The 54,225-nt window shown below is 69.7% G+C and carries 58 protein-coding genes (1 of these 58 only partly in view); 31 read left to right on the plus strand and 27 right to left on the minus strand.

Annotation, left to right across the window (positions count from 1 at the left end):
- From ACFOGJ_RS18835 to pehA, 5 genes are all read left to right on the plus strand, one after another.
- Window positions 1-1,011, plus strand: a 1,011-nt coding sequence (locus tag ACFOGJ_RS18835; protein ID WP_449288594.1) for an ABC transporter ATP-binding protein, incomplete at its 5' end; no start/stop codon positions are given.
- A complete protein-coding gene (locus ACFOGJ_RS18840; RefSeq protein ID WP_379903385.1) occupies window positions 1,008-2,051 on the plus strand; it encodes an ABC transporter ATP-binding protein in 1,044 nt (347 codons plus the stop codon). The genes ACFOGJ_RS18835 and ACFOGJ_RS18840, both read left to right, overlap by 4 nt.
- Before the next feature lie 207 nt (window positions 2,052-2,258).
- On the plus strand, window positions 2,259-3,212 hold the full coding sequence (locus ACFOGJ_RS18845) for an ABC transporter permease (protein WP_379903387.1): 954 nt from the start codon (window positions 2,259-2,261) through the stop codon (window positions 3,210-3,212).
- A 1-nt stretch (window position 3,213) separates the two neighbouring features.
- Complete coding sequence (locus ACFOGJ_RS18850) at window positions 3,214-4,125, plus strand: ABC transporter permease (protein ID WP_379903389.1); 912 nt, start codon at window positions 3,214-3,216, stop codon at window positions 4,123-4,125.
- A 28-nt stretch (window positions 4,126-4,153) separates the two neighbouring features.
- Window positions 4,154-5,695 carry a phosphoric/sulfuric ester hydrolase PehA gene (gene pehA / locus ACFOGJ_RS18855; protein ID WP_379903391.1) on the plus strand — a complete coding sequence of 514 codons (1,542 nt, stop codon included), beginning with the start codon at window positions 4,154-4,156 and terminating at the stop codon, window positions 5,693-5,695.
- Here pehA and ACFOGJ_RS18860 read toward each other — a convergent pair whose 3' ends face one another.
- The 5 genes from ACFOGJ_RS18860 to ACFOGJ_RS18880 all read right to left on the minus strand — a co-directional run bounded on the left by ACFOGJ_RS18860 (window position 5,696) and on the right by ACFOGJ_RS18880 (window position 8,386).
- Window positions 5,696-5,905: a Nif11-like leader peptide family RiPP precursor gene (locus ACFOGJ_RS18860; protein ID WP_379903393.1), complete on the minus strand. Its 210-nt coding sequence runs from the start codon at window positions 5,903-5,905 to the stop codon at window positions 5,696-5,698.
- 118 nt (window positions 5,906-6,023) lie between these two features.
- Complete coding sequence (locus tag ACFOGJ_RS18865) at window positions 6,024-6,620, minus strand: tetratricopeptide repeat protein (RefSeq protein WP_379903395.1); 597 nt, start codon at window positions 6,618-6,620, stop codon at window positions 6,024-6,026.
- Window positions 6,601-7,632 (minus strand): NADP-dependent oxidoreductase, encoded by a 1,032-nt coding sequence (locus ACFOGJ_RS18870; RefSeq protein ID WP_379903397.1) that lies wholly within the window; start codon window positions 7,630-7,632, stop codon window positions 6,601-6,603. The genes ACFOGJ_RS18865 and ACFOGJ_RS18870 overlap by 20 nt, the downstream gene beginning before the upstream one ends.
- 62 nt (window positions 7,633-7,694) lie before the next feature.
- Window positions 7,695-8,090, minus strand: a complete 396-nt coding sequence (locus ACFOGJ_RS18875) for a nuclear transport factor 2 family protein (RefSeq protein WP_379903399.1) — start codon at window positions 8,088-8,090, stop codon at window positions 7,695-7,697.
- On the minus strand, window positions 8,087-8,386 hold the full coding sequence (locus ACFOGJ_RS18880) for a hypothetical protein (protein WP_379903693.1): 300 nt from the start codon (window positions 8,384-8,386) through the stop codon (window positions 8,087-8,089). The genes ACFOGJ_RS18875 and ACFOGJ_RS18880 overlap by 4 nt, the downstream gene beginning before the upstream one ends.
- Between ACFOGJ_RS18880 and ACFOGJ_RS18885 the strand changes: the two genes are divergently transcribed.
- The 9 genes from ACFOGJ_RS18885 to ACFOGJ_RS18925 all read left to right on the plus strand — a co-directional run bounded on the left by ACFOGJ_RS18885 (window position 8,330) and on the right by ACFOGJ_RS18925 (window position 17,205).
- Window positions 8,330-9,544 (plus strand): hypothetical protein, encoded by a 1,215-nt coding sequence (locus ACFOGJ_RS18885; RefSeq protein ID WP_379903690.1) that lies wholly within the window; start codon window positions 8,330-8,332, stop codon window positions 9,542-9,544. The two genes, ACFOGJ_RS18880 and ACFOGJ_RS18885, sit on opposite strands and share 57 nt — an antisense overlap.
- A complete protein-coding gene (gene gltX / locus ACFOGJ_RS18890) occupies window positions 9,541-10,869 on the plus strand; it encodes a glutamate--tRNA ligase (RefSeq protein WP_379903401.1) in 1,329 nt (442 codons plus the stop codon). Before ACFOGJ_RS18885 ends, gltX begins: the two co-directional genes overlap by 4 nt.
- A 72-nt stretch (window positions 10,870-10,941) precedes the next feature.
- Entirely contained in the window at window positions 10,942-12,573 is a 1,632-nt protein-coding gene (gene cimA, locus ACFOGJ_RS18895) for a citramalate synthase (protein WP_379903403.1), read from the plus strand.
- Between the two features lie 29 nt (window positions 12,574-12,602).
- Entirely contained in the window at window positions 12,603-13,496 is an 894-nt protein-coding gene (locus tag ACFOGJ_RS18900; RefSeq protein ID WP_379903405.1) for an RNA methyltransferase, read from the plus strand.
- A 252-nt stretch (window positions 13,497-13,748) separates the two neighbouring features.
- Window positions 13,749-14,363 carry a 30S ribosomal protein S4 gene (gene rpsD, locus ACFOGJ_RS18905; RefSeq protein WP_379903407.1) on the plus strand — a complete coding sequence of 205 codons (615 nt, stop codon included), beginning with the start codon at window positions 13,749-13,751 and terminating at the stop codon, window positions 14,361-14,363.
- A gap of 105 nt (window positions 14,364-14,468) precedes the next feature.
- Window positions 14,469-15,110, plus strand: a complete 642-nt coding sequence (locus ACFOGJ_RS18910; protein ID WP_379903409.1) for an FMN-binding negative transcriptional regulator — start codon at window positions 14,469-14,471, stop codon at window positions 15,108-15,110.
- A 36-nt stretch (window positions 15,111-15,146) separates the two neighbouring features.
- Complete coding sequence (locus ACFOGJ_RS18915; RefSeq protein ID WP_379903411.1) at window positions 15,147-16,319, plus strand: MFS transporter; 1,173 nt, start codon at window positions 15,147-15,149, stop codon at window positions 16,317-16,319.
- 78 nt (window positions 16,320-16,397) lie between these two features.
- A complete protein-coding gene (locus tag ACFOGJ_RS18920; RefSeq protein WP_379903413.1) occupies window positions 16,398-16,691 on the plus strand; it encodes a DUF1330 domain-containing protein in 294 nt (97 codons plus the stop codon).
- Window positions 16,681-17,205 carry an L-2-amino-thiazoline-4-carboxylic acid hydrolase gene (locus ACFOGJ_RS18925; protein ID WP_379903415.1) on the plus strand — a complete coding sequence of 175 codons (525 nt, stop codon included), beginning with the start codon at window positions 16,681-16,683 and terminating at the stop codon, window positions 17,203-17,205. The genes ACFOGJ_RS18920 and ACFOGJ_RS18925 overlap by 11 nt, the downstream gene beginning before the upstream one ends.
- On the opposite strand, the gene ACFOGJ_RS18930 is transcribed toward ACFOGJ_RS18925, so the two are convergent.
- A complete protein-coding gene (locus tag ACFOGJ_RS18930; protein ID WP_379903417.1) occupies window positions 17,151-17,879 on the minus strand; it encodes a TetR/AcrR family transcriptional regulator in 729 nt (242 codons plus the stop codon). The genes ACFOGJ_RS18925 and ACFOGJ_RS18930 overlap by 55 nt on opposite strands.
- Window positions 17,876-18,715, minus strand: coding sequence for an SDR family NAD(P)-dependent oxidoreductase (locus ACFOGJ_RS18935; RefSeq protein ID WP_379903419.1), 840 nt, complete (start codon window positions 18,713-18,715; stop codon window positions 17,876-17,878). Before ACFOGJ_RS18935 ends, ACFOGJ_RS18930 begins: the two co-directional genes overlap by 4 nt.
- Before the next feature lie 124 nt (window positions 18,716-18,839).
- Between ACFOGJ_RS18935 and ACFOGJ_RS18940 the strand changes: the two genes are divergently transcribed.
- The 9 genes from ACFOGJ_RS18940 (at window position 18,840) to ACFOGJ_RS18980 (ending at window position 28,951) form a co-directional block, all read left to right on the plus strand.
- A complete protein-coding gene (locus ACFOGJ_RS18940; RefSeq protein WP_379903420.1) occupies window positions 18,840-20,576 on the plus strand; it encodes an AMP-binding protein in 1,737 nt (578 codons plus the stop codon).
- Window positions 20,569-21,072, plus strand: coding sequence for a TRAP transporter small permease subunit (locus ACFOGJ_RS18945; RefSeq protein WP_379903422.1), 504 nt, complete (start codon window positions 20,569-20,571; stop codon window positions 21,070-21,072). Before ACFOGJ_RS18940 ends, ACFOGJ_RS18945 begins: the two co-directional genes overlap by 8 nt.
- Before the next feature lie 2 nt (window positions 21,073-21,074).
- Entirely contained in the window at window positions 21,075-22,373 is a 1,299-nt protein-coding gene (locus ACFOGJ_RS18950) for a TRAP transporter large permease (RefSeq protein WP_379903424.1), read from the plus strand.
- Between the two features lie 44 nt (window positions 22,374-22,417).
- On the plus strand, window positions 22,418-23,482 hold the full coding sequence (gene dctP / locus ACFOGJ_RS18955; protein ID WP_379903426.1) for a TRAP transporter substrate-binding protein DctP: 1,065 nt from the start codon (window positions 22,418-22,420) through the stop codon (window positions 23,480-23,482).
- Between the two features lie 79 nt (window positions 23,483-23,561).
- A complete protein-coding gene (locus ACFOGJ_RS18960) occupies window positions 23,562-24,710 on the plus strand; it encodes a thiolase family protein (protein ID WP_379903428.1) in 1,149 nt (382 codons plus the stop codon).
- A gap of 5 nt (window positions 24,711-24,715) precedes the next feature.
- Window positions 24,716-25,111 (plus strand): Zn-ribbon domain-containing OB-fold protein, encoded by a 396-nt coding sequence (locus ACFOGJ_RS18965; RefSeq protein ID WP_379903430.1) that lies wholly within the window; start codon window positions 24,716-24,718, stop codon window positions 25,109-25,111.
- Window positions 25,112-25,113: 2 nt separating this feature from the next.
- Window positions 25,114-26,742: an AMP-binding protein gene (locus ACFOGJ_RS18970; RefSeq protein ID WP_379903432.1), complete on the plus strand. Its 1,629-nt coding sequence runs from the start codon at window positions 25,114-25,116 to the stop codon at window positions 26,740-26,742.
- Window positions 26,739-27,797 carry an NAD-dependent epimerase/dehydratase family protein gene (locus ACFOGJ_RS18975; protein WP_379903434.1) on the plus strand — a complete coding sequence of 353 codons (1,059 nt, stop codon included), beginning with the start codon at window positions 26,739-26,741 and terminating at the stop codon, window positions 27,795-27,797. The genes ACFOGJ_RS18970 and ACFOGJ_RS18975 overlap by 4 nt, the downstream gene beginning before the upstream one ends.
- Window positions 27,794-28,951 (plus strand): NADH:flavin oxidoreductase/NADH oxidase, encoded by a 1,158-nt coding sequence (locus tag ACFOGJ_RS18980; protein ID WP_379903436.1) that lies wholly within the window; start codon window positions 27,794-27,796, stop codon window positions 28,949-28,951. The genes ACFOGJ_RS18975 and ACFOGJ_RS18980 overlap by 4 nt, the downstream gene beginning before the upstream one ends.
- Before the next feature lie 13 nt (window positions 28,952-28,964).
- Here the strand turns inward: ACFOGJ_RS18980 and ACFOGJ_RS18985 are convergent, their stop codons facing one another.
- Entirely contained in the window at window positions 28,965-30,221 is a 1,257-nt protein-coding gene (locus tag ACFOGJ_RS18985; protein ID WP_379903438.1) for an alkaline phosphatase family protein, read from the minus strand.
- A gap of 193 nt (window positions 30,222-30,414) precedes the next feature.
- Between ACFOGJ_RS18985 and ACFOGJ_RS18990 the strand changes: the two genes are divergently transcribed.
- Window positions 30,415-31,212 carry an acetoacetate decarboxylase family protein gene (locus tag ACFOGJ_RS18990; protein WP_379903439.1) on the plus strand — a complete coding sequence of 266 codons (798 nt, stop codon included), beginning with the start codon at window positions 30,415-30,417 and terminating at the stop codon, window positions 31,210-31,212.
- Between the two features lie 12 nt (window positions 31,213-31,224).
- The gene (locus ACFOGJ_RS18995; RefSeq protein ID WP_379903441.1) at window positions 31,225-31,767 is read left to right on the plus strand and encodes a carboxymuconolactone decarboxylase family protein; all 543 of its coding nucleotides are present in this window, start codon (window positions 31,225-31,227) and stop codon (window positions 31,765-31,767) included.
- Window positions 31,768-31,792: 25 nt separating this feature from the next.
- On the opposite strand, the gene ACFOGJ_RS19000 is transcribed toward ACFOGJ_RS18995, so the two are convergent.
- The 3 genes from ACFOGJ_RS19000 to ACFOGJ_RS19010 form a co-directional block, all read right to left on the minus strand.
- Window positions 31,793-32,287: a flavin reductase family protein gene (locus ACFOGJ_RS19000; protein ID WP_379903443.1), complete on the minus strand. Its 495-nt coding sequence runs from the start codon at window positions 32,285-32,287 to the stop codon at window positions 31,793-31,795.
- Window positions 32,288-32,310: 23 nt separating this feature from the next.
- Window positions 32,311-33,543, minus strand: a complete 1,233-nt coding sequence (locus ACFOGJ_RS19005; RefSeq protein ID WP_379903445.1) for a styrene monooxygenase/indole monooxygenase family protein — start codon at window positions 33,541-33,543, stop codon at window positions 32,311-32,313.
- 180 nt (window positions 33,544-33,723) lie between these two features.
- Window positions 33,724-34,500, minus strand: a complete 777-nt coding sequence (locus ACFOGJ_RS19010) for an SDR family oxidoreductase (RefSeq protein WP_379903447.1) — start codon at window positions 34,498-34,500, stop codon at window positions 33,724-33,726.
- A gap of 165 nt (window positions 34,501-34,665) precedes the next feature.
- Here ACFOGJ_RS19010 and ACFOGJ_RS19015 point away from each other — a divergent pair, with 165 nt between their 5' ends.
- Complete coding sequence (locus tag ACFOGJ_RS19015) at window positions 34,666-35,667, plus strand: AraC family transcriptional regulator (RefSeq protein WP_379903449.1); 1,002 nt, start codon at window positions 34,666-34,668, stop codon at window positions 35,665-35,667.
- 155 nt (window positions 35,668-35,822) lie between these two features.
- On the opposite strand, the gene grxD is transcribed toward ACFOGJ_RS19015, so the two are convergent.
- From grxD to purC, 6 genes are all read right to left on the minus strand, one after another.
- Window positions 35,823-36,164 (minus strand): Grx4 family monothiol glutaredoxin, encoded by a 342-nt coding sequence (gene grxD / locus ACFOGJ_RS19020; protein ID WP_379903451.1) that lies wholly within the window; start codon window positions 36,162-36,164, stop codon window positions 35,823-35,825.
- 57 nt (window positions 36,165-36,221) lie between these two features.
- Window positions 36,222-36,455 (minus strand): BolA family protein, encoded by a 234-nt coding sequence (locus ACFOGJ_RS19025; protein ID WP_379903453.1) that lies wholly within the window; start codon window positions 36,453-36,455, stop codon window positions 36,222-36,224.
- A gap of 52 nt (window positions 36,456-36,507) precedes the next feature.
- Window positions 36,508-38,739 carry a phosphoribosylformylglycinamidine synthase subunit PurL gene (gene purL / locus ACFOGJ_RS19030; RefSeq protein ID WP_379903455.1) on the minus strand — a complete coding sequence of 744 codons (2,232 nt, stop codon included), beginning with the start codon at window positions 38,737-38,739 and terminating at the stop codon, window positions 36,508-36,510.
- On the minus strand, window positions 38,736-39,425 hold the full coding sequence (purQ, locus tag ACFOGJ_RS19035; protein ID WP_379903457.1) for a phosphoribosylformylglycinamidine synthase subunit PurQ: 690 nt from the start codon (window positions 39,423-39,425) through the stop codon (window positions 38,736-38,738). Before purQ ends, purL begins: the two co-directional genes overlap by 4 nt.
- 54 nt (window positions 39,426-39,479) lie before the next feature.
- Window positions 39,480-39,725, minus strand: coding sequence for a phosphoribosylformylglycinamidine synthase subunit PurS (purS, locus tag ACFOGJ_RS19040; RefSeq protein WP_379903459.1), 246 nt, complete (start codon window positions 39,723-39,725; stop codon window positions 39,480-39,482).
- 84 nt (window positions 39,726-39,809) lie between these two features.
- Complete coding sequence (gene purC, locus ACFOGJ_RS19045; protein WP_379903461.1) at window positions 39,810-40,574, minus strand: phosphoribosylaminoimidazolesuccinocarboxamide synthase; 765 nt, start codon at window positions 40,572-40,574, stop codon at window positions 39,810-39,812.
- A gap of 351 nt (window positions 40,575-40,925) precedes the next feature.
- On the opposite strand from purC, the gene ACFOGJ_RS19050 reads away from it, so the two are divergent.
- Complete coding sequence (locus tag ACFOGJ_RS19050) at window positions 40,926-41,249, plus strand: DUF1476 domain-containing protein (protein WP_379903463.1); 324 nt, start codon at window positions 40,926-40,928, stop codon at window positions 41,247-41,249.
- 96 nt (window positions 41,250-41,345) lie between these two features.
- Here ACFOGJ_RS19050 and ACFOGJ_RS19055 read toward each other — a convergent pair whose 3' ends face one another.
- Together ACFOGJ_RS19055 and purB are read right to left on the minus strand one after the other, a co-directional pair.
- The gene (locus tag ACFOGJ_RS19055) at window positions 41,346-41,786 is read right to left on the minus strand and encodes a hypothetical protein (protein ID WP_379903465.1); all 441 of its coding nucleotides are present in this window, start codon (window positions 41,784-41,786) and stop codon (window positions 41,346-41,348) included.
- A gap of 57 nt (window positions 41,787-41,843) precedes the next feature.
- Window positions 41,844-43,163, minus strand: a complete 1,320-nt coding sequence (gene purB / locus ACFOGJ_RS19060) for an adenylosuccinate lyase (protein ID WP_379903467.1) — start codon at window positions 43,161-43,163, stop codon at window positions 41,844-41,846.
- 110 nt (window positions 43,164-43,273) lie between these two features.
- Between purB and ACFOGJ_RS19065 the strand changes: the two genes are divergently transcribed.
- Complete coding sequence (locus ACFOGJ_RS19065) at window positions 43,274-43,816, plus strand: GNAT family N-acetyltransferase (RefSeq protein ID WP_379903469.1); 543 nt, start codon at window positions 43,274-43,276, stop codon at window positions 43,814-43,816.
- A 2-nt stretch (window positions 43,817-43,818) separates the two neighbouring features.
- Here the strand turns inward: ACFOGJ_RS19065 and ACFOGJ_RS19070 are convergent, their stop codons facing one another.
- The 7 genes from ACFOGJ_RS19070 to sfsA all read right to left on the minus strand — a co-directional run bounded on the left by ACFOGJ_RS19070 (window position 43,819) and on the right by sfsA (window position 49,709).
- The gene (locus ACFOGJ_RS19070; RefSeq protein WP_379903471.1) at window positions 43,819-44,160 is read right to left on the minus strand and encodes a winged helix-turn-helix domain-containing protein; all 342 of its coding nucleotides are present in this window, start codon (window positions 44,158-44,160) and stop codon (window positions 43,819-43,821) included.
- Between the two features lie 65 nt (window positions 44,161-44,225).
- Window positions 44,226-45,380, minus strand: a complete 1,155-nt coding sequence (modC, locus tag ACFOGJ_RS19075) for a molybdenum ABC transporter ATP-binding protein (RefSeq protein WP_379903473.1) — start codon at window positions 45,378-45,380, stop codon at window positions 44,226-44,228.
- On the minus strand, window positions 45,377-46,063 hold the full coding sequence (gene modB / locus ACFOGJ_RS19080; protein WP_379903475.1) for a molybdate ABC transporter permease subunit: 687 nt from the start codon (window positions 46,061-46,063) through the stop codon (window positions 45,377-45,379). The genes modC and modB overlap by 4 nt, the downstream gene beginning before the upstream one ends.
- A gap of 83 nt (window positions 46,064-46,146) precedes the next feature.
- Window positions 46,147-46,899 carry a molybdate ABC transporter substrate-binding protein gene (modA, locus tag ACFOGJ_RS19085; protein ID WP_379903477.1) on the minus strand — a complete coding sequence of 251 codons (753 nt, stop codon included), beginning with the start codon at window positions 46,897-46,899 and terminating at the stop codon, window positions 46,147-46,149.
- Window positions 46,900-47,172: 273 nt separating this feature from the next.
- Entirely contained in the window at window positions 47,173-47,988 is an 816-nt protein-coding gene (gene radC / locus ACFOGJ_RS19090; RefSeq protein WP_379903479.1) for a RadC family protein, read from the minus strand.
- A 31-nt stretch (window positions 47,989-48,019) separates the two neighbouring features.
- A complete protein-coding gene (gene map / locus ACFOGJ_RS19095; RefSeq protein WP_379903481.1) occupies window positions 48,020-48,847 on the minus strand; it encodes a type I methionyl aminopeptidase in 828 nt (275 codons plus the stop codon).
- A gap of 118 nt (window positions 48,848-48,965) precedes the next feature.
- A complete protein-coding gene (gene sfsA / locus ACFOGJ_RS19100; protein WP_379903692.1) occupies window positions 48,966-49,709 on the minus strand; it encodes a DNA/RNA nuclease SfsA in 744 nt (247 codons plus the stop codon).
- A 126-nt stretch (window positions 49,710-49,835) separates the two neighbouring features.
- Here sfsA and ACFOGJ_RS19105 point away from each other — a divergent pair, with 126 nt between their 5' ends.
- From ACFOGJ_RS19105 to ACFOGJ_RS19115, 3 genes are all read left to right on the plus strand, one after another.
- Window positions 49,836-50,600 carry a competence/damage-inducible protein A gene (locus ACFOGJ_RS19105; protein WP_379903483.1) on the plus strand — a complete coding sequence of 255 codons (765 nt, stop codon included), beginning with the start codon at window positions 49,836-49,838 and terminating at the stop codon, window positions 50,598-50,600.
- A 161-nt stretch (window positions 50,601-50,761) separates the two neighbouring features.
- Window positions 50,762-51,298, plus strand: coding sequence for a hypothetical protein (locus ACFOGJ_RS19110; RefSeq protein WP_379903485.1), 537 nt, complete (start codon window positions 50,762-50,764; stop codon window positions 51,296-51,298).
- 985 nt (window positions 51,299-52,283) lie between these two features.
- Window positions 52,284-53,591, plus strand: a complete 1,308-nt coding sequence (locus ACFOGJ_RS19115) for a hypothetical protein (RefSeq protein ID WP_379903487.1) — start codon at window positions 52,284-52,286, stop codon at window positions 53,589-53,591.
- A 332-nt stretch (window positions 53,592-53,923) separates the two neighbouring features.
- Here ACFOGJ_RS19115 and ACFOGJ_RS19120 read toward each other — a convergent pair whose 3' ends face one another.
- Window positions 53,924-54,225, minus strand: partial view of a hypothetical protein gene (locus tag ACFOGJ_RS19120; protein ID WP_379903489.1) — the 3' portion only. 13 nt of this gene lie beyond the right edge of the window; the window shows 302 of its 315 coding nt (coding positions 14-315); its start codon lies beyond the right edge, outside the window; its stop codon occupies window positions 53,924-53,926.

The following is a 54,225-nucleotide window of genomic DNA, read 5'->3' on the forward strand; positions in this document are numbered from 1 at the left end:
CCGGCGACCGAGCCGGCGGCAGCCCCGGAAGCGGCTGCGGCCCGGCCGCTGGTCAGCCTGTCCGGGCTGACCGTGGCCTTCGACAATGGCCGCCGCCATGTGCCTGTGCTGCATGGCGTCGACATGGATGTCCGCCCCGGCGAGGCGGTGGGCATCGTCGGCGAATCCGGCTGCGGCAAGAGCGTCACCTGGCTGGCGGTGCTGCGCCTGCTGGGCCGGCGCGCCTGGATCGGCGGCGAGGTGCTGCTTGACGGCAGGCCGATCCAGGACCTCAGCGACAAGGCGATCGCCCGCATCCGCGGCCGGCGCATCGCCATGATCTTCCAGGACCCGGCCTCCTCCCTGAACCCGGTGCAGCGCATCGGCCGCCAGCTGGCGGAGGCGATCCGCCTGCATCGCGGGCTGGAAGGGGCATCGGTCCAGGCGGAGGCGCGGCGGCTGCTGGACCGGGTGCATATCCCGGACCCGGCACAGCGCCTGAACGCCTATCCGCACGAACTGTCCGGCGGCATGAACCAGCGGGCGATGATCGCCATGGCGCTGGCCGGCGCCCCCGACCTGCTGGTCGCCGACGAGCCGACCACGGCGCTGGACGCCACCATCCAGGCGCAGATCCTGGACTTGCTGCAGGAGATCCGCCGCGACAGCGGCATGGCGCTGGTGCTGATTTCCCACGACCTGGGGGTGATCGCGGATCTCTGCGAGCGGGTGATGGTGATGTATGCCGGCCGGGTGGTGGAGGCGGCCCCTGTGCGGACCCTGTTCGACAGCCCGCGCCATCCCTATACCACCGGCCTGCTGGCCGCGCTGCCGGACCTGGAGGCGCCGCGGCGGCGGCTGGAGGCGATCCCCGGCACCGTGCCGGAGCCCGGTCACCTGCCGCGCGGCTGCAGCTTCGCGCCGCGCTGTTCGCTGGCGGACGAGGGCTGCGCCGTCCTGCATCCGGCCCTGGCGCCGGTGGCGCCGGCACACCGGGTCGCCTGCCTGGCCACCGCCGAGGGCGGCCGGTGAGCGCCACGACCGGCCCGCGGCCGGGCGGGCCCCTGCTGGAGGTGCGGGACCTGGCCTGCCATTTCCCGGTGCGCCTGCCGGGCCGGGCCGATGACGGCCTGGCCGTCCGGCTGCTGGGCCGACCGGGGGTCCTGCGCGCGGTCGACGGGGTCAGCTTCGCGCTGCCGGCCGGCCGCACCCTGGGTATCGTCGGCGAGTCCGGCTGCGGCAAGTCCACCACCGCCCGCACGGTGCTGGGCCTGCAGGCCGCCAGCGCGGGCGAGGTGCGGTTCGAGGGCCAGGCGGTGACCGCCCGGCGCAACGGCGCCTGGCGGGCGCTGCGGCAGCGCATGCAGATGGTCTACCAGGACCCGCTGGGGGCGCTGGACCGGCGCCTGCCGGCCCTGTCGCAGGTGGCGGAACCCCTGACCGTGTTCGGCATCGGCGCCAGCCGGGCGGAGCGCCGGGCGCGGGCGGCGGAGCTGCTGGAGGCGGTGGGGCTGAGCCCGCGGCTGCAGGGCCGCTATCCGCACGAACTGTCCGGCGGCCAGCGGCAGCGGGTGGTGCTGGCCCGTGCCCTGGTGCTGGAGCCCAGCCTGCTGGTCTGCGACGAGCCGACCTCGGCGCTGGACGTCTCGATCCAGGCGCAGGTGATCAACCTGCTGACCGACCTGCAGGCGCGCTTCGGTGTCGCCTTCCTGCTGATCAGCCACGACCTGAAGGTGGTGCGCCAGGTCTCCCACGAGGTGGCGGTGATGTATCTCGGCCGCATCGTGGAGCAGGGCGCGCCCGACGACCTGTTCCAGGCGCCGGCGCATCCCTACACGAAGGCCCTGGTCTCCGCGATCCCTTCGCCCTGGCGGAAGGAAGGCGCGCAGCGGATCGTGCTGGAAGGCGATCCGCCGAACCCGGCGAAAGTGCCGTCCGGCTGCGCCTTCCACCCGCGCTGCCCCTGGGCGAAGCCGGTCTGCAGGACCGAGGCGCCGGTGCTGACCGATGTCGGCGGCGGCCGCCGCGCCGCCTGCCACCTGCTGGCACCTGCCGCGAGCGCGGCGGCTTGAGGGGGGTGCGGATGATGGTTCGGCAATTCGTTGCCGGTTTGCCATGACGATCGCCATGGCCACAGGCCGTCATCCCGGGCTTGACCCGGGATCCATTCCTCTTGCGCGACGGCTTGGCTGGCGGAATGGGCCCTCGGCTCGGAGGCCGAGGGCGACGGTGATTCGAGAGCTCCACCCTCAACCGAACCCCGCCCGGAGACCCATCCGATGCTGCGCTATCTGAGCCTGCGCGGGTTCCGCGCGCTGGTCACCATCTTCCTGGTGCTCAGCTTCGCCTTCATCATCCTGCGGCTGTCCGGCGATCCGGCGCTGCTGATCCTGTCGCCGGAGGCGCCGCCACAGGCGATCGAGGCGTTCCGCAAGGGCTGGGGCCTGGATGCGCCGCTCTACAAGCAGTATCTGGGCTATTTCATCAACCTGGCGGAAGGCAATTTCGGCCAGTCCATGCGCGACGGCAGGCCGGCGCTCGACCTGGTGCTCGAACGCATTCCGGCCACCCTGGCGATCACCATCCCGGCCTTCCTGTTGAAGATCGCGATCGGCGTACCGGCCGGGATCTATGCCGCCCTGAACCGCAACTCGTTCGCCGACCGGGCGGTGATGGGCCTGTCGGTGGCCGGCTACACGATGCCCAGCTTCGTGTTGGGCCTGCTGCTGGTGCTGCTCTTCGCCGTCAATCTGGGCTGGCTGCCCAGCGGCGGGGTGGGGGAGGATGGCCGGCTGCAGATCGAGAACGCGATCCTGCCGGTGCTCACCCTGGCGCTGGGCGGGGCGGCGATCCTGGCCCGTTTCACCCGCTCCGCGATGCTGGAGGTGCTGGGGCAGCCCTATATCCGCACCGCCTCCGCCAAGGGGCTGGTCTGGCGGCAGGTGGTGTCCGGCCATGCTTTGCCCAATGCCGCGATCCCGACCGTCACCGTGGTCGGCTTCATGGTCGGCAGCCTGATCGCCGGCGCGGTGGTGGTGGAGAGCGTCTTCTCCTGGCCCGGGGTGGGGCGGCTGCTGGTTTCCGCCGTCGCCAATCGCGACTTGGCGGTGGTGCAGGCGGTCCTGCTGCTGGTGGCGGCGACGATGATCGCCTCCAACCTGACCGTCGACGCGCTGTATTCCTGGATCGACCCGCGCCTGCGCAGCGGCCGCGGCGTGAAGGCGGGAGGCTGAGATGGCGAGCGTCGACGATGCCGGCGGCCTGGACCGCCTCTCGGGGGCAGCCGAGGCGCCGGGCGAGCGCGGACGGATCGCCCGGTTCCTCGAGGCCTGCCCGCCGCTGGTGCTGTTCGGCCTGGCCTGGATCGCGGCCATGCTGTTCGTGGCGGTCTTTGCCGACTGGCTGGCGCCCTACAAATTCACCGCGATGGACCTGCGCGCCCGGCTGGCGCCGCCGGTCTTCATGGGCGGCAGCTGGGACCATCTGCTGGGCACCGACGAACTGGGCCGGGACGTGCTGTCGCGGCTGTTCGTGTCGATCCGCATCAGCCTGCTGATCGCCTTCGCCTCCACCCTGATCTCCGCCTTCATCGGCGTCGTGCTGGGTTTCCTGGCGGCGCATTTCCGCGGCTGGGTGGAGCAGGTGGTGCTGACCCTGATCGACTTCCAGGCGTCGATGCCGTTCATGATCCTGGCGCTGGCGGTGCTGGCCTTCTTCGGCAATACCCTGGCCCTGTTCGTCTGCCTGATGGGCTTCTACGGCTGGGAGCGGGCGGCGCGCATCGCCCGCGGCCTGACCATCGCGGCGAACCAGCAGGGCTATGCCGGCGCGGTGCGCAATATCGGCGCCTCGCCGTTCCGGGTCTATGTCCTGCACGTGCTGCCGAACATCGCTTCCACCCTGATCGTCAGCGTCACCCTGACCTTTCCGGAGCTGATCCTGCTGGAAAGCGGCCTGTCCTTCCTGGGCCTGGGGGTGCAGCCGCCGATGACCAGCCTGGGCAACATGGTCGGCTATGGCCGCGACTATCTGCAGACGGCGCCCTGGACCCTGCTGGCGCCCAGCGCGGTGATCGTGCTGACCACCTTCTCGATCTCGATGGTCGGAGACTGGCTGCGCGACCGCCTCGACCCGACCCTCCAATAGCCTCACCGACACTCAGGAAAGAACCGCCATGGGCAAGCGCCGCAACGTGCTGCTGATCGTCGTCGACCAGTGGCGCGGGGACACCCTGAAGATGCTCGGCCATCCGCTGATCGACACGCCGAACGTCGATGCGCTGGCCGCCGAAGGCGTCACCTTCGCCCGGCACTATACCCAGGCCGTGCCGTGCGGCCCGGGCCGTGCTTCGCTGCTGACCGGCCTGTACATGATGAACCACCGGGCGGTGCAGAACACGATCCCACTGGACGCCCGGCACACCAACATCGCGCATGAGCTGCGCCATGCCGGCTACGACCCCGCCCTGGTCGGCTATACCACCACCACGCCGGACCCGCGCCGGGTGCCGGCGGAGGATCCGGGCTTCCGGGTGCTGGGTGACGTGATGGACGGCTGGCGCCAGGTCGGCCATTGGGGCCTGAAGATGGAGCATTACTTCGCCTGGGTGGCGGCGCAGGGCTATGCCATGCCCGACAATCCCTGGGACATCTGGCTGCCGGAAGGGCAGGCGGCGGAGCTGCCCGGCGCCACCGGCGCGCCCAGCCGGATCCCCGCGCACCTGTCCGACACGGTCTGGTTCACCGAGCGCGGCCTGGACTATCTGCGCAGCGCGGCGGGGAAGAACTGGATGCTGCATCTGGGCTACTGGCGGCCGCATCCGCCGTTTGCCGCGCCGGCGCCGTACCACGACATGTACGACCCCGCCGCCTGCCCGCCGCCGGTCCGCGCCGCCAGCGCCGCGGCGGAGGCGGAGCAGCACCCACTGCTGCGCTTCTACCTCGACACCGTGGAACGCAGGTCCTTCTTCCACAACGGACGGGGCCTGGGCCGCGACATGGACGAGGCCGAGGTGCGGCAGATGCGCGCCACCTATTACGGCCTGATCTCGGAGATCGACGCCCAGCTGGGCCGGGTGATCGCCTGGCTGAAGGAGAGCGGGCAGTGGGACGACACGCTGGTGATCTTCACCTGCGACCATGGCGAGCAGCTGGGCGACCATCACCTGCTGGGCAAGATGGGCTATTTCGACCAGAGCTTTCACATCCCCATGATCATCCGGGACCCGGACGCCTCGGCCGACGCCACCCGCGGCAGCATCGTGCAGGCCTTCACCGAGACGGTGGACATGATGCCGACGGTGCTGGACTGGCTGGACCGGCCGGTGCCGCGCGCCTGCGACGGCCGCTCCCTGCTGCCCTTCGTGCGGGAGGGCGCGGCACCGCCCGACTGGCGGCGGGAGGTGCATTACGAGTTCGACTTCCGCAACGTCTTCTACTCGAAGCCGGAGGAGGTGCTGGGCCTGTCGATGGACGATTGCGCCCTGGCGGTAGTGCAGGACGAGCGGCACAAATACGTGCATTTCGCCGGGCTGGAGCCGCTGTTCTTCGACCTGGAGGCCGACCCCGGCCAGTTCACCAACCTGGCGAAGGATCCGGCCCATGCGCCGGCGATGCTGGACATGGCGGGCCGCATGCTGGACTGGCGCCTGCGCCATGCCGAGCGCACCCTGACCGGCTATGCCGCCTCGCCCGACGGGCTGCAGTCCCGGAGCTGATCAGGAGCGGCCGCCGCCGTCCGGCGGCCGCTCCCGCCGGGAATAATCGGCGGCGAAGGCATCCAGGTCGGCTTCCTCCACCTGGAAGCCGTGCGCCCGCGCGATCGCCAGCAATGCCGCGCGGTCCCGGCCGCGCTCCGCCACCAGCCGCGCCAGGTCGGCATCGGCCCGGATGCGGTCCACGAACGCGATGCAATCCTCCCGTGCCATCCCTGCTCCCCCGTCTTTCCTCGACCGGTGGATTGCAGCCGGGCAATGGGGCGGGAATGTTGTCTGATGCAGGCTTTCTTGTGTCGGAATGTGGCGGCCGGGCGAAGGTGGCCCGCTGTCAGTCGGGTTCCAGCGCGGCCAGACGGTCCCTGAGGGCGGCGGCCTCGGCCTTCTGGCCGTCGCTCATCACCGCCTCGACGTCCGGCAGCAGACGTCGCGCATCGGCGGCACCGGGGATCGGCGTCTTTTCCGCCGCCAGGGCCAGCCAGGCCCAGGCCGCCACAGGGTCGGGCCCGGCCTGTTCGCCTGTCCAGTACAGCCGGCCCAGGATCGCGCGGGCGTCGGTGTCGCCGGCCAGGGCCGCGCGGGTCAGCCAGTCGACGCCGTCCACATCGCTCTGGGCCACGCCGACCCCGGCGAAATACATGTCGGCAAGCCACTTCATGCCCTCGATGCGGCCGGCCTCCGCCGCCGCCCGGAACCAGCGGGCGGCCTCCTGCGGGTCGGCTGCCACGCCCTGGCCGTTCAGGTAGTAGCGGCCGACCTGCACCTGCGCGCGCGGATCGCCTGCTTCCGCCTTCGGCAGCGCCTCGGCGAAGGCGGCGCGGTAGTTGGCGGTGGGCTTGTCGCCCAGCTGCGCGGCGGCGGGGGCGGGAGCCAGCAGCAGTGCCGCCAGCATCGCGGCAAGGCGGATGTCAGTCCGGGTCGGCCACATGGATGATCTGCTTGCCGAAATTCTCGCCGCGCAGCACGCGGGCCAGTGCGCCGGGCATCGTCTCGAACCCCTCCAGCACATCCTCGCGATAGACCATCCGGCCCTCGATCAGCCAGCCGGCCAGGTCGTTCACCGCCTCGTCCAGCCGGTCGGCATAGTCGGTGAACAGGAAGCCGCTCATCACCGAGCGGGTGATCAGCAGGAGCCGCAGGTTGCGGGGGCCGAGGTCCGGCTCGCCCATGCGGTTGTAGTTGGAGATCGTGCCGCAGATCACGATCCGCGCATGCAGGTTGATCAGCTGCATGCAGGCATCGTGGATCTCGCCGCCGACATTGTCGAAATAGACGTCGATGCCGTCGGGGCAGGCGGCCTTCAGGTCGGCGCCCAGGTCGGTCGTGGTCCTGTAGTTGATGCCGGCGTCGAAGCCGAGCTGCCGGCAATAGGCCAGCTTCTCGTCGGAGCCGGCGATGGCGACCGCCCGGCAGCCCTTGATCTTCGCGATCTGGCCGACGATCTGCCCGACCGCGCCGGCGGCGGCGGAGACCACCACCGTGTCGCCCGCCTGCGGCCTGCCCTGGTCCAGCAGCGCGAAATAGGCGGTGGCGCCGGGCATCCCCAGGATGCCGTTGGCATAGCTCAGCGGCAGCTTCGCGAACGGGCCGGTGCTGCGGTCCAGCCGGCGCAGGCCGTCCCCCTTCAGGGTGGCGGCGGTCTGCCAGCCATGGCCCATCGTCTCCACGACGTCGCCGGGCTGCAGGCCGGGAAAGCGGCTCTCGGTCACCTGCGCGACGGCGCCGCCGACCATCGTCTCTCCCACCTGCACGCCGCGGGCATAGGAGCGTGCCTGCGCGATGCGGCCGCGCATATAGGGGTCGATGCTGAGGTTCAGCACCCGGGTCGCGACCTCGCCATCTGCCGGTGCGCGCTGCGGTTCCTCCACCAGCTCGAAATCCTCCGGCCCCGGCATGCCTTCCGGATGCCGCTTCAGGCGCCACTGGCGGTTGATGGTCATGCTGTCTCCTCCAAGCTGCCCGGGGTTGTGACGGGGCCCATGGCGCGCTTTCTAGCTGCCGTTCAGGCGCCGCGCCAGAAGCTGTCGCTTTCCGCAGGCAGCGCATCGACCATCCACCATTCGACGATCCGGCCGCCGCGGACCCGGCAGAGATGCGCCGCGTGGTTGTGGAGGCGGACGCCGTCGCTGCGCGCCGCCCGCACCTCCACCATTGCCAGTGCCTGGTCCGGCGCCGGTTCCACCGAGTTGGTCACCCGAAGCGCGAGCCGCGCGGCGCCATAGTCGAAGGCCGCGATCCGCTGCAGCAGCGGCTCGCGGCCGGCGATCCGGTCGGTGCCGCCCGCGGCATTGGTCACATGGGCGACGATTTCCGGGTCCATCAGCTCGGCCATCGCCGAACGGTCCACCCGGCCGAAGGCGGCCACCAGGGCGCACAGGATTGCCGCGGGGGCGGTCAACGCACCGTACCCGTCACCCGGACATTGCACACCGGCCGGCGCAGCAGGTACTGCTTGCCGTGCCGAAAGCGGATCTGGCCATCCTCGATCTTCCCCTCGATGATCCACTGCGAAGAAGCGGAATGCGGGACAATCTTCACATCGTGCTGGCGCAGATCAACCCACGTCTGGGCGCCTGCACCGCCAACTGCGCTGCGATCGCCGCGGCGCGTGCCGCTGCGGCGGCGGGTGCGGACCTGCTGGCATGCGCGGAGCTTTCGGTGACCGGCGCACCGCTGGGCGACCTGCCGCTTCATGGCAGCTTCCTGGACGCTGTGGCGAAGGCCGTCGCCGACCTGGCGGCGGAAACGTCGGACGGCGGCCCGGCGATCCTGGTCGGCGCGCCCTGGCGGGACGGCGACCGGGTCCACGACGCGGTCCTGCTGCTGGACGGCGGCAAGGTGGCGGAGATGCGCTTCGCCCAGCACCCGTCGCCGCCGTTCGACGCCGGCGCGCCGGCAGGGCCGATCGCGGTGCGCGGCGTGCCGTTGGGTGTACTGATCGGGGCCGAGCTGGACGATGCCGATGCCGCAGAGACCCTGCGGGAGACCGGCGCGGAAATCCTGTTGGCGCCCTGCGCTTCGCCCTGGCTGGCCGGCATGCCGGACCTGCGCCTTAACCTGGCCGTGGCGCGGGTGACGGAAACCGGCCTGCCGCTCGCATGGCTCAACCTGCTGGGCGGCCAGGAGGAGGCGCTGTTCGACGGCGGCGCCTTCGTGCTGAACGGCGATTGCAGCCTGGCGGTTCAGGCGGAAGCCTTCGCACCGGGCCTGTTTGCGGCCCGCTTCCGCCGCGGCCCCGGCGGCTGGGCCTGCGCGACCGGCAGCCTGGCGCCGCCGCCGGAAGGCGAGGCGGCGCTGTATCGGGTCCTGCTGCTGGCGCTCGCCGACCGCCTCGCGAAAGGCGGCTGCTCCGCCGTCGCCCTTTGCGGCGGCGAGCAGCCGGGCGCGGCGCTGCTGGCGGCGTTGGCCGCCGATCTGTTGGGGCCCGACGGCCTGCGCGACGGCCCGGGGCCCGGAGTGTTGGGCCTCGCCACCTGCGACAAGACCGGCCTGGCGCTGGGCCATGCCGGCACGGACGGGGATTTCGCGCCGCTGCGCGACCTCTGGGCGGGCGAACTGCGCCGGCTCGGCCGCTGGCGCAACCGCCAGTCGTCTGCCGGGACGACGGAGCCCGCAGTGCCAGAGGCTGCGTTGACCGAACCAGGGAGCGATCCCGATCCTGTGCTGGCCGCGCTGCTGGACAATGGCAGAGCCGCATACGGGCAGGATGCGGAGGCCTATGAAACGGCGCTGCTCGCCGCCGAGGGATGCCGCCGGCGGGTGCCGCCCGGGCCGCGGCTGAGCCGCACCGCCTTCGGCCGCGACAGGCGCTATCCCGTTGTCGCAGAGCTTCCGGGGAGACCGGCAGGATGAGTGTCCGTACCCGTTTCGCACCCAGTCCGACCGGCCTGCTGCATGTCGGCAATGCCAAGCTGGCCCTGGTCAACTGGCTGTTCGCCCGGCAGCAGGGCGGCCGCTTCCTGCTGCGCCTGGACGACACCGACACGGAGCGGTCGACGCCGGAATTCGCCGCCGCGATCGAGCGCGACCTGGACTGGCTCGGCCTGCGCTGGGACGAACGCATCCGGCAGTCCGACCGCCATCACCTCTATGCCGCCGCGGTGGCGCGGCTGCAGGCGGATGGCCGCCTCTATCCCTGCTACGAGACGCCGGAGGAACTGGAGCGTCGGCGCCGGCTGCAGCGCGCCCGGGGTGCGCCGCCGGTCTATGACCGTGCCGCCCTGAAGCTGGATGCGGGGCAGCGCGCGGCGCTGGAGGCGGAGGGGCGGGTGCCGCACTGGCGCTTCCGCCTGTCGGACGGCCGGATCGGCTGGACCGACCTGGTGCGCGGCCCGGTGGAGATCGACCTGGGCTCGCTCTCCGACCCTGTGCTGCTGCGCGCTGACGGCCGGCCGCTCTTCACCCTGACCGCGGTAGTCGACGATATCGAGACGGGCATGACCCATGTGGTGCGCGGCGAGGACCATGTCGCCAATACTGCCGCCCATGTCGACATCTTCGCCGCTTTGGGCGCGGTGCCGCCGGACTTCGCGCATCTGGCGCTGCTGGTCGGCGCCGACGGGGCGCCGCTGTCGAAGCGGCTGGGCGGTCTGAGCCTGGCCGGCCTGCGGGAGGAGGGGATCGAGCCCGCGGCGGTGACCGCCCTTCTGGCGCGCCTGGGCAGCGCCGACCCGGTGGAGCCGGTGGCGGACCTGGCGCCGCTGGTCGCGGGCTTCGCCTTCGACCGGCTGGGGCGTGCGCCGGCGCGCTTCGATCCCGCGGAGCTGCGCGCACTGAATGCCCAGATCGTGCACGAGCTGCCCTTCGATGCGGTCGCCGATCGCCTGCCGGCCGGCGCCGATGCGGCATTCTGGGAGGCGGTGCGCGGCAATCTGGAGCGGGTGGCCGATGCCGCCGACTGGTGGGCGGTGATCCACCAGCCGCTGGACCCGGTGATCGAGGATGCGGCCGTCACCGCCGCCGCCGCGGCGCTGCTGCCGCAGGGCGAGCCGGCGGAGGCCGACTGGGGCCCCTGGACGAAGGCGGTCGCCGCGCAGACCGGGGCGAAGGGCAGGACCCTGTTCATGCCGCTGCGGCTGGCGCTGACCGGCCGGCCGCATGGACCGGAACTGAAGAAGGTGCTACCTCTGATCGGCCGCGAACGGGCCCTCGCGCGCTTGCAGGGCCGGCGCGCATGACCCCGAAATCAGGTTCCGGCAGCCAGCCGTAAGGGCCGGCGCGACCGCACATATCAGGCTTCGAAAGCGGCAATGGCTGAGCGTCTCTATCTCTTCGACACCACCCTGCGCGACGGCGCGCAGACTCAGGGCGTGGATTTCTCCGTCGAGGACAAGCGCACCATTGCCGCCGCCCTGGACCGCCTGGGCATCGACTATATCGAGGGCGGCTGGCCCGGCGCGAACCCGACCGACAGCGCCTTCTTCGGCGCACCGCAGGGGCTGAAGCGCGGCCGGATGGTCGCTTTCGGCATGACCAAGCGGCCGGGCCGCAGCGCCGCCAACGACCCCGGCCTGGCGCAGGTGCTGGACAGCCATTCCGACGCCGCCTGCCTGGTCGGCAAGACCTGGGATTTCCATGTCGACGTCGCGCTTGGCATCAGCCGGGAGGAGAACCGCGACCTGATCGGCGAGAGCATCGCCGCCGTGAAGGCCCGCAAGGGCGAGGCGATGTTCGACGCGGAACATTTCTTCGACGGCTACAAGGCCAATCCCGACTATGCGCTGGAATGCCTCGCCGCGGCCTACGAGGCTGGCGCGCGCTGGCTGGTGCTGTGCGACACGAACGGCGGCAGCATGCCGCACGAGGTGGCGGAGATCACCGCCGTTGCCGTGGCGCGCTTCGGCGGCGACCGGATCGGCATCCATGCCCATAACGACACCGAGAACGCGGTCGCCAACAGCCTGGCGGCGGTGAAGGCCGGCGCCCGGCAGGTGCAGGGCACGATCAACGGCCTCGGCGAACGCTGCGGCAATGCCAACATGATCGCGCTGATCCCCAGCCTGATCCTGAAGCCGCCGTTCCGCGATGCGCTGACCACCGGCATCTCCGCCGACCAGCTGGCGCATTTGACTTCGGTTTCCCGCCTGCTGGACGAACTCTTGAACCGGGCGCCGAACCGGCATGCCGCCTATGTCGGGGAGAATGCCTTCGCCCATAAGGGCGGGCTGCATGTCTCGGCGGTGGAGAAGGATCCCCGCACCTACGAGCATGTGCCGCCGGAGACGGTGGGCAATGCGCGCAAGATCCTGGTCTCCGACCAGGCGGGGCGGTCGAACGTGATCGCCCGCTTCCGCGAACTGGACATCCACCTGGACCCCAAGGACCCGCGCATCAACCGCCTGCTGGACGAGGTGAAGGAGCGCGAGGCGACCGGCTATGCCTATGACGGGGCGGAGGCCTCGTTCGAGCTGCTGGCGCGCCGCGCCCTGGGCCAGGTGCCGGACTATTTCCAGGTGGAGCGCTACCGCGCCCTGGTGGAGCGCCGCTACAACGCGCGCGGCCAGCTGACCACCGTCTCGGAGGCGGTGGTGAAGTGCATCGTGGACGGAGAGACGATCCTCTCGGCGGGGGAGGGCAACGGCCCGGTCAATGCGCTGGACAATGCCCTGCGGCAGGATCTGGGCCGCTATTCCGGCTATCTGAAGGGGCTGCGCCTGGTCGACTTCAAGGTGCGCATCCTCAACGGCGGCACAGAGGCGGTGACCCGCGTCCTGGTGGAGAGCGCAGACGAGGCCGGCGCCCGCTGGTTCACCGTCGGCGTCTCCCCCAATATCGTCGAGGCGAGCTTCGACGCGCTGATGGATTCCATCGTCTGGAAGCTCTACCGCGCCGGCGCGCCGCCGGGCCGGGTGGGCCAGACGGCTCGCCTGGCGGGGGCCTGAACCCGGCCGCGGGCCGGTCTGCGCAGGCCATGGCGGGAACCGACCTCAGCAAGGGCGATGTCCGGGCGGACGGTGCCGATACGGCCCCGGCCATCGTGCTGGTCGCGCCGCAGCTGGGCCAGAACATTGGTGCGGCCGCGCGCGCGATGCTGAACTGCGGCCTGTCGGACCTGCGCCTGGTGGCGCCCCGCGACGGCTGGCCGAACCCCTCCGCCCGCTCCGCTGCCGCCGGCGCCGACATCGTCATCGACCGGGTGCGCGTCTTTGCCACAACGGCAGAGGCGGTGGCCGACCTGAACTGCCTGCTGGCCACGACGGCGCGGCCGCGCGACATGGTGAAGGACGTGCTGACCCCGCGTGCGGCGGCAGCCCGCGCCCGTGCCGAGATCGCCGCGGGACAGCGGGTCGGCCTGCTGTTCGGGCCGGAGCGGACCGGCCTGGACAATGACGACATCGTCCTGTCCGACGCCATCGTGACCGTGCCGCTGAACCCCGGCTTCACCAGCCTGAACCTGGGGCAGGCGGTGCTGCTGCTGGGCTACGAATGGTATACCTCCGGCGACGACACCCCGGCGGAGCGCTTCGAGACCGGCGGCGCGGTGCCGGCGACCAAGGAACAGGTGCAAGGGCTGTTCGACCATCTGGAGGCGGAAATGGTCGCCAGCGGCTTCTTCGATCGGATCGAGGAAAAGCGGCCGGCCCTGATGCGCAACGTCAAGAACTTCCTGCAGCGCCGTCCGGTCTTCGAGCAGGACGTGCAGACCTGGCGCGGCATCGTGAAGGCCCTGGCGCATGGCCGCTGGCGCCGCGACCGACGCGCCCATAAGGTGGCGGAGCGCGCGGCGGCGGAGCGTGCGGCACAGCCCTTCCGCGCGGAGGTGGCGGCCCTGGCAAAAGAACCGGAGGGCGGGGGCGAGCGCTGATCCCGCTCGGCTCTCCGGCGATCCCGTCATGTTGACAGCAGCATGCTCCGCCGCGTAAAAGGCGCGCTCCGCACGCGGCAGTCCCGAACTGCCGCGCCGTCCGATATGTGCCGCACGGACGGCGCCCGGCCGATCCGGTCCGGGCGGGCCTTCGAGGCGCGATCCGCTGCAGCCCGGAATCGCCATTCCTGAACGGGCAATCCTGGGCGCGCGGGTCCGAAGCAACAACAATACGGAAAGGATAGCCGTCCCATGACCAAGCGGCTCCAGTCGAAGTACAAGATCAACCGTCGCCTCGGCCAGAACCTCTGGGGCCGGCCGAAGAGCCCGGTGAACCGCCGCGAGCACGGGCCCGGCCAGCATGGCCAGCGCCGCCGCAAGCCGTCGGACTATGGCGTGCAGCTCGCCGCCAAGCAGCAGCTCCGCTTCTACTACGGCAACATCACCGAGCGGCAGTTCAAGAACATCTACCAGGAAGCGGTGCGCCGCCGCGGCGACACCTCCGAGAACCTGATCGGCCTGCTGGAGCGCCGGCTGGACGCGGTGGTCTATCGCCTGAAGTTCGTGCCGACCGTCTTCGCCGCGCGCCAGTTCGTGAACCACGGCCATATCCGGGTGAACGGCAAGCGGGTGAACATCCCCAGCTACCGGGTGCAGGAAGGCGACAAGATCTCGATCAAGGACGCCTCCAAGCAGCTGGTCATCGTGCTCGAGGCGCTGGACAGCCCGGAGCGCGACATCCCGGAATATCTGGAGCTCGACACCTCCAAGATGGAGGGCACCTTCCTGCGCACGCCGCAGCTCTCCGACGTGCCCTATCCGGTGCGCATGGAGCCGAACCTGGTGGTCGAGTACTACAGCCGGTAACCGGTGCCGGGCCGCGCGGCCCGGAGACAGGACCGACGCAGTTCGCGGCGCTCCCGGGCCGGACCCGGGGGCGCCGCTTGCGTTTCGGCCAAGGGAAACATCGCCATGAGCTATCCACCCGCCAAGTTCGCCGGCGCTGACCGCGAGGCGGCACTGCAGATCGCCGCCGCGACCCGCTTCGCCACCCTTGCGGCGGTGCATGACGGCGATCTGCTGACTGTGCACCTGCCGCTGACCCTGGTGGCCCAGGGCGGCGACGGCACCGCCGTGCTGGTCGGCCACCTGCTGCGCAACAACCCGCTGTTCCTGGCGATGCAGGCCGGCCCTGTCGCCGCCCGCGCGATGTTCGTGCCGGCCAACGGCTATGTCAGCCCGTCGGTCTATGCCGAGAAGCCGGTCAGCGGGAAAGTGGTGCCGACCTGGAACTATGTCGCCGCGCATCTGGACGGCACAGCGGACCTGGTGGCGGAGACCGACCTGCGCCGGATCCTGGAGATCCAGGCGGCCGACTATGAGGGCGCGACCGGCGGCGACTGGGCGGTGGCCGATGCGCCGGCGGATTTCGTCGACGGCCTGGCCCGCGCCATCGCCGGCTTCCGCTTCGCCGCCACGGGCTACCTGGCGATCCGCAAGCTCAGCCAGAACCGCGGCGAAGTCGACCGCGCGGCGGTGACCGACTGGCTCGGCCGCACCCGGCCGGACAGCGGCGACATTTCCTGGTGGATGGCCGAGGCCAGGCAGGGCTGATCGCTCCGCCTGCACGACCGGATCCCTGACTCTCCGATGGCCATGGCCTCGAAGCTCCTGGTCTGCGGCCTGCTCACCCTCGCAGCCGTCGCCGGCCTGTCCGGCATCGATCTTGTCCTGCCGGCGGTACCTTTCCTGCCGCAGGCCCTGGGCGGCGGCACGGCCCTGGCGCAGTTCGTGCTGGCCGCCTATGTGGTCGGGGCGGCCTGTGGCCTGCTGCTCTATGGCAGCCTTGGGGTGCATTTCGGCCGCCGGCGATGCCTGGCCTGGGGACTGGTGGCCTACGGCCTGTCGTCCTGGCTGGCCACCCTGGCACCGGACATGTCGGTGCTGGTCGGGATCCGCTTCCTTCAGGGCGTGGCGTCGTCCGCGCCGGCGGTGTTCGCCCCTGGCATCATCCGCGCGATGTTCTCGGAACGTGGCGCGACCAGGGCGATCGGTGCGCTCGCGAGCGTGGAAAGCCTGACCCCGGGGGCGGCACCGCTGCTTGGACTGTGGCTGCTCGAGCTTGGTGGCTGGCGGTCATCGTTCTGGGCGATCGCGGCCCTGGCTCTCGCCCTCGGCCTCGTCCTGCACCTGGGCAGGGACCGGCTCCCGCCTCCGTCCGGTATCGGACGGCAGGGGTCCTATGCCCGGCTGCTCCGCCGGCCCGCATTCCTGCGCTATGCCTGGAGCCAGGCCTTCACCCTTGGCGGGGTCCTGGTGTTCGTGTTCGGCGCACCTGCAGTCATCGTGCATGCGATGGACGGCAGCGTCGCAGACTTCGCCTGGATGCAGGCCGTCGGTGTCGGCTGCTTCATCCTCGCCTCCAACGCCACGGGCTTCGCGGTGGAGCGGTGGGGCGCCGAGGCGGTGATCTGGAGCGGCAGCCTGATCGCCGCCCTGGGCGCCGCCGGCATCCTGCTCTTTGCGCTGTTCGCGGCAGGCGACAGCTTCTGGCTCGTCCTTCTCTTCGCGCCGGTCAACGCGGGCCTGGGCCTGCGCGGACCGCCGGGCTTCCTCCAGGCGATCATCGCCGGAGAGGGCGATGACGACAGGGCTGCGTCGCTGACGGTGCTGGCGATCCTTGCAGTTGCGGCGGTTGCAACCGCGCTGGTGGCGCCGTGGATCGCGGCGGGACTGCCCCTGCTGGCGGGCGCGGCGTTCCTCCTCCACCTGGCCTCCCTTCTGTGCCTGGCCCTGCTGCCCGTGCGCCCCGGGACGGGATAGACCGGGTTTCGCGTTGGACGTCGGCGGCGCGGGCTGCCTATCATTCCGCAGCAATGGCCAAGCGGCGGGAGGACCGGCATGAGCAAGGGCTACTGGATCGGCCATATCGATGTGCACGACCTGGAGAGCTACCGTCCCTACATGGCGGCGGCGCAGGCGGCGATCGAGGCGCATGGCGGGCGCTACCTGGTGCGTGGCGGAAAGAACGAGCTGGTGGAAGGGGCCGCAAGGTCCCGCCACGTGGTGGTGGAGTTCGACAGCTACGAGACCGCCCTGGCGGCCTACAGATCGGACCAGTACCAGGCCGCGAAGTCGATGCGCACGCCCTATTCCGAGGGCGATATCCTGGTAATCGAAGGCTATGGCGGCTGACCCCGCCGCGGCACCGACGCTGCCGCTGCTCGACGAGGTCAAGCTGCAGGCGAAGGTGCTGGTGCCCCTGATCCGTTCGCTGCGCGCGCGGCTGGGAAAGGTGGAGGCCGACCGCCTGGTGGAGAAGGCGCTGCGCGACTGGTCGCGCGACCTGCAGCGCCGCATCGCGGCGGAGAAGCCGGGCGGCGCGCGCGAGAAGTGGGATGCGATCTGGGACGACCTGCGGCCGCGTATCGGCGCCACCATCGACCGCGAGATGCTGGTCGATGACGGGACGGTGCGCGAATACAACGTCACCCGCTGCGGCTATGCGGAGTTCTTCAAGGACCTGGGCGAGCCGGAACTCGGCCGCTTCCTGCTCTGCGACCTGGACTTCGACATGGCGGAGGTCGGCGCCCCCGATGTGGAGTTCCGTCGTACCCAGACGATCATGCAGGGCGCGCCCTATTGCGACTTCCGCTACCGGTTCCGGCGCGCCGGGGAGGGGACGGGCGGCGCCTCCGGCGCCGGCTGAACCGGGCGCAGCAGCTGCGCCATGCCGCGCTCGATATAGGCCTCGCCCCCGGGCTGCGGTTCCAGCCGCCAGGCATGCAGCGGCCAGGCATGGACATAGACGACGAGCTGGTAGGTCAGCAGTTCCGGATCGGCGACCTGCAGGACGCCGGCCCGGCGGCATTCTTCCACGCTTTCCGCGATCAGACCGGTCGTCTCCCGCTCCCGTGCCATGATCTCCGTCATCCGGGCGCGTGGCAGCACCCGGGACTCGCGATAGCCGATCAGGGCGGCCGCGCGATGCTCGTCGACAACCCTGAAATAGGCGCGCACGGCGGCATGCAGGCGTTCCAGTGGCTCTGTCTGGGTGGCGCGCGCGGCCGGGATCTCCCGCAGGTAGGAATCGAGGATTTCGCTGATGACGGCGTGCAGCAGATCCTCCTTGTCCCGGAAATACTGGTAGATCAGGCCGACGCTGATACCTGCCGCGCGACTGATCTGCTGCATCGTCGCGTCGTGGAAGCCGCGCCGTCCGAAGATCTCGATGGCCGCCGCAAGGATCTGTTTCCGCCGCTCCTCGATCGCCTCGGGCTGTGGCGGCCGGCCGCGTCGGCGCGCTGCAGGCCGGGCCGCGCGGCCCCCTTCCTTTTTGCCGTCCTTGCCGTCGGGCGCCTGGTCGGCTTTTCCGTCGGTCACAGGGTCCCGTCCGGTGCGTCTCCGCCGTCTTGCCGCCGCGCTGCCGCCGGCGCCATGCCGTCGGCGAAGGCGAGGTCGGAGGCGGCCTGCGAGAGCGGCATCGCCTCCAGCATGGTGATGTTCACCCGCCGCGGCAGGGTCAGGCAGAACGCCACGATCTCCGCCACATCCTCCGCCTCCATCAGGTTGGGCCGGGCATAGTAGTCGGCGGCCGCTTCGGCGGAGCCGGTCCGCACCGCCGCGAATTCCGTGCGCACCGTGCCGGGCTCGATGCAGGTCGCGCGCACATTGTGGCCCAGCAGGTCGGCGCGCAGGTTCTGCGTGAACTGGTGCACGAAGGCCTTGGTCGCGCCATAGACATTGCCGGACCGGTAGGGCCAGCGGCCGGCCACCGAACCGATATTCACGATGTCGCCGAAGTCCCGCGCGGTCATCGCCGGCAGCAGCAGCCGGGTCAGGTTCAGCATTCCGCCGATATTCGTGTCCACCATGCGCCGCCAGTCCTCCGGGTCGGCTTCCTGCGACAGGGCGCCACCGAGCGCCACCCCGGCATTGTTCACCAGGATGTCGGGAGACGCGATGGCGGGCGGTAGCGCGGCCAGCGCGGTCGACAGCTGCGCCTCATCGGTGATGTCGGCGGCAAGGGCATGACACCGTGCCGGACCCAGGCTGGCGCAGAGCTGGTCCAGCCGTTCCCTGCGGCGTCCGAGGGCGACGATCCGCGCGCCGCGGGCCGCCAGGGCCCGCGACACGGCTGCGCCGATTCCCGAGGTCGCGCCGCTGACCAGTGCCACCCGTCCGTCCAGCGGCTGCGGGCCGGTTTCCCTGTCTGTCATCCGCTTCGGGCCTCCCTCGTTTCGCTGCACCGCTTGACGGGCATATTAAACTGAACATAAATTCAGTTAAAACAGACGCAAGCAAAATCAGGCGTCCAGGAGGATCCGCCCCAGTGAGCCCCCAGTGAACAGCCACGCGAAGCAACCGCCCGAAGAGGGTGGCACCCCGCTGCCGGGCGGCCTGCCGGTGCTGGATCGTCCGGCCTTTCCCGCGGCGACGATCGCCCGTCATCGCCGCTCCGGACATTGGCCCGGCCAGACCCTGTATCAGCTTCTCGCCGCGCGGGCGGTGGAGATGCCGGACCGCACCCTGCTCGTCGACCGGGCGGGGCGGCTGAGCTATGCCCAGACACTGACGGCCACGCAGCGCCTTGCCTCCGGCCTGGCGGCGGCGGGTATCGGTGCGGGCGACATCGTCGCGGTGCAGCTTCCCAACTGGCGGGAGTTCCCGCTGCTGGAATATGCGCTTTCGCTGCTGGGCGCCGTCTGCGTGCCGCTGCCCCAGATCTACCGGGAGCGGGAACTGCGGCTGATGCTCGGCCTGGTGCAGCCGCGGGCGATGGTGATCCCGGACATCTTCCGCGGCCATGACCACCGCGCCATGCTGGCCGGGCTGCGGCCGGGCCTTCCCGGCCTGCAGTCGGTCTTCGTGGTCGGCGATCCCGGCGATGCGGGCCGTCCCTTTGGCGACCTGCTGCAGGCGGGGCAGCCGATGCCGCCGGTGGCGACCGACCCCGACACGGTCACCGAGATCGTCTTCACCTCCGGCACCACCGGCGAGCCGAAGGGGGTGATGCACACGGCGAACACAAACTTCTGCCCGCCGCTGGCGCTGGCCGCAGACCATGGGCTGGGCGCCGACGATGTCGTCCTGATGGCGTCGACCTTCGGACACCAGACCGGGTTCGTCTATGGCGGACAGCTGCCGCTGCTGATCGGCGGTGCCGTGGTGCTGATGGAACGCTGGGATGCGGATGCGGCCCTGCGCCTGATCGACCGCGAGAAGGTCACCTTCTGCATGGGGGCCACGCCCTTCCTGCAGGATCTGGTCGATGCGGTCGGTCCGGCCGGCGGCGCGGCCAGCCTGCGCGCCTTCCTCTGTTCCGGTGCGCCGATCCCGCGGGTGCTCCTGGACCGTGCCCGCGACCGGCTGGGCTGCACGGTCAGCACCGGCTGGGGCATGACCGAGGTCGGCCTGGTCACATTGACCGGCCTGGCCGAGGCGCCGGAACGGGCCGCGGAATCCGACGGCGCCCCGCTGCCCGGCAACGAGGTGCGCATCCTCGACGATGCCGGCGGCGAGGTCCCGCCCGGGGAGGAGGGCGACCTGGTGTGCCGCTGCCCGTCGATGTTTGCCGGCTATTACCTGCGGCCGGAGGTTACCGCGGCGGGCTTCACTGCGGACGGCTGGTTCCGCACCGGCGATCGCGCGCGGCAGTCGGCCGATGGCCATATCAGGATCACCGGCCGCAGCAAGGACATCATCATCCGCGGTGGCGAAAACATCCCCGTGGTGGAGGTGGAGGAGGTGCTGCACCGGCATCCGGCGATCCTGCGCGCCGCCGTCGTGGCGGTGCCGGATCCGCGCTTCCAGGAAAAGGCCTGTGCGGCGGTCCAGCTGCATCCGGGCGGCGCTTTCGACTTCGCGGAGATGCGCCGCCATCTGGAGGGCCAGCGGCTGGCCCGGCAGTACCACCCGGAATATCTGCTGGTCCTGGACGATTTCCCGCTGACGCCGAGCGGCAAGGTGCAGAAGTTCCTGCTGCGCGACCGGGTGGTCGAACGGCTGCGCGACCTTGGCGAATTGCCCGCCGCTACCGAAGACACCCGACCGGCGGCACAGGCCGGGCGACATGCTTGATCGTGTCGTGAGAGCCCTGGTGGAGCCCGCCAGCATCGTGGGCGGCATCGCCCTGATGCTGCTGGCACTGGTGGTGACGGCCGACGTGGTCGCCCGCGCGGCGGGATTTGCCCTTGTCGGCGCGGCGGAGGCGGGCGGCGTGCTGCTGGCCCTGCTGGTCTTCCTGGTGATCGCCTACACACAGCGGCAACGCGGCCATGTCGCGATCGAGGCGCTGGTCGTGATGCTGCCGTCCGTCGTCCGCCGCTGGGCCGACGTGATCTCGCTGGCGCTCTGCCTGGGCTTCACCGTCCTGCTGGCGGTGACCACCATCGGCGCCGCCTGGCACAGCTACCAGAGCATGGAGTTCCAGGTCGGCACCCTGCCGTTTCCGATCTGGCCGGTGCGGGCCGTGATCGCACTGGGCTTCGTGCTGTTCGGGCTGCAGCTGCTGGTGCACCTGCTGGCGGCCCTCGGGGCCGCGATCCGCCCCGCCGGACGCGGGGAGGCGGCCTGACCATGGACTCCCACCTGATCGTCGTCGCCGTCTTCGTGCTGGGTATCCTGGTCGGCCTGCCGGTCGCCTTCGTCCTGCTGATCGCGGCCTTTGCCGGCCTGGTCGCGCTGCGCGGCCTGCCGGTGGCGATGACCGCGCTCAGCCACATGCCCTATGGCAAGGTCACCGACCTGGCGCTGATGACCATCCCGCTGTTCATCCTGATGGGCGCCTTCGCCACCCAGGCAGGGGTCAGCGCCAGCGCCTACCAGATGGCCAACCGCTTCGTCGGCCATCTGCGCGGCGGCCTGGCGATGGCCACCGTCTTCGCCTGCGCCGCCTTCGCCGCGACCTCCGGCTCCAGCGTCGCGACCTCGGCCGCGGTGGGCAAGATCGCGCTGAAGGAGATGCGCCGCTTCGGCTATGACCGCAGCATCAGCGCCGGCACCATCGCCTCCGCCGGACTGCTGGGGATCATGATCCCGCCCAGCATCATGCTGGTGGTCTACGGCATCATCACTCAGACCGATATCGGTCAGCTGCTGATCGCCGGTGTGCTGCCGGGGATCCTGACCGGCCTGGTGTTCTGCATCGGCCTCTACCTGCTGGCGCGGCTGCGCCCCGACCTGATGCCGCGCGCGGACCAGCGCTTCAGCTGGGGGCAGCGTCTGTCCGGTCTGCGCGACGGCTGGGGCGTGGCGGTGCTGTTCGGCGTGATCGTCGGCGGCATCTATTCCGGCCTGTTCACCGCGACCGAGGCGGCGGCGATCGGCGCGGTCGCGGCTTTCCTGATGGTGCTGGCGCGCCACGGCTTCCAGTGGCGGGAGCTGCTGGCGAGCGGCCGCGACGCCGCCGGCAGCTGCGCGATGATCTTCCTGATCCTGATCGGTGCCGGGCTGCTGAGCCAGTACATCGCCTTGTCCGGCCTGGCGCGGCTGCTGGGCGGCATCGTCGCCGACAGCAGCCTGCCGGCCTGGGTGATCCTGGCGATCATCCTGGCCGCCTATATCCCGCTGGGCATGTTCCTGGAGCCGATCTCGCTCTGCCTGATCACCCTGCCGATCGTGTTCCCGACCGTCACGGCACTCGGCTACGACCCGGTCTGGTTCGGCATCATCGTCGTGAAGATGAGCGAGCTGGCGAACATCACGCCGCCGCTCGGCGTCAATGTCTTCGTCATCAAGGCCGTCGATCCGGAGATGCCGATCTCCGCCGTGTTCCGCGGTGCCGGCTTCTTCGTGCTGCTGGAGCTGGTGACCCTGGCCCTGCTGGTCGCGCTGCCAGAGATCTCCCTGCTTCTGCCGCAACTCATGCTCGGATGACCGCGACGCGGCGCCGGGCGAACAACCAAGGGAAGGAAACCGAGATGCATCCCAGAAAGGCAGTCACGGCCCTGGCCGCGGCGGCGGCCCTGCTCGCCGCCGGCACCGCGGGCGCGGAGACGAACCTGGTCTATTCGACCTACGTCTCCCAGGGCTCCAGCTCCAACCTGCAGTACGAGGGCTATCTGGACGAACTGAGCCGGCGCACCGACGGTGCGGTGAAGGTGCAGGACAAGATGTACATGTCGGCACTGATGAAGGCCGGCGAGCATCTGTCCGGCATCGGCCAGGGTCTGGCGGATGTCGGCTATTTCTGCACCGGCTATACCCCCGCCGCGCTGCCGCTGACCTCGATGGCGGAGATGCCCTACGTGACGGAGAAGGGCGATGCCGTCTCCGCCACCCTGGCGGAACTCTACGAGAGCTATCCGCCGCTGCAGAAGGAATACGAGAAGCAGAACGTCGTCATCCTGGCCTTCGACGCGCCGTCGGCCACGATCATCGGCGTCGACGAGCCGGTCTCCTCCGCCGCCGACCTGAAGGGCCTGAAGGTCCGCGCCTATGGCGAGGTCGGCAATATCGTCGGCAAGGCCGCGGGCATGATCCCCGTGCCGATGTCCACGGCGGACATCTACACCGCCCTGCAGACCGGTGCGATCGACGGCTATACCGGCATTCCGCTGTGGATGCCCGGGCCGGAGAACTGGCTGCCCCATACCAAGACGATCGTCGCGCCGGGGATCGGCACCTACTACACCTGCGGCCTGGCGATGAACAAGGACGTCTATGACGGCCTGCCGCAGAAGGTGAAGGACGAGATCGCCAAGATGCGCCGCGAGTTTCCGGCGAAGTCGATCGAGTATGTCCGCAAGGGCGATGCCGCGACGGTGGCGAAGGCCCAGGAACTGGGTGTCGACTTCTACCGCTTCACCCCGGAAGAGGTCGCAGCCTGGAAGCAGGCGATCGACTACGAGCAGCTGAAGGCCGACTGGATCGAGAGCCGGCAGGCCCGCACCGACGCCGATGTCGCGGCGTTCCTGCAGACCTATCGCGACACGCTGGCGAAGCACATTCCCCAGTCCAGCTACGAGCAGAAGTTTCCCGAATAGGCCGTATCCGGCCTGAATGGACCGCCGGGGCGGGGCCGCCGGAGCCCCGTCCCGGCAGCGTGACGGAGTGAGTCAGAACATGGGCACAGAGATTGCCATCGTCGGCATCGGCGAAACCCGGCCCTGCCGGCGTGCCGACAAGGACATCAGAGCACTGGCGGTGGACGCCATCGACCTCGCGATCGCCGATGCCGGGGTGGATCCGGGAACGATCGACGGCATCGTCACCGACGGCATGATCATGCCCGGCACCGTGCCGCACGAATATGTCTCCGCCCAATTCGGCATCGAGCGCCGTTTCGACGGCGGTATCTCGTATGGCGGGACCGGGATCGTCTGTGCGCCGATGATCGCGCGGGCGGCGATCGAGGCCGGTCATGCGGAGACGGTGCTGTGCTATTTCGGCGTCGACTGGGGCAGCCGGGCCGGCGGCCCCTACGGCTTCCACGACTACTATCCCGCAAAGCTGGCCTTCGAGAAGCCCTACGGCTTCAACGGCCAGCCCTCCTATTTCGCGCTCTGGGCCCAGCGCTACATGCACGAATACGGCGCGACCGAGGCCGACCTGGCCGCGATCGCCATCGCGCAGCGCGGCAATGCCCTGCGCACCGGCCGCAGCCAGCTGGACCGGCCGCTGGACATGGACAGCTATGGCGCGGCGCGGATGATCTCCGACCCGCTGCGGGTGCCGGACTGCTGCGTGATCTCCGACGGCGTCTGCGCCTTCATCGTCACCACGGCGGAGCGCGCCCGCGACCTGCGCCACCGGCCGGTCAAGGTGCTGGGCTGCGGCTTCGGCAGCGAGGCGGTCAGCGGCGACGACATCTTCACCCAGCGCGCCGAGATGCTGCGCATCCCGGGTGCGGCCAAGGCCACGCAGCGCGCACTGGGCGAGGCCGGGCTGGAGATGGCCGATATCGACTTCGCCGAGATCTACGACTGCTTCACGATCTCCTGCCTGATGCAGATCGAGAGCATGGGCTTCTGCAAGCCGGGGGAGGGCGGCGCCTTCGTGCGCGAGCGCGACACCTCCACCCATGGCCGGCTGCCGATCAACACCCATGGCGGGCTTCTGTCCTACAGCTACCTGCTGGGCGCGGAGCATGTCATCGAGGCCGTCCGCCAGCTGCGCGGCGATGCCGGCGAGGCGCAGGTGACGGATCCCGAGGTGGGCCTGGTCAGCGGCCTCTCGGTGCCGGACTACGGCGTGCTTCTGCTGGGAAGGTGAACGGGATGGACGAGATCGACATCAAGGCGCCGGAATTCGCCGGCTTCTTCGAGGCCGCACGACAGGGTGCGCTGGCCTTTCCGAAATGCGGCAGCTGCCGGCGTTTCCACTGGTACCCGATGAAGGCCTGCCCGCATTGCCGCAGCCGCGACATCGCCTGGCAGAAGGTGGAGGGCACCGGGACGGTGTTCTCCTGGACCGCGGTGCGCCATGCCTTCGACCCCGCCTACAAGGAGCGGCTACCGTATATCGTTGCGCTGCTGGAGTTCGACGATGCGCCGGGCATCCGCCTCGTCACCAATGTCGAGGAGGTGGCGCCGGAGGCGATGAGGATCGGCGACCGGATGCGGCCACGGTTCCACGACAGCGGCAAGGTGACCTTCCACCCGGCGCAGGCCTGACGATGGCGGCGGCGCCGTTCAGCACCCTGGCGGCGGCCTTCGACGCCGCCGCGGCACAGGCCGGCGACCTCTCCTGCCTTGTCGTGCCGGCGCGGGCGGAGCGTGGCTATCTGCCGGACGGGCTGGACTGGAGCTATGCCGAGACGGCGGAGCGGGTCGAGCGCCTGGCGGAAGCCTATGCCGCCCGCGGCTACGGGGCGGGGCATCGGGTGGCGCTGCTGCTGGAGAACCGGCCGGAGTTCATGCTGCACTTCCTGGCGTTGATCCGCCTCGGCGCCTGCACGGTCCCGGTGAACCCGGACTACCGGGCAGAGGACCTCGCCTTCCTGCTGGCCCATTCGGAAGCGGATCTCGCCATCGCCCTGCCGGACCGGTGCGACGGCCTGGCCGCCGTCTCGGCCGGCGTGCCGGACGGTGCGCCGGTGATACCCTCGGACCGTTTTGCCGACGCGCTGCCGCAAGCCCGGCGGCCGGCGGCCGGCGGAGCGCCGGACGAGGACAGCCCCGGCGCACTGCTCTACACCTCCGGCACCACCGGCATGCCGAAGGGATGCCTGCTCAGCAACGCCTATTTCCTGTTCGCCGGGCGCCGCTACCTGGAGGCCGGCGGCGCGATGCAGGTGCGGCCGGAAGCGGAGCGACTCTACAATCCTCTGCCGCTGTTCTACGCCAACAGCCTGGGCATCTCGAACCCGGCGATGATCCTGTCGCGCAACGCGATGATCTTTCCGGACCGGTTCCACCCGCGCTCCTGGTGGCAGGACCTGGTACAGACCCGCGCCACGATCATCCATTATCTGGGCATCGTGGCCCCCGTGCTGCTGGCCGCCCCGCCCTGCGACGCGGAGCGCGCCCATCACGTGCGCTTCGGCGTCGGCGCGGGCCTCGATCCGGCCCAGCATGATGCCTTCGAACGGCGCTTCGGCTTTCCCATGATCGAGGTCTGGGGCATGTCGGAAGTCGGCATCGCGACGGCCGCGAACCATGAGCCGCGGGGCATCGACAGCCGCACCATCGGGCGGCCGCTTCCCGGCATCGAACTCTCCGTCGTCGACGACGCGGACCGGCCCGTGGCCGACGGCGGCGAGGGCGAGCTGCTGCTCCGCCGCGCCGGGGCGGAGCCGCGAAAGGGCCTGTTCGCAGGCTACTGGAAGGACGAGGCGGTAACGGCGGAGGCCTGGCGCGGCGGCTGGTTCCACACCGGGGACATCGTCCGGCGGGCGCCCGACGGGCTCTACCATTTCGTCGACCGCAAGAAGCACATGATCCGCCGCAGCGGGCAGAACATCGCCGCGGCGGAGGTGGAGGCCTGCCTGCGCGGACATCCCGCTGTCGCCGAGGTGGCGGTGCTTGCGGTCCCGGACGAGCTGCGCGACGAGGAGGTACTGGCCTGTCTGGTGCCCCGTGCGGGACATGTGCCCGACGCCGCGCTGGCGCAGGAGGTGGTGGGGCATGCGCTTGGGCGCCTCGCCTATTTCAAGGCGCCCGGCTGGGTGCTGTTCCTGGACGAACTGCCGCTGACCGCGACCCAGAAGCTGCGGAAGTCGGCCATCTTCGCCGCGGGCGAGGACCCGCGGCAGCGCGCCGGCATGTACGACTGCCGCGCCCAGAAGCAGCGGCGGGCGCGATGACCGGAACGGCGTTGATCCTGGGCGATGGCGGCGTCGTCGGGCGGCACCTGGCGCTCAGGCTGAATGCCAGCCCGGGCTGGTCGGCGATCGGCCTGTCGCGACGTGCGGAGGGACCGGAAGGGGTGGTGCATATTGCGGCCGATCTGCTGGACCGGGCGGACCTGTCCCGCCATGCAGAGGGCCTGCAGGCGGTGACCCATCTGTTCGTCGCCGCGAAGGTCGCTGCCGCCGATGCGGTGGCGGAGGCGGAACGCAATGTCCGCCTGCTGGCCAATGCGCTGGACCTGCTGGAGCGCCATGCGCCGGGCCTGCAGCGGGTGGTCCTGGTACATGGCACGAAATGGTATGGCTGCCATCTCGGTCCCTATGCCGTGCCGGCGCGGGAGGCGGATCCGTCCGGGCCCGGGCCGCTGTTCTATTTCGACCAGCACGACCTGGTCCGCGTGCGTTCGCAGGCCTGCCCGGCTGCCCGGCGATGGACCTGGTGCAGCCTGCGGCCGCATACCGTCTGGGGCTATTCGCAAGGGTCCGGCAACAACCTGGTGACCCTGATTGCGGTCTATGCCGCCCTGCTCAAGGAGGCCGGCCTGCCGCTGTCCTTTCCCGGCAGCGAGGCGAATTTCCGCAAGCGCTCCCAGGCGACAACCGCCGACCTGCTCGCCGATGCGCTGCTCTGGGCGGCTGTGGCGCCCGCTTGCGCGGGTCAGGACGTCAATATCGTCAACGGCGGCTGGTTCCGCTGGTGCGATCTCTGGCCGTCGGTGGCTGCATTGTTCGACATGCCGCCGGCACCGCCCGACCCTGTGCCGCTCGTGAAGCGGATGAAGCCGCTGGAAGCGGCATGGCCGGCGCTCTGCGACCGGCATGGGCTGCGGGAACGCGATCTTGGGCAGTTGGTGAACTGGGCCTATGGCGACGGCCTGTTCGGCGTGACATGGGACGATGTCTCCGCCATGGACAAGGCACGCCGGCTGGGCTTCCACGCTACGGAGGACAACGGCGCGGCCCTGCTCAGGATTCTGGACGGCCTGCGCCGCGACCGGATCGTGCCGTGAGCAGGGAGGCCTGCCCGTCGCCGGCACGCCCTGTGCTGCTGGCCCCGCTGTCGCTGCGCGGCCTCACCCTGCGCAACCGGCTGGCGATCTCGCCGATGTGCCAGTACATGGCGCGGGACGGCGTCGCCAATGACTGGCATTTCGCGCATCTGGCGAAGTTCGCGCTGGGCGGTGCCGGCACCGTCTTCGTGGAGGCGACGGCGGTGGCCGAGGAGGGCCGTATCACGCATGGCGATGTCGGCCTCTGGGATTCGTCACAGGTGGCGCCCCTCCGTCGCATCGCGGCCTTTCTGCGCGCCCATGGCGCCGCGCCGGCAATCCAGCTCGGCCATGCCGGCCGCAAGGCCGGCACGCAGCGCCCCTGGCATGGCAACGGGCCGCTGGGCGACCTCGACCGGGCCCGTGGCGAGGCGCCCTGGCCGGTCGTCGGACCCTCGCCGCTGGCGGCGGCCGCAGGCTGGCCGGTGCCGCGGGCCCTGGACCGGGACGACATGGCGCGCCTGCGCGAGGCATGGCGCAGCGCCGCGCTCCGGGCGCTCGACGCCGGCTTCGACGTGGTGGAACTGCATTGCGCCCACGGCTACCTGCTGCACCAGTTCCTGTCGCCTCTGTCCAACCGGCGCGGCGACGCCTATGGCGGCGATCTCGCCGGGCGCATGCGCTTTCCCCTGGAAGTGGCGCAGGCGGTGCGCGACGCCTGGCCGGCGGAGCGCCCGATGTTCGTGCGGATATCCGCACGCGACTGGGAGGAGGATGGCTGGTCCCTCGACGATTCCGTGGTCTTCGCCCGTGCGCTGGCAGCGCGCGGCATCGACCTGGTGGACTGTTCGGCCGGCGGTCTCGGCGGCTCCGCCACCGCGGCGCGGGTGCCCCGCTGGCCGGGCTTCCAGGTGCCGTTCGCGGCCCGCGTCCGACGGGATGCCGGGATCCCGACGATGGCCGTCGGCCTGATCACGGAGCCACGCCAGGCGGAAGCCGTGCTGGCGGAAGGGCAGGCCGACCTGGTGGCGATCGGACGCGAGGCGATGGTGGACCCGAACTGGCTGCTGCGGGCGGAGCGGGACCTGGATCCGGAGGCCGGATTCGCCGCCTGGCCGCAGCCCTATGGCTGGTGGCTCGACCGGCGGGAGCGCCTTCGACGAGAGGGGGCCTGACTAGGGACTCGTTTCAGCCCAGCAGGTCCGGCCTGTCGCCGTCGGTCGCCGGCAGTTCCAGGATGCCGGCCAGCATCGGCAGGTAATCCTCCGACACCGCGCGGTCGATGCTGCCGCGGCCGATGCCGGCGCCGTAGAAGGCGCAGAAGCGGTCGTCGGCCGGATCGCCCGGGCGCAGGCCGTGGGTGGAGACGTATTTCGGCGGTCCCATGGTCTGCTCCGCCGGCAGGCCGTCGGGCTTCGCCTCGAAGCTGTGGCGGTCCGGCGCGACGAAGGTGGCGATCCGGTCGCGGTGCGGTTCCGGCACATGGGTGCTGTCCAGCTCCGTCACCCCGAACGGCGCCAGCCGCTCCGCCGCCTCCCGCCGCTCCGCTGCGCTGCGCGCGACGACATGCAGGGTGGCGCCCTCCGCCTCCCACAGATGGTCGGGCAGGATCGCGCCGGGGAACAACGCCGTCTCCATCTGCGCATGGCCGTGGTCGCTGCAGACCGCCACGACATACTCGTCCAGCCGGCCCGCCTTCTCCAGCCGTTGCAGCAGCGAGCCGATCAGCAGGTCGGCGGTGGCGAAGGCCCAGTGCGCCGGATCGCTGGCGAAGCCATGCAGATGCTGGATCGCGTCGGTCATCGCCACCTCGGTCAGGATCAGGTCGGGCGGGCTGTCGGAGCAGGCGAGGGCGGCGACCGCGGCCAGGCTGCGCTGGTCGTTGTGCATGCCGTTCATCAGCGCCGCCGCGGCATCCTCCGCCAGATCGGCCGACAGCAGGAGCGGGCCGTCCGCGACCATCGCAGCGGCCAGGCGGTCGTCGGGGTCCAGCACATGGTCGGTATAGATGCCGCCGTCCAGCCGCGCCGACTTGGCGAAGCGGCTGCCATCGACGAAGCCGCGCAGCCACCAGGGCGGGTAGAAGCAGTCGGCATCGCCCGGATGCACCATGGCATGGCCGATCGCCGCCACGTCGCGGCCGGCCGCCCTTGCCCGCCCGGCGATCGTCGGCACCTTCAGGTCGTTGGCCAGGGCGCAGCGGAAGGTCTGGCCGTCGAAGATATGGTTGCCCCAGGCGCCGTGCCGCTCCGGCGGCGCGCCAGTCAGCATGGTCGCGCGGCCGGGCATGGAGGTCGCCGGCACCGCCGAGGCCAGCCGCACCACCCGGGTGCCGTCCTCGGCCATGGCGGAGAGGTGCGGCATCCGCTGCCGATGAGCGTCGAAATAGTCGGCGCTCAGGCCGTCGACCAGGATGGCGATCAGTTTCCGGTGCTGCTGCGGCATGGCGGGTCCTGAAGGTATGGGCGTGGATTCCGGAGAGTCTAGCCGACCCATATTGCAGCCATGTGTCGGCAGGCCCTGTGGCCCGGGTCGCTGCCGGGAAGGGTTGCTGTTATCCTACGGAATTGTCGGACAATCCGGCCTGCCGCTCCCGGCCCGCCCGGGCGGCCAAGAAACACAGACGGAGGAGACAGCCATGGGCTTCGTGAAGACCAAGGAGGAGGTCGCCCGCATCCAGGCGGTGCTGAGCGCGCCGCGTTTCGTCGGCGCGGAGATGCTCTCGATCGACTTCCTGACCCGGAAGGAGACCGTGGCGGCGATCCTGCCGCCCGGCCTGGAGCCGGCGGACGAGCCGCTGGTCACCGCGATGGTGGGGCGCTGGCGGTCGAACTGCGTGGCCGATTTCACCGGCGGCGCGATCTATGTCATGGCCCGCCACAAGGACATCACCGGCCCCTATGTCCTGTCGATGTACATGGACCAGGACCATGCGATCATCTTCGGCCGCGACCTGTTCGGCGAGCCGAAGAAGATGGCAAGCACCACCCTGCAGCGGCGCGGCAGCTTCATGCACGGTTTCGTGGAGCGCGGTGGCACCCGGCTGATCGAGATCAAGGCCGACCTGACGGAGGATCTCGGCCCAGGGCAGGCGCAGGGCGTGAACTTCAATATCAAGGCAACCCCGTCCTGCACCGGCATCGGCCTGGAGGACGACCCGGTCCTGACCCTGGCGGAGTTCCGCAACAGCCTGGATGTGCAGCGGCGCGGCCGCGGCAGCCTGACCCTGGGCCATACGGTGCATGATCCGCTGTCGGACCTGGAGATCGTCGAGCTGCGCGGCGCCGCCTATCTGGAAGGCGACCTGATCACTTCCTGCCGACCCCTGGCGCGGCTGAACGCGGATGCGTTCCTGCCCTATCTCTACGGTCGCCTGGACGACTGGTCCGCCCTGGACACGGAGAACGTCCAGACCATCCATCCCCAGAACGCCTGAGGGAGACCCGACATGTCCCGACTGCCGCTTGCCGAGGCCGAGGCGCTGCCGGCCTTCCTGAAGGAGATGCACGACGGGGCCGGTGCGCAGGACTGGTCCACCCGCCATGTCGCCCGCGCCTTCGCCGCCCATCCCGACCTGCTGGAGCGCTACCTGTCCTTCTACTATCCGTTCCATTCCAATGACGGGGTGGACGGCGCGCTGGAGCCACGCCTGAAGGAACTGGTGCGGCTGCGCATCGCCACCCTGAACGGCTGCAAGACCTGCAAGGCCGCGCGGCTGGACCCTGACCACGTCACCGAGGACGAGGCCGCGCGCGGCGTCGACACGGTGGCGGAGGGCGGCAGTTTCAGCCCGCGGGAGAAGGCCGCGGTGCGGCTGGCCGAGTTGATGGCGGAGAACCATCATGCCTTCGATGACGACACCATGCGTGAGCTGCGGGCGCAGTTCAGCGACCGCGAGATCCTGGAGCTGATGATGATGGCCGGCCAATATATCGGCTTCGGCCGGATGCTGGCCGCGCTGCAGCTCGAAACGGTGAGCTGCCCGATCTGAGGGTGAGCGCCGGCCGCGCCGGCCGTCAGATTGGTGCCAGGCGGTGGAACCGCGACCGCTCATAGAGCAGGGCGGCGCCGTCGGCCTGGCGGATCTCCACGATCCGGCCGATGAAGATCGCATGGCTGCCGGCCTCGACCTGCTGGTCGACTTCGCAGGAGAAGGCGACCGGTGCGTCGCGCAGCACCGGCAGGCCGCGGCCATCCTCGGTCCAGTTGCCCAGGGCGAATTTCGCCTCTCCGGTCGCGCCGTCGGCACCGGCGAAGCGCATCGCCAGCGGCCCCGACGGGTCCGGCAGCAGGCTAACATTGAACAGCCCGCTGTCGGCGACCGCGGCGCAGGTGCCGGTGCGGCGGTTGACGCAGGCCAGCAGGCTGGGCGGCTCCGCGCTGACGGAACAGACCGCGGTCGCGGTCAGGCCCAGCCGCTCGCTGGCGGAGCGGGCGCTGACGATGGTGACGGCGCCGGGAAAGCGCGCCATGGCGGCCCGGAAGCTGTCGGGATCGACCGCGATGCCCATCGTCGCGCCCTCCTGGCCCTGCCTCAGGCCGCCTTCAGCTCGGCCATGTAGCTGGCCGCGGCGTCGGGATCGGCGAACCAGGGAAAGAAGTCGCGCGGATCGTCGAAGCCGTTGGCCATGCGATGCGCCAGCGCCGGGACCTGGCAGGCCGTGCCCATGATGTCGAGCACGAAGGGCGGCGGCGGCGACAGCAGCATGTTGGTCCAGGCCGTCACCCACTGCGCATAGTCCCAGTAGGCATCGAAGGTGCCCTGCATCCAGGCCGCGTCGTAGGGCCGGTCGCCGTGCGACAGGATCCGCTCCAGGTAGACCGCCGCCGCCTTCGCCGCGTTGTTCGAGCCCTGGCCGGTGATCGGGTCGTTCAGGCAGACGGTGTCGGCCAGGCCCAGCACCTGCGCGCCCGACGGCAGGGTGGCCACGGGGTGGCGGACGGTCGGCGGGAAGCGGCCCGACAGGATGCCGTTGTCGTCGGTCAGCGCCACCTCGCGGCAGCGCTCCGCCTCCCAGGGCAGGAAGGTCTCCAGGATCTTCTTCGAGGTGGCGAGATGCTGGTCGGGACTCTTCACGTCCCCCCAGCAGTCCATCGGCCCGCCGGGCACGCCTTCGAACACCATGATCTCGCACGGGCCCGTGGTGGTCAGGGCCGGGAAGACGAAATACTCGCCGACACCGGGGATCAGGTTGAAGCAGACCGCGGAATATTCCGGCCGCGGTGTCATGCCGGTCACATAGGTCAGCGCCAGTGCCCGCATCGGCTTGTCGTAGGGCGATTTGTCGGGGTCGCGCTCGAACAGGCGGCCGATCTCCCCCTTGCCGGAGGCGACGATCACCAGGTCGTCCTCGCGGGCATAGAGCTCCAGGTCGGAGATGCCCGCCTCCTTGATGATCATGGAGCCGCCCAGTTTCCGGAATTCGTCTATCCAGCGCGGGATCTTCACCCGCTGGTCGACCGAATAGGCGTTGCGGTCCAGCCGTCCGGCCCAGTCGATCGCCTTCTCGCCCGGCAGTTCCGGGTGGGGGACCATGAAGTTGATCCCCTCCACCGGCGGGCATTCCTCGGTCCAGAAGTCGATGCCCAGGTCGCGTTCGTGTTGCACCGCGTTAGCGAACATGCACTGGCTGGAGAGGACCTTGCCGGCGGCGATCTCTTCCGCCGTGCGGTTCTGGACGACACGGACCTGGTAGCCGTTCTTCAGCAGCCCCAGGCCCAGCTGCAGGCCGGACTGGCCGCCGCCGACGATGGTGATCCTGCGCATTGTTCTGCCTCGCCTGTTTGGTCTTCGCCTATTTGTTCTTCGTCTGATGTCTGTCGTTCTCGGGCCTGATCCGAGAATCCATTCCGCAAGCGGTGTGAAGCCTCGAGGCTGGCGGAATGGATCCCGGCTCTAGGCCGGGATGACGCCGGTGGATGGGGCCCGGCAGAGTTCGTGGCCGCTCTATTCCATGAGCAGCGGGATGGCCGGGTCCGCCCTTTCGGGGCCCATGGCGGTGTAGCCGCCGTCGACCCGGATATCGGTGCCGGTGATGAAGCCGGCCGCGTCGGAGCAGAGGAAGAGCACCGCGCCGGCGACTTCCTCCGGGTCGCCAGTGCGGCCCAGCAGGTGGAAAGGGGCGGCGACCCGGTCGGTCTTCGCCCGGTCGCCGCCGGTCAGCTCGTCCATGATGTTGGACCAGGTCCAGCCGGGAGAGACGGCATTCACCCGGATCCCGTCCGGCGCCAGGTCCATCGCCTGGTTGCGGGTGAGCTGCAGGATCGCCGCCTTCGACACCGGATAGAGCCAGCGGCCGGTCTGTGCGACCCGGGAGGAGATCGAGCCGAAATTGACGATTGCGCCGCGGTTGCGCGCCAGCTCCTCTCGCGCGGCCTGCATCAGCATGACGGAGCCGACAATGTTGACGTCCAGCGCCTCCAGCCATTCGGCGCGGGTGGAATCGCGGCCATTGTCCAGATAGGTGCAGGCGACGTTCACCAGGAAGTCGATGCGGCCGAAGCTGTCCTTCGTGGCCTGCACCAGGCCTGCGATCTGGTCGTTGTCGCGCAGGTCGGTCTGCCGGAAGGCGATGCCGTCGGCGACCAGTGCCTCGCCCGCCTCGGTGGCGATATCGGCCGCCATCACCTTCGTGCCCGCCGCGCGGAACGCCGCGACGATCGCCGCGCCGATCTTCGTCGCGCCGCCGGGTACGATCGCCACCTTGCCGTCCAGCCCCTTCATCAGACCGCTCCCCGTTCCTTTGCGTCGGGGAAAGGATCGGGGCGGGGCAGGGGACCGGCTATCCGGATTCCGCAGTCAATGTCCGGATTGCGAATTTATTGTTACCAGCCGACGGACGGATTGTTACGCTTGTGTGGGAATTGCCGTTCCGGGACGGGAGCCGCCATGACGGCCGAACAGTCCGTGCCGCTTGCCGGGCATATGCTGTTTCGCAGCCGCGACCTCGACGAGGCGCGCGACCGGGTGGCGCGCGTCTTCTGCCCGCACCGGCTGGAGACGATCGGCAGGGGCAGCCGGCTGGACGCGCGGCACCACCACTATCCGGGCGAGCGGCTGTCGCTGAACTATATCGACTATGGCGCCAAGGCCCTGATCGCGCCGGGCGAGCTGCAGGATTTCTTCCTGCTGCAGATCCCGCTGTCGGGCAGTGCGGCGATCGTGAACGGCACCCAGGACTACTGCTCCCATCCCGGCCGTGCCGCGCTGCTGAACCCGCACCTGGCCACCCGCATGATCTGGGACGAGAACTGCCGCCAGGTGCTGGTGTGGATCGAGCGGCAGGCGCTGGAGCGCTTCCTCGCCGAACAGAGCGGCGCGCCTTTGCGCCGGCCGCTGACCTTCCTGGGCGGCCTGGACATGACCCGGCCCGAAGGCGCGCGACTGCGGCGCCTGGTGATGCATCTGGTGGCGGAGGTCGATGCCGGCATTCCGAGCATCGGCACCGGCGGGCTGATGGGGCGCCAGATCGAGGCCGCGGTGATGGCCGGCCTGCTGGAAGCCGCCGCCCACGACCAGGGCGATGCCGCGGATGCCGGCGCCGCGTTGCCGCGGCAGGTCCGCCGGGCGGAGGCCTTCATCATGGCCAACCTGGAACAGGCACTCGCGCTGGAGGATATCGCACGGGCCGCCGGTGTCAGCATGCGCGGCCTGCAGCAGGGTTTCCGCGACCATCGCGACACAACCCCGATGGCGTTCCTGCGCGACGCCCGCCTGGAGCGCGCCCATCGCGACCTGCAATCGGCCGCACCGGGCTGCAACGTCACCGCGGTGGCGCTGCGCTGGGGCTTCGCCCATCTGGGCCGCTTCGCGCAGGTCTACCGGGCGCGCTACGGCTGCAGCCCGGGGCAGACCCTGAATGCCGCCCGGGGAGCCGGGTTCGAAGGGTAGGGGCGGCGCCTCATTCTTACCCGTCACTCTCGGGCCTGACCCGAGAGTCCATTCCGCCGGCCCTGCGGAGCCTCGCCGCCGGCGGAATGGATCCTTGCCCCACAGAACTCACGTCTTGGGGCGAGGATGACAGGGCAGGTAGGGTCCGCCGCCGCTCAGGCCGCGCGTTCGGTCGGCACACCCTTGTCGTCGAGGTACTGCTGCAGCTCGCCGGTCTCGAACATCTCGCGGATGATGTCGCAGCCGCCGACGAACTCGCCCTTCACGTAGAGCTGCGGGATGGTCGGCCAGTTGGAGAATTCCTTGATGCCCTGGCGGATCTCCGGATCGGTCAGGACGTCGATGGAATTGAACTTCACGCCCATATGGTTGAGCACCTGGACGACCACGGAAGAGAAGCCGCATTGCGGAAAGACCGGAGTGCCCTTCATGAACAGCATGACCGGGGCGGTCTCGATCTCCTGGCGGATACGCTCGTGGACGGTGTTCTCGCTCATCTCGGATGTCCCTGCTGAAGTGTGTCGATGCGCCGGTGCGGGAGGTCTCTGGAAAGGTCAGTCCGGGGCATAGGTCTGCAGCGCCAGGGCGTGCAGGGCATCGCCCATGCGGCCCTGCAGCGCGGCATAGACCATCTGGTGCTGCTGCACCCGGGTCTTGCCTTTGAAGGCGGGGGAGGAGACATGGGCGGCATAATGGTCGCCGTCGCCGCGCAGGTCCTCGATCCGCACCTCGGCGTCGGGGATCCCCTGCCGGATCAGCTGCTCGATCTCGCCCGCACTCATCGCCATCGCAAGTCCCCGCCTTTCGTCCGTTCCTGAACCTGTTCCACCCGGGCCTGGGCTAGCGCGCCATGTAGCCGGGCAGCCAGCCTTCATGCACATCGGCCAGCGCGTCGACGGATATGGTGAACGCATCCGTCACAGTCAATTTCGCGTCCGTCACCCGACCGATGGCTGTCACCGGCACCTCGGCCGCCGCTGCAGCCTGCTGCACGGTCTCCGCCAGGTCCGTTGGCACTGCCAGCAGGTAGCGGGCCTGGTCCTCACCGAACGCCCAGGCCGCCAGGCGCGCCTTGTCCGACCCCGGGTCGATGCCGGCCGGCCGGTCCAGCGCCGCGCCGCGGCCGCCGGCCATCGCCATCTCCGCGACCGCCACCAGCAGGCCGCCGTCGGACAGGTCGTGGCAGGTGTCGACACCCAGCTCCGCGATCGTCCGGCGTACGAAATCGCCGTTTCGCCGCTCCGCCTGCAGGTCGACCGGCGGCGGCGGGCCCGCCTCCTGGCCCAGCACCTCGCGCAGATAGAGCGACTGGCCCAGATGGCCCCGGCTCTCGCCGACCAGCAGCAGGATATCGCCGTCCCGCTTCAGCGCGACGGAGGCGGTGCGCGCCAGGTCGTCGATCACACCGACCGCGCCGATCGCCGGAGTGGGCAGGATCGCCCGGCCGTCGGTTTCGTTGTAGAGGGAGACATTGCCGCTGACGACCGGGAAGTCGAGCGCCAGGCAGGCGGCCTTCATGCCCTGGATGCAGCCGACGAACTGGCCCATCACCTCCGGCCGTTCCGGATTGCCGAAGTTCATGTTGTCGGTGACCGCGCGCGGCAGGGCGCCGACCGCATTCAGGTTGCGCCAGGCCTCCGCCACCGCCTGCGCGCCGCCGGTCTCCGGATGCGCGCGGCAGTAGCGCGGCGTGCAGTCGGTGGTCATCGCCAGGCCGCGGCCCGGCCGGCCGCCGGTGGCGGAGCCATGGATGCGCACCACGGCCGCGTCGCCGCCCGGACGCTGCACGGTGTCGGCCATCACCGTGTGGTCGTACTGCTCCCAGATCCAGCGCCGGCTGGCGATGTCCGGGCAGCCCATCAGGGTGCGCAGCGCATCCTCCAGGCCGCCCGGCGCCTCCGGCGGCTCGACGGAGGCGGGCGGCGGGGTCGGCACCCAGGGGCGGTCGTATTCCGGCGAGGCCTTGGCCAGCGGGTCGATCGGCAGGTCGCCGACGGTGTCGCCGTGGAAGCGCAGCACCATCCGGCCGGTATCGGTCAGATGGCCGATCACGGCGAAGTCCAGCTCCCACTTGCGGAAGATCGCCTCGGCCTCCGCCTCGCGGCCCTGCGCCAGGACCATCAGCATACGTTCCTGGCTTTCCGACAGCATCATCTCGTAGGGGGTCATGCCCGTCTCGCGGCAAGGCACCCGGTCCAGGTCGAGCGCGATGCCGACCCCGCCGGAGGAGGCCATCTCGAACGACGACGAGGTCAGTCCTGCCGCGCCCATGTCCTGGATCGCCACGATCGCGTCGGTCGCCATCAGTTCCAGGCAGGCCTCGATCAGCAGCTTCTCGGTGAACGGGTCGCCGACCTGCACTGTCGGCCGTTTCTCCTCCGCATCCTCGGAGAATTCCGCCGACGCCATGGTGGCGCCGTGGATGCCGTCGCGGCCGGTCTTCGACCCGACATAGACCACGGCATTGCCGATGCCGCTGGCGCGTGCGGTGAAGATCCGGTCGGCGGGCGCGATGCCGACGGTCATGGCATTGACCAGGATGTTGCCGTTATAGCTGTCGTGGAAGTTCACCTCGCCGCCGACCGTCGGCACGCCCACGCAATTGCCGTAGCCACCGATGCCGGCAACGACGCCGCGCAGCAGGTGGCGGGTCTTCGGATGGTCCGGGCTGCCGAAGCGCAGGGCGTTCAGGTTGGCGACGGGCCGCGCGCCCATGGTGAAGACGTCGCGCAGGATGCCGCCGACCCCGGTCGCCGCGCCCTGATAGGGCTCGATAAACGACGGGTGATTGTGGCTTTCCATCTTGAAGATCGCCGCCAGCCCTTCGCCGATGTCGATCACGCCGGCATTCTCGCCGGGGCCGTGGATCACCCAGGGCGCCTTCGTCGGCAGTTCCTTCAGCCAGCGCTTGGACGACTTGTAGGAGCAATGCTCCGACCACATGACAGAAAAGATGCCGAGTTCCAGCAGGTTCGGCGCGCGGCCCATGATCTCCAGCACGCGGGCATACTCGGCCTCGGTCAGGCCGTGCTCGCGCACAATTTCCGGGGTCACTTCGGCGGCGGCGGTCACGACAGATGCTCCACGGCGGCGTCGAACATGGCACGGCCGTCCGCGCCGCCCAGCATCGCGTCCGCCAGGCGTTCGGGGTGCGGCATCATGCCGAGAATGCGGCCGCTCGGGTCGCAGATGCCGGCGATGTCGTCGAGCGACCCGTTCGGGTTCGCCGCCGGGCCGCGCGCGCCCTCCGCGGTGACATAGCGGAACACCACGCGGCCCTCGCCCTGCAGTTCGGCCAGGGTCTCGTCGTCGGCGTAGAAATTGCCGTCGTGATGGGCGACCGGGATGCGGATCACCGTGCCGGCATTGTAGCGCGACGTGAATGGCGCCGTGCTGCGCTCCACCTTCAGGTGCACGTCGCGGCAGACGAAGCGCTGGCTGGCATTGCGCAGCAGGGCGCCGGGCAGCAGGCCGGCCTCCTGCACGATCTGGAAGCCGTTGCAGATCGCCAGCACCGGCGTGCCGGCGCGGGCGCGGGCGACGACTTCCCGCATGATCGGCGAGTGCGCGGCGATGGCGCCGCAGCGCAGATAGTCGCCGTAGGAGAAGCCGCCCGGCACCACGATCAGGTCCAGCGCGGGCAGCTGGGTCTCGCCATGCCAGACCATCGTCGTCGGCCGGCCGGTGCTCTGTTCCAGGGCGACCGCCACGTCGCGGTCGCAGTTGGAGGCGGGGAAGACGATCACGCCAGCTTTCATGGGGCGTCCGTTCGCTGCCGGAAAGTAGGAGGGGAGGGGCCGAGCCGCTGCGACTCAGGGGGCATCGATCTCGATGGCGTAGCTCTCGACCACCGGGTTGGCCAGCAGCCGGTCACACATCTCCTTCACCGCCGCCTCCGCCGCGTCCCGGTCCTCATAGCCCAGGTCGATGTCGAAGAACTTGCCCTGGCGGACATCGCCGACCTGGTCGAAGCCCAGGCTGTGCAGGGCATGGTTGATCGCCCGCCCCTGCGGGTCCAGGACGCCTGGTTTCAGGGTGACATGCACGCGCGCCTTCATGGGCCGACCTGCCTTCCGGTTGCCGGCGCCGTCGAAGACCCCGGGGTGGACCCCCGGGCGCCCCGGGACGGGGCGGGCGGCCGGTTACTGCATGGTGCTGGGGCCGGGCATATCGCGGGGGCCGCTTTCAGGCAAGATGCCAAGTCGCCGGGCGACCTCCTGATAGGCTTCGGCCACATTGCCCAGGTCCCGGCGGAAGCGGTCCTTGTCCATCCGTTCGTTGGTCTGGATGTCCCACAGGCGGCACGAATCGGGGCTGATCTCGTCGGCCAGCATGATCCGCATCTCGTCGCCATGCCAGTAGCGGCCGAACTCCAGCTTGAAGTCGACCAGGCGGATGCCGATGCCCAGGAACAGCCCGGACAGGAAGTCGTTCACCCGCAGCGCCAGGTGCATCAGCTCGTCCAGCTCGTGCGTGTTCGACCAGCCGAAGGCGGTAATATGTTCCTCGGTGACCATCGGGTCGCCGAGCTCGTCGCTCTTCAGGTAGAACTCGATGATCGAGCGGGGCAGCTGCGTGCCCTCGGCGACGCCGAGCCGCTTCGACAGCGAGCCGGCGGCGACGTTCCGCACCACGACCTCCAGCGGGATGATCTCCACCTCCTTGATCAGCTGCTCGCGCATGTTCAGGCGGCGGACGAAGTGGGTGGGGATGCCGATATCGTTCAGCCGGGTCATCAGATATTCCGAGATCCGGTTGTTCAGCACGCCCTTGCCGGTGATCGTGGCCTTCTTCTGGTTGTTGAACGCGGTGGTGTCGTCCTTGAAGTACTGCACCAGGGTTCCGGGTTCCGGACCCTCGTAGAGCACCTTGGCTTTTCCTTCGTAGACGCGGCGGCGGCGGGACATATGGCGAATCCTGATCGTTGCTGCGCGCATCGCGGCCCGGCCGCCGGCGCCGGCCGCGCATCGCACGGTCTCGACATGCCGGGGCGGCGCTGACGCGGCACACGGGTAAACAAAGCCGGCAATCCAATCGGAATGTTCCGACCAGACCACCGGCATCAAATCATAATGGCATTTCGACGCCGCCGGCACAAGGCTCCGGCGCCGGCGCGACAGCCGCCCAGGCGCACAGCATATGCTTGATTTGCTGCGGCCTGCGGGATATGGCACACCAGCCTTCAGGTCCAGTTTCAGGCCCGGCCCGGCGCGCGGCAAAAATGATCGCGCGCGGCCGGCTCTCAGCGGGAGTGTTTCATGTCCACATTCGACGAGCGCGAAAAGGGGTACGAGGCCAAGTACGTCCACGACGAGGCCACGACCTTCAAGATCATGTCCCGCCGCAACAAGCTTCTCGGCCTTTGGGTCGCGGAGCGGATGGGCAAGTCGGGTGCGGATGCCGAGGCCTATGCCAAGGAGGTCGTGATGGCCGACCTGGACGAGCCCGGCGAGGAGGACGTCTTCCGCAAGGTCCGCGGCGACCTGGACAAGACGGCGGCGCATGTCACCGACAACGAGATCCGTCGCCAGATGGCGGACCTGCTTGTCACGGCCCGGCAGCAGATCCTGGAAAGCAAGTAGGCGCCTCCCGGCCCGCTCTGCCCGCCGATCCCGGGTCCGGCGGTTCCGGACCCGTCGATCAGATCTGTGCCGGTGCGCCAAGCCGCCGGGGGCCGGTCATTCCCTTTCGACCAGGGTGAAGGTGGCATGCGGCAGGTTCGCGACCTGCACCGCATGCACGTTCACCTTCTCGTTGCCGCCGAAGCTGGTGCCCAGCTTGCCCTGCGCATCGAGGGTCCATCGCAGGGTGATCGGTGTCCCGTAGCCGGTCAGGACGATCAGGCCGGACTGTCCGCCCGGCCCGTCGGTCTGCGCCCGGATCAGCTCTGCCGCATAGACTTCCAGGGTCGCGCCGCGTTGCGGCGCATCGCCGAGCCAGTGCCCCCCGTCGATACTGGCCTCCTCAAGGGTGAAGTCGGCCATCGTCAGGTTGCTCAGGTTCACGCTGACGACCGACGGCTTTGCCTCCTGCGCAATGGCGGGCCGCCGGGCGTCCGGTGCGAAGGCGACTGCCGCCGTCAGTGCGGCAGCCAGGCATGCGACAGCCAGGGAACTCATCGGCATGTGGTGCTCCTTCCGGATTGACGGCGCGGTACCGCCCCGAAGCTCCGGGAGCTATGCGGCCGCCTCGACCCGACCATTATCGTCGAAGACCCGTCGAAAGACGGTGTCGACATGTTTCAGGTGATGCTTCAGGTCGAACAGGGCCGCCAGATCGTCGCTCGACAGGTGCGCCGTGACCTCCGGGTCGGCCTGCAGCAGGGCCAGCAGCTCGCCCTTGCCCTGCCAGACGGCCATCGCATGGCCCTGCACCTTGGCATAGGCGTCCTCGCGGCTCATGCCGGCCTGGGTCAGCGCCAGCAGGACCTGCTGCGAATGGATCAGGCCGGACAGCCGGTTCAGGTTGCGGGCCATGTTCTCCGGATAGACCACCAGCTTGTCGACCACGCCGGCCAGGCGCACCAGGGCGAAGTCCAGGTGCACGGTGGCATCCGGGCCGATGCCGCGTTCCACCGAGGAATGGCTGATGTCGCGCTCGTGCCACAGCGCCACATTCTCCATCGCCGGGGTGACGGCGGAGCGGACCAGCCGCGCCAGCCCGGTCAGGTTCTCCGTCAGCACCGGGTTGCGCTTGTGCGGCATGGCCGACGAGCCCTTCTGGCCCGGCGCGAAATATTCCTCCGCCTCCAGCACCTCGGTGCGCTGCAGGTGGCGGATCTCCGTCGCCAGCGCCTCCACCGAACTGGCGATCACGCCCAGGGTGGCGAAGTACATCGCGTGGCGGTCGCGCGGGATCACCTGGGTGGAGATCGGTTCCGGCACCAGGCCCAGCTTGGCCGCGACATGCGCCTCCACCTTCGGGTCGATATGGGCGAAGGTGCCGACCGCGCCGGAAATGGCGCAGGTCGCGACCTCCTTCCGGGCCTGTGCCATGCGGGCACGGGCGCGCCGGAAGGCGGCATAATGGCCGGCCAGCTTCAGGCCGAAGGTGGTGGGCTCCGCATGGATGCCGTGGCTGCGGCCGATGCAGGGCGTGTCCTTGAACTCCAGGGCGCGCTTCTTCAGTGCGGCCAGCACCAGGTCCAGGTCGTCCAGCAGGATGTCGGCAGCCTGCACCAGCTGCACCGCCAGGCAGGTGTCCAGCACGTCCGACGAGGTCATGCCCTGGTGGACGAAGCGCGCCGGCGGGCCGACATGCTCGGCCAGGTTGGTCAGGAAGGCGATCACGTCATGGCGGGTCTCGCGCTCGATCGCGTCGATGCGGTCGACCTCGAAGCGGCCCTTCTCCCAGACAGCCTTCGCTGCGTCCTTCGGGATCACGCCCAGCGCCGCCTGTGCGTCGCAGGCATGGGCCTCGATCTCGAACCAGATGCGGAACTTGTTTTCCGGCTCCCAGATCTCGGCCATCTTCGGGCGGGTGTAGCGGGGAATCATGGCATGCGATCCTGACGTGTCGACGGGCCGGCCGGTGGTGCCGGCGCGCCCCGGGTTATAGCAGCTTCGGCGGCGGCGTGCGCAGCGCGGCCGCCCGACAGGAGGCGGGTATGCCGACCATCAGGGATGCCGACGCGGCCGACCTGCCGCAGATCCTGGCGATCTACAACGAGGTGATCGCCAGTTCCACCGCGGTCTATTCGGAGACACCGGTCGACCTGGCGGAGCGGCAGGCCTGGCTGGCGGCGAAACAGGCGGCCGGCCATCCCGTCCTGGTCGCCGTCGAGGCCGATGGAAGCGTCGCCGGCTTCGCCAGTTTCGGTCCCTGGCGGGGCGCCTGGTCCGGCTATCGCCATACGGTGGAGCATTCGGTCCATGTGCAGGCCGGCAGCCGCGGCAGCGGCGTCGGAGGGGCGCTGATGGAGGGTCTGTTCCCGCGTGCGGCGGCGCAGGGCATGCATGTGATGATCGGCGGCATCGACGCGGCGAATGCCGGTTCGCTGCGCTTCCACCAGCGGCTCGGCTTCGTGGAGGTGGCGCATTTCCGCGAGGTGGGCGTGAAATTCGGCCGCTGGCTCGACCTCGTCTTCATGCAGCGCTTCCTGACCGCGCCGGGGGGGACGCCGCCAAACGGACAGCCATCCGGCGCCTGACGTCAGGCGGCGTCGATTTCCTCTTGCAGCGCCGCGATGTGCTGCGCCGCGGCGGAGGTGGCGGCCCGTTCAATGGCGCGATAGCGGCTGATCACCGCCAGGCCGACATTGGTCAGCTGGGCGCCGCCGCCGCGGCGGCCGCCGGTCTGCGCGGCCACCACCGGTTTGCCGAAGATCTGATTCATCTCCTCCACCAGGTCCCAGGCATGCTTGTAGGACATGTTCATCGCCCGGGCGCCGGCGGAGATCGAGCCGAAGGCGGCGATCTGCTCCAGCAGCTCGATCTTGCCCGGGCCGATCCGGCCGTCGGGGTCCAGGTCGATCCTGAGGCTGAGCGACGGCATCGGCTCCGTCCTCCTCCGTCCGGTGGTGCGGCCGGTGAGGGGGATGCGCGGCCGGTCGGTCCTGTCTATCGCAGAGGCACGGCCCCGGCAATTGCCCCGGCCCCGGCATCCGTTTCACTGCCGGCGCGCGGTGCCAGCACGGCGCTCTTCACCTGCGCATGGACTGCCATGCCTTCCGCCAGCCCCAGCGAATCCCAGGACCGCCGGGTGACCCGCGCCAGCAGGCGGGCGCCGGCACCATCGACGCCCAGCGCCAGGACAGCCAGCATCTGGTGCGGCCCGGCCTGCGCGACCGCATCGATGCGCGCCGGCAGCACGTTCAGGATGGTGGTGCCGCGCGCCGGCTCCAGGGTCAGGCTGACATCGCCGGCGCCGATCCGCAGGCGCAGCCGGCGGCCTGTCGCCGGCGGCGCATCGACCGGCACCAGGAAGCGCCCGCCGGGAACCTCCAGCCGGGCCAGGCCATAGGCCGGGTCGTGCCCCGTCACCTCCGCTTCCAGGCTGACCGCGGCGTCACGCTGCAGCGCCAGCGGCAGCGACGGATCGGTCTGCAGGCGGGCGAGGGGGCCGCTGGCCGTCACCCGGCCCGCCGACATCAGCACCAGCATGTCGGCCAGGCGCTCCACCTCCGCCATGTCGTGACTGACATAGAGCACCGGCAGGGACAGGCTGCCATGCAGCCGTTCCAGGAAGGGCAGGATCTCTTCCCGTGCCGCGCGGTCCAGGGCGGCCAGCGGTTCGTCCATCAGCAGCAGCCGCGGCTGCGACAGCAGCGCCCGGCCGATGGCGACCCGCTGCCGCTCGCCGCCCGACAGCCGTGCGGTGGCCCGTGTCAGCAGCGGTGCCAGCCCCAGCAGCGCGACCACCTCGTCGAAGCCGATGCCGCCGTCCGCGGCGGCGGGCGGCCGGCCGCGACTGGCATAAAGCAGGTTGCGGCGCACAGAGAGATGCGCGAACAGGCTCGCCTCCTGGAAGACATAGCCGACCGCCCGGCGGTGCGGCGGCAGGAACGCGGTGTCGTCCTGCCAGCTTTCTCCCGCCACCCGGCAATGGCCGGCCAGGCGCTGCAGGCCGGCAATGCAGCGCAGGACGCTGGTCTTGCCGCAGCCGGACGGCCCGAACAGGGCGGTCACCCCGCGCGCGGGCACCGCGAAGGCGGCATCCAGGTCGAAGCCGCCGAGCCGGCCGCGGAAGGCGATGTCGATCAGCGGGCCTGTCATCGCCCGACCCGGCGCAGGCGCTTTTCCAAGAGGGTCATCGCCAGGATCACCGCGAAGGCGAAGGCGACCATGCCCGCGGCGATGATGTTCGCCTCCTGCCAGCGCAGGGTCTCCACATAGTCGTAGATCGCCACCGACAGGACCCGGGTTTCCCCCGGGATGTTGCCGCCGATCATCAGCACCACGCCGAACTCGCCCACGGTATGGGCGAAGCCCAGTACGGCGCCGGTCAGGAAGCCGGGCCGGGCGAGCGGCACCGCGACGCTCCAGAAGGCGCGGGCGGGGGAGGCGCGCAGGGTCGCCGCGACCTCCAGCGGGCGGTCGCCGACGGCCTCGAAGGCGTTGCGGATCGGCTGCACCACGAAGGGCAGGGAATAGATCACGGAGCCGATCACCAGCCCCTCGAAGGTGAAGGCCAGGGTGCGGGCGCCCCACAGGCCGGCCAGCGCGCCGCCGGGCCCGTCGGGGCCCAGCGCCACCAGCAGGTAGAAGCCCAGGACGGTCGGCGGCAGGACCAGCGGCAGGGCGACGATCGCCGCCACGATCTCCTTCCAGCGGGCGGGGGAGCGCGCCAGCCACCAGGCCAGCGGCGTGCCGGCCAGCAGCAGGATCAGGGTGGTGACGGCGGCCAGCGCGATGGTCAGCCGCACCGCATCCCAGATCTCAGGCCCGATCCCGCTCACGCCCGTCCCGTCCCCCGACCCGATGCGCCGCGCGGCTGGCGGCGGAGGCCGTCACTGCATGCGGGTCTCATGGATGACCGGCCTCATCTCTGATCGCTGTCATAACCGTAGCGCGCGATGATCGAGCTGGCCTCGGGGCCCTTCAGGAAGGCCAGGAACGCGGCCGCGGTGGGATTGTCGCGTCCGCGCTGCAGCAGCACAGCGTCCTGCCGGATCGCCGGATGCAGGTCCGCCGGCACCAGCCAGCGCGAGCCGGCATCCTGGCCTGCGATCTGCGACAGGGCAACGAAACCCAGCGCGGCATTGCCGGACGCCACGAACTGGTAGGCCTGGGCGATATTGCTGCCGCGGACCAGCTGCGGCGCCAACGCGTCGAAGCGGCCCAGCGCCCGCAGCACCGCCACCGCCGCGACGCCGTAGGGCGCCGTTTCCGGATTGGCGATCGCCAGCGGCCCGACGCCGGCCGCCGCCAGTGTCTCCGGTCCCCTGACCAGGCCGGGGTCGCGGCTCCACAGCGCAAGCCGCCCGACGGCATAGGTGAAGCCGCTGCCGGGCACGGCCAGGCCCTCGGCCAGCGCGCGCGCCGGCCGTTCCGCATCGGCGGCAAGGAAGACATCGAAGGGGGCGCCCTGCACGATCTGGCCGTAGAGCTGGCCGGTGGACCCGAAGCTGAGCCTGACCCTACCGCCGCCCGCTGCCGCGAAGGCGGCGGCGATCTCCTGCGCCGCGGCGGTGAAGTTGGCGGCCACAGCGACCCGCGCCTCGGCCGCGACGGGGAGGGGCCGCAGCGCGGCCGCCATCGTCATCCCGGCCAGCAGCAGGCCGATGGCGGACATGCCGCGCCTCCAGAAGATCGACCGCATTCCTCTGCCCACTGGTGGCATCCCGGACGTTATATTCATTGGAACATAATAAAGTCGATCAGGCCCCGGTCTCAATCCAGATGATCGGCAACAGGCCACCGACCGCAGATGCCGCTATGCGAATCAAAAAAATAATTCAATATCAATAAATTATGGCGATTTCCTGCGGGCGGAATCCGGAAGCACGGCATCGCCGTTCACCGCTCCGCTGTCCGGAGGGATGGAGGGAGGGTGAATAACGTCCGGCTAGATCAGCTTCTGTGCGCGGAAGCTCAGGTGACCGCCGCGCACGATGATCAGGTGGTCGTGCAGCACGATGTCGACCGCCTTCAGCGCGTCCCGGACGGTGCGGGTCATCTGGATGTCCGCCTGCGAGGGGGCCGGGTTCCCGCTGGGATGGTTGTGCACCATGATCACCGCAGAGGCCTCCATTTCCAGCGCCCGCTTGACCACCTGGCGGGTATAGACGGGCGTATGGTTGACCACGCCACGCTGCTGCTCCTCGTCGTCGATCACCTGGTTCTGCACGTTCAGGAAGATCACCCGGAACTGCTCGACCGGCTCAAGGCCCATCCTCGCGCGGCAATAGTCGATCACCGCCTGTTCGGAACTCAGCGTGTCGGGGTCGAGCATCTTCTGGCGAAGGAGGCGCAGGCCCGCCTCGTGAACGACCTTGAGGCCCGCAGCTACCGCCGGCCCGCTGCCGTCGATGGCGGTGAGTTTCTCATACGGCGCCGAAAGAACGCCAGATAAGCCTTTGAATTCTTCGAGAAAAATCTTAGCCAGCGGTTTCACATCCTTGACCGGGATCAGTCCGATCAGGATGAGCTCGAGGATCTCGTAATCCTCCATGCCGCGACCGCCGCTTTCCAGGAAGCGTTGCCGCAAGCGCCCGCGATGGCCCTGCTTCCGCTTCTTCTCGGCGGCCTCTCTGTCGGCGGCCTTCCTGTCAGCGTCCCTGCTGTCAGGGGCCTCGCTTTCGGGCTGTACCCGCCCATCGACGAGAGACAGCGGAAGGCGCGGCTCTTCGGCCCCGACCCGGCTGGCACGACGGCGCGGCACGGCCGTACCCGGAAAAGCCGGGCCGCCGCCTTCAGGCGTAGGGCGGCTGGTGCAGGCCGGCGGGGGAGGCGGTGAAGATCTCCACCCCGTCCTCCGTCACCCCGACGGAATGCTCGTACTGGGCGGAAAGGGAACGGTCGCGGGTGACCGCGGTCCAGCCGTCCGACAGCATCCGCACCTGCCACTTGCCGGCATTCACCATCGGCTCGACGGTGAAGAACATGCCGGCGCGCAGGACGGTGCCGGTGCCGGGCTCGCCGTAGTGCAGGATGTTCGGCGCATCGTGGAAGACGCGGCCCAGCCCGTGGCCGCAGAAATCCCGCACGACGGAGAAGCGGTTGGCTTCCGCGAAGCTCTGGATGGCGTGGCCGATATCGCCCAGGGTCGCACCGGGGCGCACCGCCTGTATGCCGCGCATCATCGCCTCGTAGGTGATGTCGCACAGTTTCCGCGCCCGCACCCCGACCTCGCCGGCGAAGAACATCCGGCTGGTATCGCCGTGCCAGCCGTCCAGGATCACGGTGACGTCGATGTTCATCACATCGCCTTCGCGCAGGCGCTTGTCGCCCGGGATGCCGTGGCAGACGACATGGTTGATGCTGGTGCAGATCGACTTCGGAAAGCCGCGATAGCCCAGCGGTGCCGGGATCGCGCCATGGTCCATGATGAAGGCATGGCACAGCCGGTCCAGTTCGCCGGTGCTGACCCCGGGCTGCACGTGCGGCGTGATCATGTCCAGGCATTCCGCCGCCAGCCGTCCGGCGCGGCGCATCCCCTCGAACTCCTCGGGGCCGTGCAGCTTGATGGCATTCGAGCGGCGGGTGCGGCTCTCGGCCTCCTCGGCGGTGATGTAGTTCATGCCTGCGATCGTCCTTCTTGCCCTGGCCGGCAGGGCAGGGCCCTTGCCCGCCGGCATTGCGTTCCTATTTAGTGCATGCCCTGCGCCGGTGCCAATCCGCACGGCGCGGAATCCGGGTTCAGGGCCGGCCGGCTTCCCAATCCGCAGGCAGCCGCCGGTCAACACGGATCTCCTGCGGCGAGAGGCGGCAGGCATAGACCAACGCCTCGACGCCAGCCGCCTGCGCCGCCGCGAAGGCGCGCCAGTAGGCCGGGTCGAGGTCCGCGGCGGGCCGGAAGCCGTCGCAATCCTCCCGCTGCACCACGAACAGCATCACCGCCCGCGCGCCGGCCTGCGCCATCTCCGCCAGTTCGGCGAGATGCTTTGCGCCCCGTGCGGTGACGCAGTCGGGGAACTCCGCGGCGCCGCTTCTGCCGCTGCCGGCCCGTTTCAGGTGGACGTTCTTCACCTCCACATAGCAGGGCGGCCGCGCCGGATCCTCCAGCAGAAGGTCGATCCGGCTGTTGCGGCCATAGCGGACCTCGCGGCGCAGGCCCTCATAGCCCGCCAGTTCCGGGATCGTGCCCGCGGCCACCGCCTCGGCCGCCAGCGCATTGGGCCAGGCGGTGTTGATGCCGACCAGGCCGGCGCCGGTCGCGGGGTCCGCCTCCACCAGCTCCCAGCTCCATCTCAGCTTCCGCGCCGGGTTGCGGGCCGGGCTCGCCCAGAGCCGGCGGCCGGGGTCCAGCAGGCCGAGCATGGCGCCGGGGTTGGCGACATGGATGGTGTCCGGCCCCGGTGCGTCGTCGAACTGCACGTCGGCCAGGAACCGCTTGTAGCGGCGCAGCAGGCGGGCGGGGCGAAGCGGGTCGGGAAAGCGCATCGACCTCCAGTGCCAGGGGCTGCCGGAGATGGCAAGCCGCTTGGCCATCCCGGCTTTGCCATCGGGGGCGGCGGTGCTACATCCGCCACAGGCAAGGCGGTGTGACTGAAGGAAGGGGAGGGGCCGGTGGCAGAGGAAGGCAAGATCGTCACGGCGGCGATGCTGGTGATCGGCAACGAGATCCTGTCCGGCCGCACCCAGGACGCCAACATGCACTACATCGCCGGGCGGCTGAACGAGCTCGGCGTGCGCCTGGCGGAAGCGCGTGTGGTGCGCGACGTGACGGAGGAGATCGTCGCCGCGGTCAACGCCCTGCGCGCCCGCTACGACTATGTCTTCACCTCCGGCGGGATCGGCCCGACCCATGACGACATCACCGCCGACGCGATCGCGTCGGCTTTCGGCCTGCATATCGACATCCGCGACGATGCGCGCGCCCTGCTGGAGGCCCATTACGAGCCCGGCCAGCTGACGGCGGCGCGGCTGCGCATGGCCCGGATCCCCGACGGGGCCAGCCTGATCGACAATCCGATCTCCACCGCGCCCGGCTTCCGGGTGGAGAACGTCTTCGTCATGGCCGGCGTGCCGGCGATCTTCCGCGCCATGTTCGAGAGCTGCCGCCACGACATCGCCGGCGGCGCGCCGCTCTTGTCGCGCACGATCTCGAGCGAACTGCCCGAAGGCCGCCTCGCCGAGCCGCTGGGCCTGCTTCAGGAGCGCTATGCCGATGTCGACATGGGCTCCTACCCGTTCTACCGGGGGCAACGGTTCGGCACCTCGATCGTCATGCGCTGCACCGACGCGGCCCGGCTGGACAGCGCGGTGGCGGAACTGAAGGCATCGATCGTGGAACTCGGCGGCAGCCCCCACGAGGGCGATCCCCCGGCCTGAAGCGGATCGGCGCAGCCGGCTGCCACGGAAACGCCGCGTTTCGGACACGCGGTCGAACGCTTCCCCTGCGAAACCTGACATGGTCGACGATGCGGCGGCGGCGCGGACGGGCTCCGCGGCCGGCGTATCACCTGGAAGGAGAGCGAAGGAAGGAGATCCCCATGCCCAAGGTCCCGGCCATCCGCAGGCCCGTTTCGGCCGTCCCGGCGATCGCATCGGTGGCGCTGGCGGCTTTCATTGCCGCTCCGGCCGCCCAGGCGGCCGAGCTGACCAGCTTCAGCTGCAGCGACGAAAGGCTGGCACGCAACGTGACGACCATGCCGGTCACGTTCCAGAAGTCGGCCGACTCGCCGGTCAGCAAGACCTTCACCGCGCACCTGCAGGGCCGCAAGTCGCGCTTCTCCGCCCCCGAGGCGATCACCGCCACCTGCGAACTGAAGCCCGACCTGCACTATATCGTCGAGGGCTATGACCGGGCCACGGGGCGCTACCTGCCGGTGAACGGCGCATACAAGATGGCCATCGCCTGCAAGGCCGTCCGCGCCGACGGCACCGGCTACCAGGGGATCGAGAGGCGGCTTTCGATTCCGGCACCGGCACAGGGCGGGCCGTTCGACGATCCCGAGGCGCGCAGCCGCTTCGACACCGCCGCCTGCCAGTCGGCGACGAGCGCGATCCGCGGCAGTCTCAGCCGGTAGTCAGCAACCGATGGCCGGCGGCCGTTAACGGTCGTTCAACACTGGTCCGCCAGACTTCCGCCTTTGGGTGTTGCGCTGCGGGATTGCGCCTGTTGCGGTGCAGCATTATCTGTACGCATCCGGCATCGCCGCAGGCGGGCCGGGCAGACAGCCACAAGGCGGCCCAGCATGAACGCCATTCGCCGCGCGGCCTTCGGCCGCCAACCGCTTTCCACCCGTCCCGGCAGTTCCAGGTCTGCCGCCGGCAAGGACGCCATCCTGCGTGCACGGCACCGGGCGAGCCAACGCGCTGCGCTTGCAGCGCTGCGCCGCGCCGGCCGCGGCACGCGGGTCCGCAGGCGGAGCGGTGGCCTGCGTCGCTGAGATCTTCAGGCCCAGATTGTCCGGCGGCTACTGTCTGTCCGGCAGACAAAGGCGGCCTGGACGCGGGCGCCGCGCAGGCCCGATAATCCCGGCCTCAGGATCCCTGCGTCACCGCATATAGGGGTCTGCGCCGGGCGTGGCGGAATTGGTAGACGCGAGCGACTTAAAATCGCTTCAGGGTTCCCTCCGACCCCCTAAGCATCCCCCTTGGACCGCAGGAAACTGCGGATCTCCGGGTGCTTTGTATGTTTTCGATCTTGGAGGCGTGACGGCGAAGCTGGAAAATCATTGGCGTCACACCGTCACTGCGTTCCCGTTTAGGTCCCTTTCAGAGCCACGATTGAGACCGCATTTCGGGACGCATCATCCCTCCTGGCTCGTAATTAATGGCCCACTGTGAATGAACCTCCGTGCGCTCGGCACTCGGAGACAGTGCGGGTGACATCCAGTCCGATGGTCCATTGGGTGGATCGGTACGCCCCATTGTCCCCGGCTTGGTCGCACTGCCCCCTCAATCCACCCTGACCAAGGAGAACCCATCACCACCACGACCAACCCCGAACCACGCGACCGCCCCTTTGAGCCCCGCAGGCGCCCCAGAAGCACTCAGGCGAAGGCCCTGGTGGCGGACGCCATCCCGCTCCTCGAGGCCCATGAGACCCGACAGCGGCGCCGGAAGGCAGGACACGATCAGGAGACCTTCGGGGCCACCGTGGCAGCCGTCCTGTGCGACGTCGTCCACCATCACCTGACCGGTCGCGACGGTGCCGTAGCGATCCCCCGCTCAAGCACGAAGCTGGGTACCAAGAGCCGATATCGGCATCGGGTCCTGTCCAAGCAGCTTCCCCAGATCCTGGACGCGATGGCCAAGCCGGAAGTTGGCCTGATCCGGCAGGAGGTGGGCAGACGTGGTCTGTTCGGCTTCCAGGGCTGGGAGACCACCATCCAAGCCGGGCCGCGTCTGCGACAGCACATCCGTGTCCTCGATCTCGACAAGACGGACCTGAAGCTGGCAGCTGAGGGTGAGGTGATCATCCTACGCCGCGACGAGGATGACAGCCCAGAAGGACACGACAGCCCAGGCCAGGACGCCGACATGGGCGCCACGAAGGCCCACGGTCGGAAGACCAGGAAGGTAGTCGTCGAGTACGAGGACACTTCCGACACGAACGCCATGCGAGCCAGGATGGAGACCATCAACGAATGGCTCTGGCAGGCGGACCTGGATGTGTACGAGGCCCTGGTGGGGCACCACGAGGTAGACCCTGAGGAGCGCCGCCTCCGCCGGATCTTCAGCTTGAGGAGGTTCGACAGGGGCGGGCGGCTCTACGGCGGCTTCTGGCAGACCATGAAGAAGGAAGCCCGTCGGAAGGCCATCACGATCAACGGGGAACCGGTCGTCGAGTTGGACCTGGGCCAGGTGGCGCCACGCATCCTCTACGGCATGGTCGGTGCCAGGCCGCACTGGAAGGACGCCTACATTGTCCCCGGTCACGAGTGGCATCGCGAGGGCATCAAGCTCCTCCTCAACACCATCCTCTTCGACACCAAACCCCGAACCCAGATGCCCCAGGGCGGCCGGAAGTTGTTCAGCATGTCCGACCATGCCAACGACAAGACCAGCCACAAGCAACTCCGGGAGAAGGAGAAGGTCGAGACGATCATTCAGGCCATCGGAGACCACCACCATCCCATCCGGCACCAGTTCTTCACAGGGGTGGGCCATGAGGTCCAGTACCGGGAGAGCGAGATCATGGTGGAGATCCTCCTCAGGCTCAGGGAGAACGACGTCGTCGCCCTGCCCATCCATGATGGCCTTCTGGTGCCCAGGTCTGCCCTGGAGGTCTCCAGGGAGGTCATGGTGGGGACCTTCGAGGAGATGGCCCAGGTAGAGGCTGTTGTCCGGATGAAGGGTTGGACAACCCACTAACGAAGGAAACCCTTTGGGTCTGGTCCTCGTGGTGGTTTGGTGAAGACGTAGATGTCTTGGAAGGCGATCATCGGGAGCATTGTATGGGTAGCTGGGGGGCTCCTGTTATGGAGTACCCGTAGGCTCCACCGATGAGCCTCACCGCATCCTGGTGGTCGACACGTCCACGAGACGATAGCTCATGGAGTCCACAGGGGGCGCTGTACGGGGTTCGGAGGTCTCCTCGGTGGGGGAAGGCCTCTGGTGATCCTCGAAAGCCTGTGTGCGGGCCTCACTCATGGAGAAAAGGGATGGCATGTCGGCAGCTTTGGCGCCGATGTCGGTGATCCGACTTACTGGCTCCCGCCACTGCCGCCGCCGCCCCCGCCTCCGGCACCACCACCGGCAGACCCGGCGCTGTTGGAGATCAGGACGGCCAAGCTGCGGGACTGGACCACCTCGTTCAGGTCCTGGAAGGACGCGAAGCTCTTTCCCTCCAGGCCGTAGAAGCTGGCCGCCTGGGTTGCCGTGACCATCCCCTCCACTCCATCCGGGGCCGGCTCCCCGTAGATGCGCAGGACCTCGGCGGACAGCTCGGTGATCTCCGGGGTGCCCATGGAGTCGGACATGCCGGTGGTCTTGCAGCCGGTCACCG

The organism is Marinibaculum pumilum (genome assembly GCF_042646425.1).
In the GTDB taxonomy this organism is placed as follows: domain Bacteria; phylum Pseudomonadota; class Alphaproteobacteria; order Ferrovibrionales; family Ferrovibrionaceae; genus Marinibaculum; species Marinibaculum pumilum.

Bases quoted from the DNA above. Each gene is read 5' to 3' on its own strand.
- ACFOGJ_RS18845 (WP_379903387.1), top strand. From the start codon at position 2,259: ATGCTGCGCTATCTGAGCCTGCGCGGGTTCCGCGCGCTGGTCACCATC.
- ACFOGJ_RS18850 (WP_379903389.1), top strand. From the start codon at position 3,214: ATGGCGAGCGTCGACGATGCCGGCGGCCTGGACCGCCTCTCGGGGGCA.
- pehA (WP_379903391.1), top strand. From the start codon at position 4,154: ATGGGCAAGCGCCGCAACGTGCTGCTGATCGTCGTCGACCAGTGGCGC.
- ACFOGJ_RS18860 (WP_379903393.1), bottom strand. From the start codon at position 5,905: ATGGCACGGGAGGATTGCATCGCGTTCGTGGACCGCATCCGGGCCGAT.
- ACFOGJ_RS18865 (WP_379903395.1), bottom strand. From the start codon at position 6,620: ATGTGGCCGACCCGGACTGACATCCGCCTTGCCGCGATGCTGGCGGCA.
- ACFOGJ_RS18870 (WP_379903397.1), bottom strand. From the start codon at position 7,632: ATGACCATCAACCGCCAGTGGCGCCTGAAGCGGCATCCGGAAGGCATG.
- ACFOGJ_RS18880 (WP_379903693.1), bottom strand. From the start codon at position 8,386: ATGAAGCGGCAGGTCGCCCAGCGGTGCGCCGGTCACCGAAAGCTCCGC.
- gltX (WP_379903401.1), top strand. From the start codon at position 9,541: ATGAGTGTCCGTACCCGTTTCGCACCCAGTCCGACCGGCCTGCTGCAT.
- cimA (WP_379903403.1), top strand. From the start codon at position 10,942: ATGGCTGAGCGTCTCTATCTCTTCGACACCACCCTGCGCGACGGCGCG.
- ACFOGJ_RS18900 (WP_379903405.1), top strand. From the start codon at position 12,603: ATGGCGGGAACCGACCTCAGCAAGGGCGATGTCCGGGCGGACGGTGCC.
- rpsD (WP_379903407.1), top strand. From the start codon at position 13,749: ATGACCAAGCGGCTCCAGTCGAAGTACAAGATCAACCGTCGCCTCGGC.
- ACFOGJ_RS18910 (WP_379903409.1), top strand. From the start codon at position 14,469: ATGAGCTATCCACCCGCCAAGTTCGCCGGCGCTGACCGCGAGGCGGCA.
- ACFOGJ_RS18915 (WP_379903411.1), top strand. From the start codon at position 15,147: ATGGCCATGGCCTCGAAGCTCCTGGTCTGCGGCCTGCTCACCCTCGCA.
- ACFOGJ_RS18920 (WP_379903413.1), top strand. From the start codon at position 16,398: ATGAGCAAGGGCTACTGGATCGGCCATATCGATGTGCACGACCTGGAG.
- ACFOGJ_RS18925 (WP_379903415.1), top strand. From the start codon at position 16,681: ATGGCGGCTGACCCCGCCGCGGCACCGACGCTGCCGCTGCTCGACGAG.
- ACFOGJ_RS18935 (WP_379903419.1), bottom strand. From the start codon at position 18,715: ATGACAGACAGGGAAACCGGCCCGCAGCCGCTGGACGGACGGGTGGCA.
- ACFOGJ_RS18945 (WP_379903422.1), top strand. From the start codon at position 20,569: ATGCTTGATCGTGTCGTGAGAGCCCTGGTGGAGCCCGCCAGCATCGTG.
- ACFOGJ_RS18950 (WP_379903424.1), top strand. From the start codon at position 21,075: ATGGACTCCCACCTGATCGTCGTCGCCGTCTTCGTGCTGGGTATCCTG.
- dctP (WP_379903426.1), top strand. From the start codon at position 22,418: ATGCATCCCAGAAAGGCAGTCACGGCCCTGGCCGCGGCGGCGGCCCTG.
- ACFOGJ_RS18960 (WP_379903428.1), top strand. From the start codon at position 23,562: ATGGGCACAGAGATTGCCATCGTCGGCATCGGCGAAACCCGGCCCTGC.
- ACFOGJ_RS18965 (WP_379903430.1), top strand. From the start codon at position 24,716: ATGGACGAGATCGACATCAAGGCGCCGGAATTCGCCGGCTTCTTCGAG.
- ACFOGJ_RS18970 (WP_379903432.1), top strand. From the start codon at position 25,114: ATGGCGGCGGCGCCGTTCAGCACCCTGGCGGCGGCCTTCGACGCCGCC.
- ACFOGJ_RS18975 (WP_379903434.1), top strand. From the start codon at position 26,739: ATGACCGGAACGGCGTTGATCCTGGGCGATGGCGGCGTCGTCGGGCGG.
- ACFOGJ_RS18985 (WP_379903438.1), bottom strand. From the start codon at position 30,221: ATGCCGCAGCAGCACCGGAAACTGATCGCCATCCTGGTCGACGGCCTG.
- ACFOGJ_RS18990 (WP_379903439.1), top strand. From the start codon at position 30,415: ATGGGCTTCGTGAAGACCAAGGAGGAGGTCGCCCGCATCCAGGCGGTG.
- ACFOGJ_RS18995 (WP_379903441.1), top strand. From the start codon at position 31,225: ATGTCCCGACTGCCGCTTGCCGAGGCCGAGGCGCTGCCGGCCTTCCTG.
- ACFOGJ_RS19000 (WP_379903443.1), bottom strand. From the start codon at position 32,287: ATGGGCATCGCGGTCGATCCCGACAGCTTCCGGGCCGCCATGGCGCGC.
- ACFOGJ_RS19005 (WP_379903445.1), bottom strand. From the start codon at position 33,543: ATGCGCAGGATCACCATCGTCGGCGGCGGCCAGTCCGGCCTGCAGCTG.
- ACFOGJ_RS19010 (WP_379903447.1), bottom strand. From the start codon at position 34,500: ATGAAGGGGCTGGACGGCAAGGTGGCGATCGTACCCGGCGGCGCGACG.
- ACFOGJ_RS19015 (WP_379903449.1), top strand. From the start codon at position 34,666: ATGACGGCCGAACAGTCCGTGCCGCTTGCCGGGCATATGCTGTTTCGC.
- grxD (WP_379903451.1), bottom strand. From the start codon at position 36,164: ATGAGCGAGAACACCGTCCACGAGCGTATCCGCCAGGAGATCGAGACC.
- ACFOGJ_RS19025 (WP_379903453.1), bottom strand. From the start codon at position 36,455: ATGGCGATGAGTGCGGGCGAGATCGAGCAGCTGATCCGGCAGGGGATC.
- purQ (WP_379903457.1), bottom strand. From the start codon at position 39,425: ATGAAAGCTGGCGTGATCGTCTTCCCCGCCTCCAACTGCGACCGCGAC.
- purS (WP_379903459.1), bottom strand. From the start codon at position 39,725: ATGAAGGCGCGCGTGCATGTCACCCTGAAACCAGGCGTCCTGGACCCG.
- purC (WP_379903461.1), bottom strand. From the start codon at position 40,574: ATGTCCCGCCGCCGCCGCGTCTACGAAGGAAAAGCCAAGGTGCTCTAC.
- ACFOGJ_RS19050 (WP_379903463.1), top strand. From the start codon at position 40,926: ATGTCCACATTCGACGAGCGCGAAAAGGGGTACGAGGCCAAGTACGTC.
- ACFOGJ_RS19055 (WP_379903465.1), bottom strand. From the start codon at position 41,786: ATGAGTTCCCTGGCTGTCGCATGCCTGGCTGCCGCACTGACGGCGGCA.
- purB (WP_379903467.1), bottom strand. From the start codon at position 43,163: ATGATTCCCCGCTACACCCGCCCGAAGATGGCCGAGATCTGGGAGCCG.
- ACFOGJ_RS19065 (WP_379903469.1), top strand. From the start codon at position 43,274: ATGCCGACCATCAGGGATGCCGACGCGGCCGACCTGCCGCAGATCCTG.
- ACFOGJ_RS19070 (WP_379903471.1), bottom strand. From the start codon at position 44,160: ATGCCGTCGCTCAGCCTCAGGATCGACCTGGACCCCGACGGCCGGATC.
- modC (WP_379903473.1), bottom strand. From the start codon at position 45,380: ATGACAGGCCCGCTGATCGACATCGCCTTCCGCGGCCGGCTCGGCGGC.
- modA (WP_379903477.1), bottom strand. From the start codon at position 46,899: ATGTCCGCCATCGGCCTGCTGCTGGCCGGGATGACGATGGCGGCCGCG.
- map (WP_379903481.1), bottom strand. From the start codon at position 48,847: ATGAACTACATCACCGCCGAGGAGGCCGAGAGCCGCACCCGCCGCTCG.
- sfsA (WP_379903692.1), bottom strand. From the start codon at position 49,709: ATGCGCTTTCCCGACCCGCTTCGCCCCGCCCGCCTGCTGCGCCGCTAC.
- ACFOGJ_RS19110 (WP_379903485.1), top strand. From the start codon at position 50,762: ATGCCCAAGGTCCCGGCCATCCGCAGGCCCGTTTCGGCCGTCCCGGCG.